Below are 57,671 nucleotides of genomic sequence, written 5' to 3' on the forward strand. Positions count from 1 at the left end.
GCGGGCATTTTAAATTTGGACGAGTGGAGTCCGGGGTGCATGATCTACTTGTAGGGTAAGTGTGCAGTAGTGGCCTGACCGGGGGGAATTCTGGTTACTTGTGAGTATCCAGATGGAAGGATTATGATCGGCCGGGACATGCGTGGGTGGGTGTCTTGGCGAATTCTGTTCGGTCGGCGACGTTCGGGGAGGATCGGTCACGTGGAGGCTGAAAAGTCCTCTCTCACAGGTAGATTGCTGGTGGGGTCTACCGAGTCGGATCACGAAGAAGACGGTATTGCCATCGTCGGAATGGGTTGCCGTTTCGCCGGTGATATCAGGTCTCCAGAAGATCTGTGGAAATTCATGATCGATCGCCGTGACGCAATATCCACATTTCCGGATAATCGTGGCTGGGATGCACCGAACGGTGTCGGGTCCGATCCGCTCGGACGGCTTTACGTACGTTCCGGGTGTTTTCTGCACGACGTGGATGAGTTCGATTCTGGGTTCTTCGACATTTCGCCGCGCGAGGCTCTTGCTATGGACCCGCAACACCGGCTTTTATTGGAAGTGTCGTGGGAGAGTATCGAAAGCGCCGGTATCGTTCCAGCTACCCTGAAAGGGAATCAGATCGGTGTATTCTTCGGTGTCACCGATAGCGACTATGTCGAACTCTTGGAACGATCGGAAACAACCGAAGGCTACCGGGTCCTCGGCACCGCACTCGGGATGGCGTCGGGTCGCATTTCCTATGCGCTCGACCTGAAAGGGCCGTCCCTCACCGTCCACACCGCGTGTTCGTCCTCGCTCGTAGGCCTTCATCTCGCCGCTCAGGCGCTGCGCCGGGGCGAATGCAGCATGGCCCTGGCCGGCGGCGCCGCTGTGATGTCCACCCCCCGGACCCTCATCGAATTCTGCAAGCAACGCGGATTGGCGCCGGATGGGCGATGCAAGCCGTTCGCCGCGGCCGCGGACGGCACTATGTGGGCCGAAGGTGCCGGAGTACTTCTGCTGGAAAGACTTTCGGCGGCCAGACGCAATGGCCATCCGGTGCTGGCCATCGTCCGCGGGACGGCGGTCAATCAAGACGGCCGGAGCAACGGGCAGATCGCACCCAACGGTCTCGCCCAGCGACAGGTGATCGAGCACGCGCTCGCCGACGCCCGGCTCGGTACGCACGATATCGACGCGCTGGAAGCCCACGGCACCGGCACGGTGCTCGGCGACTCGGTTGAGGCGGCGGCGCTGCTCGCCACGTACGGCCGGGACCGGCCGTCGGATCGGCCACTGTGGATCGGGTCGTTGAAATCGAACATCGGTCACACGACGGCCGCGGCCGGTATCGCCGGTGTGATCAAGATGGTGCTGGCGATGCGGAACGGGGTACTGCCCGCGACCGTGCACGTCGACCAGCCGACGCCGCACGTGAACTGGTCCGCCGGATCGATTGCGCTCCTGACCGAGCACACCCGTTGGCCCCAGCAAGCGGGGCCACGTCGTGTCGGCGTGTCGGCGTTCGGCGTCACCGGCACCAACGCGCACGCGATCATCGAGTCAGCGCCATCCGGCGACGAGCCGGGTCCCCCGCCCGAAGGCGCTCCGAGACCCGGCGAATTCCCGATCCCGATCCTGATCTCGGGGCGAGATGACGCGGCACTGATCGACCAGGCCCGCCGATTGCGCGACCACGTGCTCGCGCACGCCGAACTCTCGATCACCGATATCGGATTCTCCTCGGCGACAACTCGTACGGCATTTTCGCACCGTGCGGTGGTGCTTGCCCACACCAGGACGGACATGCTGGCTGGATTGGATTCCCTGCTGGCCGGGCGCAGTGCGCCGGATGTTCGGCGCGGCGTGGCCTCATCCCGTACCCGGCTCGCATTTCTCTTCGCGGGTGGCGGATCACAGCGCGCGGGTATGGGCAGGCAGTTGTACGAAACGCTGCCGGTTTTCGCCTCCGCCCTGGACGAGGTCTGCCGACATCTGGACGAGCACCTCGGCTGCTCGCTGCGGGAAATAATGTTCGCGCCCGCCGAGACCGGCCGATCCACGGCGCTCGACCAGATCGGGTATGGCCAGCCCGCATTGTTTGCCCTGGAAGTCGCGCTGTTCCGGGTGCTGGAACGCTACGGGATGCGACCCGATGTCGTGCTCGCTCACTCCGTCGGCGAGTTGGCGGCGGCGCACGTGGCAGGTGTCCTCACGCTGCCGGACGCATGCCTGGTGGTGGCCGTCCGGAGCCGGCTGATGCAATCGATGCCGAGCGATGGCGCCATGATCGCGATCGGGGCACCCGCGGACGCGGTACTGCCCGCGTTGGCCGGATACGAAGGCCGGGTGAGTATCGCGGCATCGAACGGACCGTCGTCCACGGTCATCTCCGGCGACGGCGCCATCGTTGCGCGAATCGCCGAAGCGTGGGCGGTGCAGGGATATCGAACCCATCGGTTGCGTATGAGCCGCGCCTGTCATTCGCCGCATATGGACGGCATGTTGGACGAATTTCGGAAAACTCTTGCCACGCTAACTTTTTCGTCACCGGCCATACCGGTTGTATCCGCGGTAACCGGCGACTTCGCGACCGCCGATCTACTCTGCTCGGTGGAGTACTGGGTAACGCAAGTCCGCCAGACCGTGCGCTTCGGGGAAGGCATGCGTCGGCTCGAGAGTTGTGGTGTCACCGGATTTCTCGAGCTGGGCCCCGACGGCGCGCTGACGACGCTGGCGCGGGCATGCCTGCCCGACGACGCTGTCACGGTACCGATAGTCACTGCGCGGGCCGGCGAATTGCCCGGGTTGATCGGTGCGCTCGCCGCGCTCCACGTGCACGGCGTGACGCCGGACTGGAACGCGGTCTTCGCGGGGTGTGGCGCTCAGCGAATCGACCTGCCGACCTATGCCTTTCAGCGACGCCGCTTCTGGCCCGAGATTGGGCGCACGCGCGTCGGCGCCGCGTACGGGCACCGAGAGATCGGCCATCCATGGCTGAATACTGTTACAGCCGTAGCTAATACGGACACATTCTTACTCGATGGATGCCTATCCACCCGTGCTCAATCGTGGCTCTCGGATCATCGAGTATTGGGCGCCACGGTGTTTCCGGGCACGGCGATGCTCGAACTAGCGCTGCGGGCCGGTCGTCTGGTCGGTTGCGGACGGGTGCAGGAGCTCGTGCTGGAAGCGCCGATGGAATTACCGGAGGAGGGAGAACTCTGGCTGCAACTGACCATCGGCGCCGCTCATGACACCAATGGCCGACCGGTGGAGATTCTTTCCAAGGCCGCCGCTGCGGCCGATACTGCGCCGTGGACTCGGCACGCCATCGGCATACTCACACCCGACGTCGGCCCAGCCGAGCACACCGCCGTGGAGTGGCCGCCCTCCGACACGGCGATCGCCGAGATCGGCGACTTCTACCAGCGGCTCGCCGAGCGAGGCCTGTCCCTCGGTCCGGCCTTCCGATGCCTGCGGGCAGCCTGGGTGGGCGCAGGCGGGGTCTACACCGAGGTCGATCTCGCCGGGCGCGTCGACGCGGACTTCCAGCAGCGGTTCGATATGCACCCGGCACTGTTGGACGCGGCTGTGGGCGGAGCCGATTTGATCGTGCCGTCCGGTGCCGACTCGAGTGGACCGCCGGTACCCTTCGTCTGGCGGGGTGTGTCCGTGTATTCGCGGGGTGCTGAACGACTGCGAGTGCACGTCGTGCCGACCGGGCCCACCGAGGTGGCCATCACGGCCACCGACGAGACCGGAACACCGGTCATCTCGATCGAGTCGTTGCGGTGGCGTCCGGCGCGCGCTCGAGTTGCTCGCGCCGAGCCGCGGCTGTACCTCCCCGGATGGTCGCCGATGCCTCATCCGAATCCCGCTGTTGCTTCGCTGCCGGTGCAAACAACCATCGCGACAAGTGATTTCGAGCGGCTGGCCACGTTGGCGCGTGGATCGGTCATACCGGATGCGGTGTTCGTGCAATGTTTCGTGGCCGCCGATTCTTGTGCGGATGCTGGGTCAGCGGATCGGATCCGCGCCACCGTGACCGAGCTGTGCGACCTGATCCGGCGGTGGATGGCGATCGACCGGTTTGCCGCGTCGCGACTGGTGGTGCTGACCCGGGGCGCCGTCGCGGTCGGCGTCGACGAGTGCGTAACCGACCTGACCTGCGCCCCGGTCTGGGGGCTCGTCCGCGCCGCGCAAGCCGAGCATCCCGGTCGGCTCGTACTGGTGGATCTCGATCATCAGAGCGACGCCCAGAGGGTGATGGTGGCCGCGCTCGCTATGGACGAAGACCAGGTGGCTATACGGGAGGGCCGGTTGTATCGGCCCGCGCTCACCGGCGACCTCGCCGACCTGCCTTATCCGCCAGGGGGCGTGCCGTGGCGGCTCCGCCAGCAACACCCCGGGTTGCTGGACCGGTTCGCCGTCCTTCCCTGCCGGGAGGCAGAAAAGCCGTTGCTGGACGGCGAGATTCGTATCCAGGTTCGCGCCGCGGGGCTCAACTTCCGCGATGTGCTCACTGCGCTCGCCAGCCTGCCGGGAGAGGTGGGGAAAACTGGCGAGGCCGCAGGCGTTGTCATCGAAACTGGCTCTGCGGTAACAAATTTCGTGCCAGGGGATCGAGTGATGGGTCTGTTCGCGGCGCCCTTCGCCGCCATTGCGACCACCGATCAGCGTCTCGCCGCGCGCGTCCCGGCCGGGTGGTCGTTCGGCGTGGCGGCGGCATTCCCGGTGGCGTACCTCACCGCGTATCACGCTTTGATCGAGCGGGCTGGGGTACGACCTGGCGACAAGTTGCTGATCCACGCCGGTGCGGGCGGCGTCGGGCTGGCCGCGATACATCTCGCCGGACATCTGGGCGCGGAAATCTTCGCAACCGCGAGCAGTGCCAAATGGCCGATCCTGCGCGAGTTGGGGATACCCGACACCCATATCGCGTCTTCCCGCGATCTCGGCTTCGCCGAACAGTTCGGTGCGCGGACCGGTGGTCGCGGACTCGACGTGGTGCTGAACAGCCTCGGATCCGAGTACATCGATGCGTCGTTGCCGCTGCTGGCGGCGGGGGGACGCTTCATCGAACTGGGGAAGGTCGACATCCGCCACCCCGAGCGCATGCGGGACGAACATCCGGGCGTCGTCTATGCCGCGTTCGACCTTGCGGACTTCGACGCGGACGACATCCACCGAATGATGGGCGCGCTCCTGGCTTCGGTCGCGGCCGGGCGGATTTCGCCGTTGCCCGTGCGAGCCTGGCCGATCGAGCATGCGTCGCGGGCATTCCGTTTCATGAGTCAGGCCAGACACGTGGGCAAGGTCGTGCTGAGCGCGCCTACTGCGGTGAACCGGGACGGGACGGTATTGATCACTGGCGGTACCGGGACCCTGGGTGGGCTGGTCGCCCGTCATCTGGTCGTCAAGCACCAGATCCGGCAGTTAATGCTGGTGAGTCGTCGGGGGATAGATGCTCCTGGGGCGCAAGAACTCTCGACGGAATTGACAGACGCGGGCGCGACCGTACGCATCATCGCGTGCGACGTCGCCGATCGTGCCGCCTTGGCGGTGGCCCTCGATCTGATCCCGGCCGAGCATCCGTTGACGATGGTCGTGCATGCCGCCGGCACGCTCGATGACGGGATGCTCGACGCACTGACACCGGAGCGCATCGATCGGGTGCTTCGCCCGAAAGTTGACGGGGCACTGCACCTGCACGAATTGACCCGAGACCTCGATGTGGCGCGATTTGTGTTGTTTTCCTCCGGTGCGGGTCTGTTCGGTGTCGCGGGGCAGGCCGTTTACGGCGCGGCGAATTCCTTCCTGGACGCACTGGCCCGGCAGCGCAGGTCGGCGGGCTTGCCCGCAGTGTCGCTGGCGTGGGGGTGGTGGGACACCACGACCGGAATGGGCAGCGCGCTCGGTGCCCGTCTGCTCCGCACCCTCGCCCGCAGCGGCATGGCGCCGCTGCCCATCGCCGATGCGCTGGCGCTGCTCGATTCTGCGCTGCAGTCCACCGAAGCTGTTCTTGCACCGCTCAATCTGATTCCGGCGGCCACCGGCTCGAGGATCGGTGTGCCCGGTCGTCCGCCAGCCGATGGCAGCACTGCCGGCGGGCAACGGCTGGCGGCGTTGCCCGCCGAGGAGCGGGACCGCGCATTACTCGACCTGGTGTGCGCGCACGTGGCCGCGGTGTTGGGACACGACGCACAGGAGGCTTTATCGATCGAGGACGAGTTCTCCAGTCTCGGCTTGGATTCGCTGTGCGCAACCGAGCTTCGCAACCGATTGAACGCCGATACCGGGCTATGGCTGTCACCGACAATGATCTTCGATTTTCCCACCCCGATGTTGCTGACCAAGCATCTGTCCGACTCCATGGTGGCTCTCGGCGTCGGAAACGACCCGGGTTAGGCACCGCGCGCCATGAGGGCTCGCAAGCATTGCAATATTATAATCGTATCGACCGATCGACTCTTGAAAAAATCAGCATGAACCGATTCCAGGAGGAGAGTCTGTGTTCGAATTTTCTGTCAACCGTGCAAGTCGGTCCACAGCGATCGTACTGTGCGCTGTTGCCGTGTCGTTTACGCCATCGAACGTCGCGACCGCCGCGGATAAGGTCATAGACGCGGTATGCATATTTTCTGGAACCGTATCGTTCGATCCGCCGCTCAGTGAAAATGCCGAGGACACCAAGGTTATCGGTACGGTCAAGGAGGATGGTGCCACCTGTAAAGATGGCGATGGGAAGGCCATAAAGGGGCCGAAATCCGTTACTTTCACAGGAAAAGTCGAGGACGAAAAAGGTACCAGCGACGACTCGGCTGAGGATGAGGGTGACGTCAAGTGGTCGGACGGCACGTTCAGCCATATAAAGTCACGGAGGATCGGAGGGACCGATCCGGATGGCAAGAGCGTGGACAAGTTCTACTTCAAGGGTAAAGTTTCGAAGGATTCGACCAAGTTTGCTGGAGACGACGCAGACGCAAAAGGAGACGAGAAACCAAAAGCTGGCGACAAGGAAGTCAAGACAGAAGGCTTCAAGTTGACCATGACGTTCTCGCATCCGGCATCCTGAACGCAATATCCGGATGATCTGACGGAATATATTCGACCGCTACGGAAGGGGGCGGTCGTCGGCTCGTTGTCGACGACCGTGCCTCCTGCGGATATCGAGGAGTCGAATCCATGACTTACGTTTACGAGCAGTCTTCGCGCGGCGGCTTCGGGCGTGCGATGCCGTCCGGCGAGTTCATTGAATCAGTCATGCACTGGCATTTCTCGCCGACGACCGGGTCGCCGTTCTGGCTGCGTAAGGCGAAGGAGTTCGATTTCGACCCGCTCGCCGATGTGCGCACTCCGCAGGATTTGAAGTTGTTTCCCGATATAGCCGACGAGTTACGTAACGTCCCGGTGGGTGATCTTGTGCCGCGCGGCTATGGCGCCGATCCGGAGATATATGCCGTCTACGATTCGGGCGGTACTACCGGCGCACCCAAGCGGTTGGTATTCATGGCCGACTGGATGAATCTATTGATGGAATGGTCGAGTCGAGATCTGGACACGCGTGGTTATCGGCACGGATCCAACTGGCTTGCCCTTGTTCCGAGCGGCCCACATTTGTTTGGTGATTTCACTGCGGAAATGGTCAGACGCAGGGGTGGATTTCGCTTCACTATAGATATGGATCCGCGGTGGGTGAAAGAATGTGTTCGGATCGGAGATAAAGTAGCGGCGGCCCGCTACATGAGTCATCTGGTGGCACAGACCGAGGATGTACTCCGCACGCAGGACATCGCGGTCATGGTGGTTACCCCACCGCTGTTGGAACAGATCTCCCGGAACAGTGAGCTCGTCGAGCTGATCAACCGGAAAATAGAGTTGATTATCTGGGGCGGCGCGCACATGGGATCGGATACGCGTCGGGTATTCCGCACCGAGCTGTTCCCGGATATCAGCTTCTATGGTTACTACGGCAGCGTGACGATGCTCGGTACATCGGTCGAAAGAGCAGGCCTGGCCGCCGACGATCCGTGCGTGTTCGATACCTTCTCGCCGTATATTTTTCTTTCTGTGGTCGACCCCGATACGAGAACGGAAGTGGCCTACGGTGAGCGCGGTCGGGTGATCATGAACCATGTCAGCAAGAGCATGCTGCTGCCGAACAATCTGGAACGTGATCTCGCGGTGCGGGTGCGAGCACCGGAAGGCGGCATCGGCGATTCCGTCGCCGATATCCGGCCGATTTCGGCCCTGTCCGGCAACCCGGTCATCGAGGGCGTCTACTGAATGAACGGCTTGATCCAACTGGATGCCCTCGGTCCGCGTGGGCGTTTCAGGGCGGACAATCGCTTCGAGATTCGCGACGTCGCCGATCTGCCTATCGCTGAGATGTCCTTGGCACCTTCGGTATTCGTATACAACAGTCTCGCCGCGCTGCGGCAGGCACCGGCGATGCCGGACGCGAAACGCGCGGCGGCGCTGGTCAGAGCCGGGCAAATCTTCGCTGCCGAGACCATTGATGGCCTGTCGGTGCGGGAGTACGAGCATGTGGTCAGCCGAGTCTCCGGGGTGCCGATTTCCGCGGTCCGCGCCGCGACCCGGTATATCGCCGATGTGGCGCGGGGGGTGTGCCAGGCGGTTCAGGAGGTGTGCCCCGTGGACGACGACCGTGCTCCGCGCTCCCGGCGCCTGCTTTGGGCCAGGCGTGCCGACGTGCTCGCGATCAATGCCGCGGGTAATCATCCCGCGGCGCAATCCCGCTGGCTGGAAGCAGTCGCGCTGGGTTACCGAGTGGCGGTTCGCCCCTCTACCCGCGAACCGTTCACTGCGCATCGTCTTGTCGGCGCGCTGCGGGCGGCGGGTTTCCGGGATGATCACGTCGTGTTGTTGCCCACCGAGCCTGTTTTTTCCGACGATCTCATCGGTGGTGCGGACTTGGCCCTGGTCTATGGCGGGGAGTTGATCGGCAAATACGCCACCGATCGTTCGGTGCTGCTGCAGGGCGCGGGGCGATCGAAGGTACTGCTGACCGGCGATGACTGGCGGCATCAGCTGGATGCGATCGTCGGCTCGATCAGTCACGCGGGCGGAACTACGTGCACGAACACTACCGCCATCTTCGTGCAGCGCGATCCGGCGCAGGTGGCCGACGCCGTCGCCCAGCGACTCGCCGCCCTGCCGAGCAGGCCGCCGGAGGCCGAAGACGCCGTGTTGCCAGTGCAATCCGTGACTACGTCACGCAGGCTCGATACCTACCTGCGGAGCCATGGTGCAGGCACGACCGCCTGGCTGGGTGGTGGCGGTATCGTCGACGAACTCTCCGACGGCAGCGCCGTACTCCGTCCGGCGGTGTTCGAGGTAGAACGCAGCGACGCACCACAGCTCGGTATCGAGCTGCCATTCCCCTGCGTATGGATTGCTCCGTGGTCAACGAAGGATGGCGTGACCCCGCTGCGAAATACTCTCGCGCTGACGGTGATCGGTGCCGAAGGGCGGTCACTCATCGAACAGATGTTGACTGAGCCCACCATCGACACCGTGTATGCGGGTGGCTGTGTCGATCACTGGTCTACGCCCGATCGCCTGCCGGACGGCCGAATAGTCGAATTCCTGATGCGGACCAAGAGTTACGTCAACTCTGTGCTGCCTTGAGCCGCAACAGTTCTCGGGCCAATGCGGCCGGCGTCGGATAGTCGAACAGTACAGTTACGGGCAGCGCCGCACCGGTACACGTGGCCAATCTGTTGCACAGCTCCAGCAGTCCCATCGAATCGAATCCCAGGTCATGAAAGGTGGAATCCGCGTCTGTTGACGGCCGCCCGAGCACGGCTGCGACCGCTCGGTGGATGATCTCGATCAAGGCGTATTCGCCACCGAGCGACTGCGATTCGTCGAAGGGGCCTGGCACGGGCGATTCTTCGATCATTGCTCCGTCTTCGGTGAGCGCGTCAGTTCGAGCGTGCCGGTGAACGAGGCTTCGCCGGTAACTTGGGTGCGGTGGCCGAATGATCGCTCGGTGATCGAAAAGGCGCCGTCCTCTCGGATCAACAACACAGTGCTGCACCGAGTTCCGTAAAGCAGATCGGCGACGAAACGGGCAGAGACGGCGCGTTCGTGCCGTGGCGGCAGGCCGGTATCAGGCAGTTCGTGGTCGTCGGCAACGGTCCGGTCGGCGAGTACGCGCAGATAGCCGGACACGTTGCCGGGATCGGTCTCGATCACCGTGCGTAAACCGCGCAGACCCTCCCGCACTTTGGGCCACGCAGGTGCATCGGATTCGGTGCGAATCTCATGTGGAGAAGCAAGGTCCGAGGAGCCGAGCATGGCGCCATTGGACAACCCATGCAGGCCTGGCGCGAGTGCGAGCGGGGTCGCGGCGCTCCGATTGCTGTGCCACCACAGCGATTCGAGGTCCGAGACCACCAGGTTGTAGCCATTGTAGTCGTCTGGGGCCGCTGCGATCTCGTGCACGAACTTCTCGGGTTCGGTCACATCGCGCAGATGCGCCATCGGCAGTGCGCCACGCGAGCGAGCATCGGTGCGGTGCTCCCGGGGACCATACACATTGGTCACCGTCGCGAATCGACGATCGCGGGGTACCAGGCCTAGCCATGAGCCCGGCACAGGGGTGTCGACATGCAGATCCCGTCCCGCCAGCAGACCGGTTACCTCGGGCCACCAGCGCAGCGATTCCGTTGGCCGCGTATAGAACTCGTCCCGGTTGGCTGCCACGATCAGCCGATACTCCGGATGTGCGCGCCAGCCGATCAGTACCAGACACATGGGTTTCAGCATGCCGCACGGGATCTCGGCCCGAGTGTAAGAATCGCTGAGCCAGAGTGAAAACCTGGTGGGCCTGACGTGCCGGTGTGAGCAAACGAAAACGGCCCGGAGGCTAAAGCTTCCGGGCCGTATCGGTTGTAGCGGGGACAGGATTTGAACCTGCGACCTCTGGGTTATGAGCCCAGCGAGCTACCGAGCTGCTCCACCCCGCGTCGGGTGTTTACAACCTTACACACAGAGTGGCTGGATGCGAAAACGCCTGGTGGGGCGTGTCGTAACGGTGGTGGAAGGTTGATGGGCCGGCGCTGAGGCGATGTGGCTTAGATCACAAATGCTGGCGACTCGAGATAGACATCACTCGACGTTTCCCGAATCGTGACCGAGGTTTATCGTTGCTGCTTAGCTCGTGGGCGCTTGGTCGCCGCGGTCCGGGGACGGGAATGGCCGCAGTTCGACAACTGATGCGGGGCTTTCTTAGTTCAGGAGTTGCTGATGGCGCTGACTCATCGCGGACATCGGACCGAGCGGGTCGACGCGCCCGCGGTGCAGGAGGGTGGTGCGGCGGGCTTCACCCATCGGCAGGTGCTGGTGATTCTGAGCGGCCTGGTCCTGGGCATGTTCATGGCGGCGCTGGATCAGACGATCACGGCGACCGCGGTCCGGACCATCGCCGACGACCTGTCCGGTTATTCGTTGCAGGCATGGGTCACCACGGCGTATCTGATCACCGCGACCTTGACCACGCCGCTGTACGGCAAATTGTCGGATATGTACGGGCGCAGGCCATTTCTGCTCGCCGCGATCGTGATCTTCGTCGGCGGATCGCTGCTGTGCGCGGTCGCGCAGTCGATGTATCAGCTGGCGGTGTTCCGGGCCGTTCAAGGCGTGGGGGCGGGCGGGCTGATGTCGCTGGCCTCGGCGATCCTCGGGGATATCGTGAGTCCGCGCGACCGGGCGAAGTACCAGGGGCATTTCCTGGCGACCTGGGCGATGGCCAGCGTGATCGGGCCGGTGCTCGGCGGCTTGTTCGCAAGTCAGCACACGATTGCGGGGATCACCGGGTGGCGCTGGGTGTTCTTGATCAATGTTCCGGTCGGCTTGGTCGCGCTGGTGGTGGTGTACCGGGTGGTGCGGATGCCGCGGCGCGACCCGGCGCGGGTGCCGGTGGACTGGCTCGGCACGGTCGCGTTCGCCGCAGGTATTACGCCGCTGCTCATCGTGGCCGAGCAGGGGCGCGGTTGGGGGTGGACCAGCGTCGGCGCGGTGATCTGCTATTCGATCGGCGTGGCCGGGGTGCTCGCGTTCATCGGAATCGAAGCGAAGATGGGTGACGCGGCGCTGATTCCGTTGCGGCTCTTCCGGAATCGAACTTTTGCGCTCGGTGTCGCGATCGCGATGGTGGTCGGGGCGTCGCTGTTCGGCGGCATCATCCTGGTGCCGCAGTATCTGCAGGTCGTGCGGGGCGCGAGCCCGATCGCGGCGGGTCTGCAACTGCTGCCGATGGTCGGCGGTCTGATGCTGGGGTCGATCGTGTCGAACCGGCTCATCGCGCGGAGCGGGCGCTATCGGGCGTTTCCGATCATCGGCACCGCGACGGTCGCCGCCGGCTTGTTCCTGTTCCACTATCTGACGCCGGACACGCCGCTGTGGCGCACCATGATCTTCATGGCGATCACCGGGGTCGGGCTGGGAAACCTGTTGCAGCCCATCACCTTAGCGATCCAGAACGCCGCCGCGCCCGCGGATATGGGGGTGTCCAGTGCGGCCGCCACGTTCTTCCGGCAGGTCGGCGGCACGCTGGGTGTCGCGGCCTTGCTGTCGACGCTGTTCGGGCTGTTGCCGGCCAAGGTGACCGGCGCGATCGAGGCGGCTTCGACGCACCCGGCGTATCAGCAGGCGGTCATCGCCGGGCTGCACAGCACCAACCCGGCCGATGTCGCCTTCGCGCAGGGGCTGGTGCATCACGACTCCGCCGCGGTGCAGAAGGTGCTCGACGACAGTTCGGTGATCCAGCAGCTGAACCCGACGCTGGCCGGACCGTTGCAGACGGGCTTCGCCGAAGCCATGTCTACGGTGTACGTCGTGGCCGCGGTGCTCGCGCTGGTCGCCTTGGTGATGGTGCTGTTCTGGAAGGAGATCCCGCTGCGAGAATCCGGCGGGGTCGAAGCCGATGCGCGTGCCGACGGAAATGATCCCGAATAGGGAGAACCGCCGGAATAGGGCAGGAATCGGACAGTTTGAATCCATGTTTCAGCTGTTAACTGCTTATTAATTGATCGTGATATCTGCGGTGATATCGCCGCTTGTCGACTGCCGGAAAGAGAATGGCAAATCGTGCTGTGATGACCGATTTGTGCAATTCCTCGGTGGGTGCAGCGGTGTGCTGGATCGGTCGGAAGGGCGAGCCTGTAGGAATCTACGCTCGAACATCCTCGCAGTTCAGGGCTCAATCTGGTGCGTATGGGCGATTCGGGTAGTTCCAGGCTGAAGGATTTCCGTAAAGATACCCTCGCCTACCTGTGAAATGGATTACAGCAGCTTGAACTGTATTAGCTAGAGGTTCACTGTATTTGATACACGGCGTCGCAACATGAGACGAAAATGTCATCGATTTGCGACGCAAACCAATCCACCGGCTCGTGAAGTGGTCTGAACCACCGCTCCGCCGCAGGGGATGGGTGAGCGCGACAGCGTGGTCGCCGATATCGGAACACGGCAAAGAAGGTTGACCATGGTGGAACTACTCGACGCGATGGCGGTGGAGCAAATCGACACGAACTTCTTTCGTGGCAAGCTCCAGCACCGAACCGCGTTGGTCCGGACGTTCGGCGGCGAGGTGGCCGCGCGGGCGCTGGCGGCGGGTTCGTCCGGGATGCACGCCGGATTCTCGGTCCATTCGATCCACGGGTACTTCGTCCGTCCCACGACGCCGGAGATTCCGATCGACTATCTGGTCGACACCGTCAAGCTCGGCCGCTCGTTCGCGGTGCGCCGGATCAAGGCGGTGCAGCACGGCCGGGAGACCTTCCTGATGGTCGCCTCGTTCCACGTCGGCGGCCACGGCGTGCGGCACGCCGACCCGTGCCCGGACGCCCCGGCACCCGACGACCTGAGTCCCATCGGGATGGGCGACGCCGGCAACGAATGGGACGGCTGGGATATCCGCCGGGTGCCGGACGGCGCGATCCGCGCGGCGCGCCAACAGGTTTGGCTCCGCTACACCGGTCAGCTGCCGGACTGTCCGGTGACGCACAGTTGCGCGCTGACCTACGCCAGCGACATGACGTTGCTGGGCGCGGCCGTCGCGGCGCACCCGGGCATCGCCATCCAGACCGCCGCGCTGGACTATTCGATCTGGTTCATGCGGCCGTTCCGGGTGGACGACTGGCTGCTCTACGACGAGATATCGCCGTCCGCGGCCGGCGGCCGGGCCTTCACCCAGGGCCGGATATTCAGTCGCGACGGCGATTTGGTGGCCATGGTCGCGCAGGAACGGATGCTGCGGCTGGCCGAACCCGCGTTCCTCTCGGACACCGCGGACCTGCTGGATCGGGAGGCTTCCTGATGGCCCCCGTCTATGTCGGCCTCACCGACAAGGCCTTTCTGCGACTGCACCACGGTTACGGTGCGCCGGTCATCAGCCAGACGGTGACGATCATGGCCAACCGCCTCACCGACGAGCAGCTGAGCGAGATGTACGCCCAGCTGCGTTCCGGCCCGTTCATGCGGCGGGTGCGGCGACCGCGGGTGCCGTTCGCCAAATGGCGCTGGGTGCTCGCGGACACCGCCCTGCCGTTGGCCCTGGAGCGCGCCGCCATCGATGACGCCGCCGCGCTGGCCTGGGCGAACGATCAGGCGCAGTACCCGCTCGATCCGGAAAACGGCTACGGGTGGCGGCTTTCGGCGGTGCCCACCCGGTCCGGCGGCATGGTCTGTTCCTGTGTCGCCTCGCATGCCATCGCCGATGGTCACGCGGGATTGATGGCGGCCATCGGACTGGTCCAGCCCGAACTCGCTACGACGGAGGGCCTCGACGACGTCGTCCGGCTCCGCGACGAGCTGAAGGACGGCCTGAACCGCGGCATCGCCGTTGCGCGAGAGGTCGTTTCGGAGGCTCGTCGTGCCTACCGAGATCCGTTGCACCGCAGGGCGATACGTCACGCCTTGGCGAAAGGTGAGAAGGCACCCGAGCCCCCGCCGCTCGGCTGGCGCGAGGGCTCGGTGATCGCCACCTTCGACGCGGCGCACTGGAAGGAGCTCGCCGCCCAGCGCGGCGGTTCCCCCAATACCCTGTACCTCGCGCTGGTCGCCGATCTCCTGCGGCACTGCGGATCGGTCGGCGAGACAACGCCATTGGTGCTGATGACCGCCGTGCGCATCCTGCGTGAGCAAGCCCAGATCGATTCGAATTCCTTTGCCCGCGTGCCGATCACGGTGCAGCGGGAGTGGCTGGACCGATTCGACCTCGCCCCGCTGCGCGCGGCCAGCAAGGCCGGGTTCGGCTCGGTGCACGGGGTGGGCGCCGGCGGCATCTCGCGCCCGCGAAACATGCCGCCCGAGCTCATCGACGTATTGCCTGAGGGCGTGGTCGAACGGCTCGTCGACACCCCGCCGATCACCGTCGGAATGTGTTCCAACATGGGCGTTCTGGACCCGTTCGTGCCGACGGTGATGCGTCACGGCGCGGAGCCGACTGCCTTCGTGATGCGCGGTGTGTTCCAGGGCATCGACGCCGAACAGGCGGGGCGGCAGCCGATCGCGCTGGCGACCTGGCTCTCGGAGTTCGACGGGAAGATCCAGTGGGTGCTGGAGAGCCTCAAACCCGAAATGGCGCACACCGATGAAGAATTGGGCTTCCTGGCGCGACTGATCGCCGAGGCCTGGGGATTGAACCCGTTGCGGGTCAGCACCGGCGGCGGCAGCACGAGCAAGACAGCCAGGGAGTTCTCATGACCAAGCCGCTGATCAAACTGGGCACCGACTTCGTCTACGACCCGCACCCGGTGTACGACGAACTGCGCAAGCAGGGCCCGATCCATCACGTTCTGCTGCCCAACGGGCTGACCTCCTGGCTGGTGGTCGACTATCAGCTGGCGCGTGAGGTGCTCGCCGACAGCCGGATCAAGAAGGGCGCGGCCGCGCTGGCGCCGATCACGACCAGACTGCGCCCAGGCGACTCGTACACCACGGTGAGCACGGATCTGTGGGAGCACATGCTCAGCTCCGACCCGCCGGATCACACCCGCCTGCGCAGGCTGGTGACCAAGGCGTTCACCGCGCGCACCGTGGAACAGTTGCACCCGCGCATCGATGCGCTCGCGGATCAGCTGCTCGACGAGATGGCGGGCAAGTCCGAGGTCGACCTGATCGCCGATTACGCGCTGCCGATTCCGATGACCGTCATCTGCGAACTGTTCGGCGTGCCGGAGGCCGATCGGGCGCGGTTCCGCGAGCTGTCGACCACGATGACGGCCGCGTCCGCGGAGAACGCCGAAGATCAGGTGACGGCGGCGAATTCGCCGTTCTACGCGACCGCGGCCGAGCGCGGCGCGGCGAGCATCGAGCTGGCCACCTATCTGATCGGGCTGGTCGCCGAGCGCGCGAAGGACCTCGGCGAGGACCTGTTGTCCCAGCTGATCATGGCCAATCACGAAGGAGACAAGCTGAGCGACCGGGAACTCATCGCCATGCTGTTCCTGATCCTGGTGGCCGGCCACGAGACGACGGTCAACCTGATCGGCAACGGGCTCTACGCGATGCTGCGCGACCGGGTGCTCTATGCGGAGCTGACCCGGGCACCGGAGCGGATTCCGGCGGCGATCGAGGAGTTCCTGCGGCACGAGGGGCCGGTTCACCTGGCCACGCTGCGCTACACCTCGGAACCGATCACCCTGGCGGGCATCGACATTCCGGCCGAAGAGCTGGTGTCGGTGTCGCTGGCCGCGGCGGATCACGATCCGGGTCAGTTCGCGAACCCGCACGGCATCGAGATCGGTCAGGCGGGCAAGAGCAAGGGTGGGCACCTGGCGTTCGGGCACGGCATCCACTATTGCGTCGGCGCTCCGCTGGCTCGATTGGAGGCCAAGGTCGCGTTCGACAAGATCTTGGCTCGGTATCCGAACATGAGGATGGCCGACGAGGTGCAGTGGCGGCCGAGTACCTTCCTGCGCGGTCTGCAAACCCTGCCGACCGTGATCGATTGACCGGCCGAGGGCCCAGACCGGTCGTGGTCTGGGCCCTCGAGCTTTCGATCAGCCGAACTTGATGCCCTGTGCCAGTGGCAGTTCGGCGGAGTAGTTGATCGTGTTGGTGGCCCGGCGCATGTACGCCTTCCACGAATCCGAACCGGATTCGCGGCCGCCGCCGGTCTGCTTCTCGCCGCCGAACGCGCCGCCGATCTCGGCGCCGGAGGTGCCGATATTGACGTTGGCGATGCCGCAGTCGGAGCCGTCGGCGGCCAGGAAGCGCTCCGCCTCGCGCTGATCCGAGGTGAACACCGCGGACGAAAGTCCCTGCGGCACTTCGTTGTGCAGGGCGATCGCGGTGTCGAAGTCGTGATAGGTCAGCACGTACAGGATCGGCGCGAAGGTCTCCTCCCGCACCACCGCGGTCTGGGCGGGCATCCGCACGATCGCGGGCCGCACGTAGTACGCGTCGTCGCCGAAACCGTCGACTCGCTCACCGCCGCAGATCAATTCGCCGCCGTCGGCGAGCGCCTTGTCCAGCGCGGCGCGCATACCCGCGTAGGCCCGGCCGTCGATCAGCGGACCGACCAGCACTCCGTCTTCGAGCGGATTGCCCACGCGCAGTTGCTGATACGCGCTCTCGATCCGCTCGACCAGCGGCCCGACCACGTCGGCGTGCACGATCAGCCTGCGCAGCGAGGTACACCGCTGCCCGGCCGTGCCCGCCGCGGCGAACACGATGCCGCGCGCGGCGAGCTCCAAATCCGCTGAGGGCGTGACGATCGCGCCGTTGTTGCCACCGAGCTCCAGCAGGCAACGGCCGAACCGCTCGGCCACCCGCGGCGCCACGATCCTGCCCATCCGCACCGAGCCGGTCGCGCTCACCAGCGCCACCCGCTCGTCGTCCACCAGCTGGGCGCCGATTTCCGCGCCACCCTGAATCAGCTGGTGCACTTCGGGATCCGCGCCGACGTCGGTCGCCGCGCGGCGCAGCAGGGAGTGGCAGGCCAGCGCGGTCAGCGGCGTAGTCTCCGACGGCTTCCACACCACGGTGTCGCCGCAGACCAGCGCGATCGCGGTGTTCCACGCCCACACGGCCACCGGGAAGTTGAACGCCGAGATGACCCCGACGACGCCCAGCGGGTGCCAGGTCTCCATCAACCGGTGGCCCGGTCGCTCCGAGGGCATCGTCTGGCCGTAAAGCTGGCGCGACAGGCCGATCGCGAATTCGCAGACGTCGATCATTTCCTGCACTTCGCCCGCGGCCTCCGGGCCGATCTTGCCTGCCTCCAGCGTGACCAGCTCGGCGAGCTCACTCTTGTGCGTGGTGAGCAGTTCGGCCAGCCTGCGCACCACCGCGGCGCGGACCGGGGCGGGCACCGTGCGCCAGCCGCGGAATGCCGTGGCCGCACGGTCGATTGCGGCATCGACCTCGGCCGATGTGCTGGATCGCAGGGTGGTCAGCTGGGTTCCGGTGATGGGGCTGCGGGCGGGCAGGTCGCCCGATTCGGGGGAATCCACGCCGAGCCCGCGCAGCACCGCCGCCGCGCGCTCCGCCAGTTCCCGGGTGGTCTGGTCGCCGAGTACATCCGTCATCTGTTGTTCCGCCGTACCTTTCGGCCGCATTGCGGCATATCTGTCCCATGTCTTGGGAGGATCGGGGTGAGGTTTCTGCCACGAGGGGGTCCGCCTGGGTTAGTCTCCGCTGATGGCGGATACACCTGCACGACCTGCACTCGACGACATTGATCGCCTGCTGATTCGTGAATTGATGGCCGATGGGCGCGCCACCTTGTCGAACCTGGCCGAGAAGGCGAGCCTGTCGGTGTCCGCCGTGCAATCGCGGGTGCGCAGGCTGGAAGCGCGCGGGGTGATCCGCGGCTACACGGCGCATGTCGACCCGGAGGCACTCGGCCAGCTGTTGTCGGCATTCGTCGCGATCACTCCTCTCGACCCTTCGCAGCCGGATGACGCCCCCGCAGTGTTGCAGCACATCCCCGGGATCGAGGCGTGCCACTCGGTGGCGGGCGACGAGAGCTACATGCTGCTGGTCCGCGTGGCCTCGCCGCGGCACCTCGAGCAACTTCTGCAGGAGATCAGAGCGACCGCCAACGTCAGGACTCGAAGCACCATCATCCTGCAGACATTCTATGACAGGTAGCCGTTACGTGTAATTAATCCGCTTTCCTGTACAGAAACCGTAAATTTTCGTATCCTCGATGGCGTGACCATCGAACTGGAACGCACCCGCCCGGCGGTCACCCCCGCCGCCCGGGTGCACGAGATTCTGTCGGCCAGCATCCTCGCTGATGGCTTCGATTTAGTGCTGGACCTACAGGAGTCCCGCGGCTGCACCCTCGTCGACGAACGCGACGGCAGCACTTACCTCGACATGTTCGGCTTCTTCGCGTCCAACGCACTGGGGATGAATCACCCCGCGCTGGCCGAGGACGCCGACTTCCGCGCTGAGCTGGTGACCGCCGCCCTCAACAAGCCGAGCAACTCCGACATCTACACCGTGGAAATGGCGCGGTTCGTCGAGACGTTCGTCCGGGTACTCGGCGATCCCCGGCTGCCGCACCTGTTCTTCATCGACGGCGGCGGGCTCGCCGTGGAGAACGCGCTGAAGATCGCGTTCGACTGGAAGAGCAGGCACAACGAAAGCAACGGCCGCGCACCGGAACTCGGCACCAAGGTGCTGCACCTGACCGGCGCGTTCCACGGCCGCACCGGCTACACCATGTCGCTGACCAACACCGACCCGGTGAAGACCGCCCGATTCCCCAAGTTCGGCTGGCCGCGCATCGACGCGCCCTACCTGAGCGACGACTTCGACATCGACGAGGCCGAGGCCCGCGCGCTCGACCAGGCGCGCCGCGCGTTCGCCGAAAACCCGCACGACATCGCGTGTTTCATCGCCGAGCCGATCCAGGGCGAGGGCGGCGACCGGCACATGCGGCCGCAGTTCCTGCAGGCCATGCAGCGGCTCTGCCACGACAACGACGCGCTGTTCGTGCTCGACGAGGTGCAGACCGGCGTCGGCATGACCGGCACCACCTGGGCCTACCAGCAGCTCGGCGTGCAGCCGGACATCATCGCGTTCGGCAAGAAGACCCAGGTCTGCGGCGTGATGGCGGGCGGGCGCGTGGACGAGGTGCCGGACAACGTGTTCGTGGTCAACTCCCGGATCAACTCGACCTGGGGCGGCAACCTGACCGACATGGTGCGGGTGCGGCGCATTCTCGAGGTGCTGGAGCAGGATTCGCTGATCGAACGGTCGCAGGCGCTCGGCGCGCACCTGCTGGAGCGGCTGGAAACCCTGGCGCGGCAGCATCCGAGCATCACCGAACCGCGTGGTCGTGGGCTGATGTGCGCGGTCACCGTGTCGTCGGTGCAGCTGCGCGACGAGGTGCTGACCGCGCTGCGCGAACGGGAGCATGTGCTGATCCTCGGTACCGGCGAACGGGGCATTCGCTTCCGGCCGCCGCTGACCGTCAGCGTCGCCGAGCTGGACGCGGCGGTCGACGCGCTGGATCGGGTGCTCGCCGGCTTCGAGTAGACAAGGCATTCGCGCGGCCTGCCCGACGGAACTCCGTCGGTCGGGCCGCGCGTTTTTGCGTTCCAACCGGATGTTTCCGGCAAACTTTCCGCCCCGGCGCGGACTGCCAGGAAATGCAGGTGTCAGCCGTCGCCGCTCCCACCTCCACCGTCGCGTCGGACGCTGCCGCGCCGAACCCGAACACCTTGCTGCACGGTATGCCGCCACTGTCGCCGATGTCTACGCCGCCGACCGGGAACTGAGTCCGGCTGTGGCGGACCATCGTTCGCTGGTCTACGGCGCGCGGCGTCATCTGGACGCGTCGGTTGTGGCGACGCGCGCGGGTCAGCGGGCGGTGGCGCGCAGGCCCAGTGCGCCTTCGACGAAGCGATGGACGGTGGTCAGGCCCGCTTCGAGGGCGGGCTCGTAGCCTGCGCGGGCCCAGCCGGTGAGTTCGGCGGTGCCGTCACCGGTGGGGCGGGCGCCTACCTCGGCGACCATTTCCGCGGTCGTCGGCTCGCATACCGCCCAGGAGAAGTGGGATTCCGCCGCCCAGCCCGCGGTGCGCAGCGCGACGTAGCCCGGGTCGGTGATGCCGCCCTCGGCGAGTGCGGGACGGTCATCGATGCGGTCGTCGGCGCGCAGTGCGCGCAGATACCAAGTACCCGCGTTGATCTCGATCGGTTCCATCAGAGTCCACGCTCGTCGCGGTGCTGCAAGGTCGCTTGCTCCATACCGCGAGGCTAGCGGTCGACCACGACGTGGGCGTCCCGCAGTACCGCGTCGACACCGCGCAGCGCGGTGCAGTCGGTGGTGACGGCGAGGAGGTAGGCGGCCCGGCCGGGTTCGATCACGCCGAGGATGCCGGTGCGCAGGGCGAGTCGGCCGGAGTACGTGCTTGCCGTGGCAATCAGTCGATGGCGTCCTGGCCGCGGTTCCTGCGGTCGCCGCGGTCCCGTCGGCGATCGCGATTGCGGTCGTCGTGGTTGTGCCTGCTGCCGAACAACAGGGCGCCCATCAGCGGGATGGCCAGGAACCACAGCCAGCTGCCGGTGAGGAAGAACAGGATGACCGCGAGGATCGGGATCACCGCCATCACCCGCTCCGGCCACTCGGAGAGGAATCCGGACTCCGGTTTCGCCGGTACCGCCGCCGCTTTGACGAGCGGATCCGGCAGATCGGCGAATACCGGGGTGATGTCTCCGCGTGTGACCGCGGCCGCGACAACCGCACTGCGCTCGTCGAATTCCGCGACACTGAGCCGTCCGGCCGCGAAATGATCGGACAGTCGCTGCATCGCCGCTTCGCGCTCCGCGGTGCCGATACGAATATCGGGTAGGTCCTCCATGAGGAAAAGGCTAGCGGGAGGTTCAGCACTATGGGTGAGACGTGGTTCGGCCACTATCGCCTCGATCGATTGCTCGGCAGCGGTGGCACCGGACAGGTGTGGCGCGCGCACGACAGTATCGCCGATCGTGTCGTCGCGTTGAAGGTGCTGTCCGCCACGGTGGCGGACAACCCGACCTACCGTCAGCGGTTCACCAGGGAGGCGCGGCTGGCTGCCCAGGTGCGCGGACCGCACCTCGCGTCGATCCACGCGTTCGGCGAGCTCGACGGCCGGCTCTATCTCGACATGGAGTTCATCGACGGCACCGATCTGGCCACCCTGCTCCGGCGCGAGGGGCAGCTGGCACCCGCGCGGGCGGTGGCGATCGTGGTGCAGATCGCGCAGGCGCTCGACGCCGCGCACCGGGCGGGGATGGTGCATCGCGACGTCAAACCCGCCAACATCATGGTCGATTCCGCCGGACTCGCGCATCTGATCGACTTCGGCACCGCGTACCGGGCCGACCAGCCCGCGATCACGACGAGCAGCAATGTGGTCGGCACCCTGGCCTACATGGCGCCGGAACGTTTCGTCGGCGCCGGTGACGCCCGCTCGGATCAGTACGCGCTGGCCTGCGTGCTCTATGAATGTCTCACCGCGCAAAGGCCTTTCGGTAACGGTGACGCGGCGCAATCGCTGCACGCGCACCTGATGACCGCCCCGCCGCTGGCCGCGGACTGGAACCCGGCGGTGCCCGCCGGGTTGGACGCGGTCATCACCCGGGGGATGGCCAAGGTTCCCGAGCAGCGGTGCGCCAGTGCGAGCGAGTTCGCGTCGGCCGCGTACGCCGCGATCACCGGGCTCGACGTGCCGACGGTGCAGATCGCGGCCGCGGCACTGCCGACAACAGCGGTATTGCCGACGACAGCGGTGCTGCCGCAGGCATTTCGCGGGGCGGATACGACGGCGATGTGGACGAACGGTTCGGGCGCGATGCGTGGATCCCTGCACGGTGGCGGAGTGACCGCGAACACCGCGGCCAGCGGAACACGAGGTCCCCGTTCGGTTTCCGATGCGCGCTCGGGCAACGGTTCACGGCAGCGGACACGATCTCGGCTTTCGGTCGCCGTGCTGGTAGCGCTGCTCGTGGCGGTGAGTGCCGCGCTGTGGTTCGGGCGGCCGGGATCGCACGGACAGGAGTCGGCGGCGCCGGCGACCACGGTGGCAGGACCGTCGTTGGAGTCCCGGCCGCAGGTCGTTCCCGCGCAACCCCCGGCGACCCAGGTATCGACGCCGGTGCGGGCCGCGCCGGTGGTCGCGACGGCGCCGGTTGCCTGGCAGCCGTGTGACCCGGCGGTGGACGCGCGCGGCTTCGCGGGGGACGGCACGCCATTGCAATGCGTCGCCACCGGCGGCGGGCTTGCGAATTGGCTGCCGCAGACGGCAGGTAACCCGGCAGCAGCACCGAAGCCGGATCTGCCGAAGGCGGACCCGCCGAAGGTCGATTCGCCGAAGCCGGGGCGGGAGGGCCCGCCCGGCGAAAACAACGGGAACGGCAACGGACATGGCAAACACGGCAACGGTAAATAGCGCATGGGCGGGTGTTGCTGACGACACACTGGCCGGTCGCGCGGGGCGGGGTTAGGCTCCGAAGGAGGTTGGGTTCTTTGGTGTTCGCGGCGTGAGCTGGTGTTTTCCGGTGTCGCCGTGGTTGATCGGAGACCGGCGGGCCGGGCCTGGACAAGTCGACGACGACTGGAGGTTCGCGATGGGGGAGGTGCGATTCGGGGGCTACCGGCTGGAGCGGTTACTCGGCCGGGGTGGCATGGGGCAGGTCTGGCTGGCGTACGACGACGCGGGCACGCGCTGGGTGGCGTTGAAGCTGCTGCCGAGCGAGCTGGCGGCGGATGCGGGGTACCGCAAGCGATTCGAACGCGAGGCCGAGGTGGTGGCCAAGCTGCGCGACCCGCATATTCCGCGGATTCATCGGTTCGGGGAGATCGATGGGCGGTTGTTCATCGATATGGAGTTCGTCGAGGGACAGGATCTGGCGAGCAAGGTGGCCGCCGGGAAGCTGGCGCCCGCCGCGGCCGTCGGGATCGTCGGGCAGGTGGCGGTCGCGCTGGATGTGGCGCATCGAGCCGGGCTGGTGCATCGGGATGTCAAGCCGTCCAACATTGTTGTGCATGCCAGCGGGTTCGCGTACCTGATCGACTTCGGCATCGCGCACGGGATCGGTCAAACCGCGGTCACGACAACCGGATTGGCGATCGGGACGCTGGCCTATATGGCGCCGGAGCGGTTCACCGGTAAGGCGGACGCCAGGGCCGATGTCTACTCGCTGGGTTGTGTTCTCTACGAATGCCTCACTGCCGCTAGACCTTACGGTGACACCGATCCCGCACAGCAGATGCACGCGCACCTGATGATCGACCCGCCGCGCGCCGCGTCGCACAACGCCGCGGTTCCGGCCGCGTTGGATGCTGTCATCGCCCGTGCGATGGCCAAGCAGCCCGCCGACCGCTACTCCACCGCAGGAGATTTCGCCGCTGCGGCGCATGCCGCGATCGATGCCCGCCCGCCCGATTCACCCGCCCGCCCGCCGAAATCGCCTGCGCCGACGAAGGTCATGCCGGAGCCCGGACCTACGCCCACCCGTGTCGAGACCCGTCGAGCGGAACCTGCGCGGCCGCCCGGGCCGCTATGGGGTGTCCCGCAGTCGGCACCTGTGCCCAGTCGGGTAGAGACGGGCGGCGAGAAGCTTGCGCAGTCCGTCGGGTCCGGGCAGGGTGTGCCGCGATCCGGTCCCACGGGCGCGGGGCTGGAAGCCGGTCAGGCAGGTGCTGCGCAAAGCTCGCGGCGATCCGGTCCCACGGCCGCTAGTGGGGGTGCCGGTCGGATGGACGGTATGCAGGGTGTGCCGCAAGCTGGGCTCATGCCGGACCAGGGCGGTCGATCAGGGGCCGCCCGCGGGGCGAAACCGCTTGCGCCGACGAAGGTTATGCCCGAGCCGGGGCCAACGCCGACTCGGGTGGAGACTCGGCTCGAGGGGACGTTCTCGCCGCCCGCGAGTGATATTCCGCCGCAGCCGAATTCGGTCGCGCCGGCCGGTGCCGTCGAAGGCCATCGGGTTACCGGGGGAGCGCAGGGATATCCCGCAGTGTCGCAGCGACCAGGTGGCGGTTCGTCCGGTTACGTCGCACCGTCTACGGTTGCGCCACAGTCGGTTTCGGTGGCGCGGCAGATGGGGGCTGCTGCCCGCGGATTGCGTGCGCTGGGGCGGCCGCGTTCGGCTCCGCCGAAGCCGGGGCCCGTCGGTCCGGCGGCCGGTTCTCGGCTGGTGCAGTCGCGACCGGGGGTGCCGCAGCAGCGTTATCCGGTCGGGTATGGGCGGAAGGTTTTTCCGGCTCCGGCGAAACCGCCCAAGTATCAGCGATATTCGGATGCTCGGCGACCTGTTGCGCCGGTGCGGCGCCGGCGGCGTAAGCGCGGTGGGGTGCTGTCCAAGGTGATCGGGGCGCTGGTGGTCATGTTCCTGACGCCGTTCATGCTGGCGGCGGGGTGTGTGGCGCTGCTGGCGGGCACTCGGGCCGGGGACTCGGGTGGGACCGGTGCGCCGCGGCCGACGGCGATGGCCGAGGAGAATCCGGTGCCGCCGCCGGATCACCCCGAGGCGCCGGGGATTCCGGCCGCGGGTACGCCGGTGCGGGACGGGAAGTTCGAGTTCGTGGTGAGTGCGGTCGACACCGGTGTGCATCGCGTGGGCCTGCAGTCGGCGACGGGCTCGTTCGTGATCGTCACGCTCGATGTGCGCAACATCTCCGACGAGTCGAAATGGTTCCTGCCGGTCGGCCAGCGTCTGTTCGACGCACAGGGCACCCCCTTCGAGCACAACCTCACCGCGACCCTGTGGCAGGCCACCCAGCACGGCTACAGCTCGTCGTTCGAGCTGACCCCCGGCCAAACCACAACCACCCAACTGGTTTTCGACGTACCCCCCGGCACCACCCCCACCCACCTGGAACTACACGACTTCGTCCTCTCCAACGGCGTCTCCGTCCGCCTGGACTGACCCGGTTGCCTGGCCCGGCCTGATCGTCAGGCCCGAAGAACGGGTTTTCATGATCAGGGGGAACTGGTGTTGGTATCGGCCGAGAGGTCACCTGCACCAGTTCCCGCTGATCATGAACGTGGCCGCTGGCGGGCATGTGCACACCTGGAGTACCCCTCCGGTTATACCGGCCCTGGTCTGCTGGCCTCGAACTCGGCCGTGATCGGTGAGATTCGCAGTCCCTTTCGGGGTCTGCACCCACTTCACGGCCGTTGTTCTCGCTGGGGATCGCGAGCCAGGGTCCGTCTGGCGGCGGCCCAGCTTCGTGGGGCTTGGAGTGCTCAGGCGACGCGGGCGGTGTCGGATAGCACCGACATGACCGCGTGGCGGCCGATGTCCAACGCGGCGGCGAGCAGCGTGGTGTCGCGGGCGGCGCTGTCGATATCGGGGGAGCCGAGCGGCGGGTGGATCTGCAAGACGGCGTCGCCGAGTTCGGCCAGGGCGCTGTCTTCGATTGCCTGCTGATGCGGGCGCTGGACCCACGCGCGGTAGGCGCCGGGGGCGATGGCGCGCAGGTAGCCGCCGCCGACCACGCGGTGCAGCAGGGAGGCCGGGGGCCGTTGCTCATCGATGCGGCGGGTGCGCAGGACAAGGGCGTGGGTCGCGCCGCCGCGCACCGCGGTGCGGATCGGGACGGTCTCGGTGAGGCCGCCGTCGAAGTAGCGTGCCTCGCCCAGCGCGACCGGCGGGCCGGCCAGGATGGGCAGCCCCGCGGAGGCCCGTAGCGCGCGCATGAGGGTGCGTTTGTCGACGATGTGCGGGTGCAGGTCGACCGCGCGGCCGGTGCGGATGTCGGTGGCGATGGGGTGAAAGGTGGTGGAGTTGGCCAGGATCGCCGGGAAGTTCATTCCCTCGACCCCGTCGTAGACCTGATGCACCAGGTAGCGCAGATCGAACGCGGGCCGTCCGCGCAGCAGCCTGGCCGGGTCGATGGCGCGGCGCATGATCGCCGGATCGGTCCAGGAGCGCATGCCCGAGCGCGCGCGGCCGCCGAGCAGCCAGGCACCGTTGATCGCGCCCGCGGAGGTGCCGTAGACGGCGTCGAAGACCCCGCCGAGCCCGAGTTCCTCGAGGGCCGACACCATGCCGCTGGAGTAGACGCCGCGACTGCCGCCACCTTCGACGACGAGCACCAGCCGGTTGCCGTCGTCGCGGGTACCCGCCACGCGACGGGCGCGGATCATCTCCGCGACAACGGAGACGATCTGCGTACTGGTCACCGGACCACGATACGACAGGGCGGGCGCGGACGTCATTGTCCTGCGCCCGCCCGAAGCGGTGTTCGCCCTACGTTTACGCGGGCTACTTGATCTCGGCGAGCACCGTTCCCTGCGTGATCGCGGCGCCGGCCTCGACGGCCAGCCCGGTGACCACACCGGCCTTGTGCGCGTTGACCGGGTTCTCCATCTTCATCGCCTCGAGCACGACGATCAGATCGCCCGCCTCGACGGTCTGGCCCTCTTCGACGGCCACCTTCACCACGGTGCCCTGCATCGGCGCGGTGACCGCGTCACCGGAGGCCGCACCGGCGCCGGCGCCGCCACGGGTGCGCGGCTTCGGCTTCTTCCGGACCACACCGGCGCCGTTGCCCGCGGCCGCGCCGCCGCCACCGAGGCTGAACTGCCCGGGCAGCGACACCTCGACGCGACGACCGCCGACCTCGACGACGACCTTCTGCCGGGGCAGCTCCTCGTCTTCATCGGCCGGCGCACCGGCGGTATAAGGCTCGACGGTGTTGTTCCACTCGTTCTCGATCCACTTGGTGTAGACGTCGAACGTGGTCCCGTCGCCGATGAACGCGGGGTCCTCGACGATCGCCTGGTGGAACGGGATGACCGTGGCCAGCCCCTCGACCCGGTACTCGGCCAGCGCGCGCCGGGCCCGCTCCAGTGCCTGGGTGCGGTTCTCGCCGGTGACGATCAGCTTGGCCAGCATCGAGTCGAACTGCCCGCCGATCACGCTGCCCTGCACCACGCCGGAATCCACGCGCACGCCGGGGCCGGTCGGCTCCTTGTAGACGGTGACCGGGCCGGGGGCGGGCAGGAAGCCGCGGCCGGCGTCCTCGCCGTTGATCCGGAACTCGAACGAGTGACCGCGCGGGGTCGGGTCTTCCTTGATGGTCAGCTCTTCGCCGTTGGCGATGCGGAACTGCTGGCGCACCAGGTCGATGCCCGCGGTCTCCTCGGTGACCGGGTGCTCGACCTGCAGGCGGGTGTTCACCTCGAGGAACGACACCGTCTCGCCCTGCACCAGGTACTCGACCGTGCCCGCGCCGTAGTAGCCGGCTTCCCGGCAGATCGCCTTGGCGGAGGCGTGGATCTTGGCGCGCACGTCGTCGGACAGGAACGGCGCGGGCGCCTCCTCGACGAGCTTCTGGAACCGGCGCTGCAGCGAGCAGTCGCGGGTGCCCGCGACCACGACGTTGCCGTGCTGGTCGGCGATGACCTGCGCCTCGACGTGTCGGGCCTTGTCCAGGTACTGCTCGACGAAGCATTCGCCGCGACCGAACGCGGCGACCGCCTCGCGGGTGGCCGACTCGAACAGCTCGGGGATCTCCTCGATGGTGTGCGCGACCTTCATGCCGCGGCCACCGCCACCGAAGGCGGCCTTGATTGCGACGGGCACGCCGTATTCCTTGGCGAACGCGACGACCTCGTCGGCGTTCTTCACCGGGTCCTTGGTGCCCGCGGCCATCGGCGCCTTGGCCCGCTCGGCGATGTGCCGGGCGGTGACCTTGTCACCGAGGTCGCGAATGGACTGCGGCGACGGGCCGATCCAGATCAGCCCGGCGTCGATGACGGCCTGGGCGAAGTCGGCGTTCTCGGAGAGGAATCCGTAGCCGGGGTGGATGGCGTCGGCGCCGGAGCGCGACGCGGCGTCGAGGATCTTGTCGAACACGAGGTACGACTCGGCCGAGGTCTGGCCGCCGAGCGCGAACGCTTCGTCGGCGAGCTGCACGAAGGGGGCTTCGGCGTCGGGCTCCGCGTACACCGCGACGCTGCCGAGGCCGGCGTCCTTGGCCGCCCGAATCACGCGCACGGCGATCTCGCCTCGATTGGCTACGAGTACCTTCGTGATCCGTGCGCTGGCGTGGCTGGGCACTGAGCCTCCTGTGTGAAATCTTTTTGGTCGCCCCGTGGTCGACGAAACTACGTCTGGGCGAGTGTAGGCAGTCTGCCAACAGACGCCGAACTCGGCCAGTCCTACTGAACAGTAGGTCGTGGATCACAACGGTGCCATCCAGATGGAAGTACCTGCGTGCGTTACTTCCCGCGGGCCCGTCGTCCGGTGCCGGCCGGGGCCGCGCCGGGTTCAGTCCCCTTGGCGATCGGCATGCGCACCGAGTTGCCCCATTCGGTCCACGAGCCGTCGTAGTTGCGCACCGTGCCGAAGCCGAGCAGATAGGTCAGCACGAACCAGGTGTGGCTGGAGCGCTCGCCGACCCGGCTGTAGACGATCAGGTCGTCCCCGCTGTCCAGCGCGCCGTAGATCTCGTCCAGTTCGGCGCGCGAGCGGAAGCGGCCGTCGTTGTTGAACGCCTCGGTCCACGGGATGTTCGCGGCGGTGGGGATGTGCCCGCCCCGCAAAGCCGCATCCTCGGGATTGATCGGCGGCTGGATCAGCTCGCCGGAGTACTCGTCCGGCGAGCGCACATCGATCAGCGGCTTGCCGAGGTGGGCGAGCACGTCTTCGCGGAACGCGCGGGCGCTGCCGTCGTCGCGGGTGACCGCCGGATAGTCGCTGGGGGTGAGGTGCGGGGTGTCGAAGGTGGTGTCGCGTTCCTCGGAAATCCAGGCGCCGCGACCACCGTCCAGCAACCGCACATCCGGGTGTCCGAACAAAGTGAAAACCCACAATGTGTGCGCCGCCTGCGCGTTGCCCCGATCACCGTAGATCACCACGGTATCGTCTCGCTCGATTCCCTTGGCGCGCATCAACTCGGTGAATCGGGCTCCGTCGATGTAGTCACGTGTGACCGGATCGTTCAGATCGCCCCGCCAATCGATCTTGGTAGCGCCGGGAACATGTCCGATGTCATAGAGCAATATGTCCTCGTTGGACTCGACGATCTTGAGTCCTGACGTGCCGATGTTTGCCGACAGCCACTCCGTGGTTACTAGTCGGTGAGGATGTGCGTAAGAACCAAATGCGGGATGAGGGTCCGGAGCAGCGGGCACGATGTGGGTCCTTCACGCGTGGTAGACGGTGGTTTCAGCGGTTCGGGTCTCACAGCGATGGTATGTGTGAGGCGTTAGTGACTCTCGTTTCAGATCACAAATCGGCTGAATGAGCGAATAAATCGCACCTGCATCCGATAAAGTCTCCCGGGAGGAGGGGTGAGCTATGTCCGATTCTTGGCCGCGGCGGCGACTGCTCGCGATCCTACGTGGCGCCAGCGAGCCTCTCGACGCCCAGGAACTGGCCAGAATCACCGGACAACACGTCACCACGGTTCGGTTTCATCTGGACGTGCTCACCAGGGAATCCCTGGTGCGGCAATTTCAGCAACCGCCCCGCGGTCGCGGACGTCCGCGCATCGGATACAGCGCGGTGCAGCGATCGGTCGGTTATCAGGAACTCGCGCAGGTGCTCGCCGATCAACTCGGCCCCGATCCGCGCCGCCGCTCCGAGGCGGCCATCGCGGCCGGGCGCTCCTGGGGCGCCAAGCTCGATGCCGGTGACCATCGAGTCGAATCGCTGGAAGACGCCAAAGACGTCGCTATGACGGTGCTTTCGGAGCTGGGCTTCGCGCCGGAACGCGATCCGAACGAGACCAGCGAGCAGGCGCTGATCCGGCTCACCGCGTGCCCGCTGCGCGAACTCGCGCGCACTCACTCCGAGGTGGTCTGCGGTGTGCACCTCGGCTTGATCAAAGAGGTGCTCGACCGCAGCGGCGCGCGCGGCGACGTGAACGTGCGCCTGCATCCGTTCGTCGAGCCGGAGCTGTGTGTGGTCCGGCTGGAGATGATGGCGCGGCGCGAGCACGAGCTGCGGCGCGAGCCGGACGGGCGGGAGGTGGTCACGGTGCCGGCGACCGGGGATGTGACCGGGTCGGAGCCGCTGATCGCGCCGCCGTCAGGCGGCCGGGTGGCTCCACAGCTGCGTAACGGCGACCCCAACGTCGCCAAGCAGTCGGCGCAGCAGTGGTAGGCCGATCCCGATCACGCTGGACGGATCGCCGTCGATCCGGTCGACGAACCAGCCGCCCAGTCCGTCGAGGGTGAACGCGCCCGCCACCTGCAACGGCTCGCCGGTGGCGATGTAGGCGTCCAGTTCGTCGGGCTCGGGCTTGGCGAAATGCACTGTGGTGGAACTGCAGTCGATCGCCTCCGCGGTGATCCGGCCGTCGCGCAGGCGCAGGACGCAGTGCCCGGTCACCAGATCGGCGCTGCGCCCGGCCATTTCGCCCCAGCGGGCCCTGGCCACCTCGGCGGTGTGCGGCTTGCCCTGTAGCTCGCCGTCCACCAGCAGCATCGAATCACAGCCGACGACAACACAATCGGCGGCGAGTTCGGGAATCGTCGCGGCGACCGCCGCGGCCTTGGCCTTGGCCAGCTCGACCACGACCACCTCGGGCGCGGTGCCGTCGGGCAGCGCGGCCTGAAGCGCGTCCTCGTCCACGTCCGATACCCGGACGATCGGATCGATGCCCGCCGAACGGAGTACTTCCCGGCGGGCCGGCGACGCGGAGGCGAGAACGAAGCTCGTCACCCGCGCAGGTGCGACAGCTGAGGGAAGGCGTAGGGCGAGAACGGGGAGGTGCCCCGGTGCATGAAGGTGGGCCGGCCCCACAGGTCCGCCGGACCGGACGGGGCGGCGGCGCTCTCCGCGGCGGCGGACAGCACGCACACCAGTGCCGCGATCTCCTCGTCGCTCGGGTTGCCCTTCACCACGGTGAAGAACGGCGCGGCGGCCGCGACGGCGGACTCGGCGACCGCCGCGTCCACGTCGGTGACCTCGACCGCGTCGGTGACCGAACCGACGGTGAGGTCCAGCTCGGCGGCGGTCAATACATCTTCTTCTGCCACGGTCGTCACAGTGCCAGATCCCTTCTTTGCCTGATCAGGCGTGTTCCTCGGTCGCGATCAGCGGACCGATGATGCGATCATCCTCGGATCCACTCATTGCGTCTCTACATCCAGTGTGCGCGGCCTACCGAGCGTATCGCCGGAGCACCGCCGGGTGTTGCGGCCGGAATCACAGCGGGATGTTGCCGTGCTTCTTCGGCGGCAGCGTTACCATCTTGCGCTCGAGCAGCCGCAGCGCCGAGACGATCTGACCGCGCGTGTGCGAGGGCGGAATGACCGCGTCCACATAGCCGCGTTCGGCGGCGATGTAGGGGTTCACCAAGGTGTCCTCGTACTCGTTCTGCAGCTGAAGCCGCAGCGCATCGACGTCGTCGCCGTTCTTCGCGGCATCGGCCAGCTGCTTGCGGTACACGAAGCCGACGGCCCCGGAGGCGCCCATCACGGCGATCTGCGCGGTCGGCCACGCCAGGTTCACGTCGGCGCCCATGTGCTTGGAACCCATGACGTCGTAGGCGCCGCCGTAGGCCTTGCGGGTGATCACCGTGATCTTTCCCACAGTTGCCTCGCCGTAGGCGTAGAGCAGCTTCGCGCCGCGCCGGATGATGCCGTTGTACTCCTGACCGGTGCCCGGCAGGAAGCCCGGCACATCGACCAGGGTGAGGATCGGGATGTTGAACGCGTCGCAGGTGCGCACGAACCGCGCGGCCTTCTCCGAGGCGTCGATGTCCAGGCAGCCGGCGAACTGAGTGGGCTGGTTGGCCACGATGCCGACGCTGCGGCCATCGATCCGGCCGAAGCCGACGATGATGTTCATCGCGCGCTCGGCCTGCACCTCGAGGAACTCGTCGTCGTCGAGCAGGCGACGGATCACCTCGTGCATGTCGTAGGGCTGGTTCGGCGAGTCCGGGATGATCGAGTCCAGCTCGCGGTCCTCGTCGGTGAGCGAGTCCTCGATGGCGCCGTCGATCGGGTCGGTGGCCGGGAAGCGCGGCGCCTCGGCGCGGTTGTTGCTCGGCAGGTAGGACAGCAGGTCCTTGACGTAGTCGAGCGCGTCCTGCTCGCCGGAGGCGACGTAGTGCGCCACACCGGATTTCACCATGTGCGTATGCGCGCCGCCGAGGTCCTCCATGGTGACGTCCTCGCCGGTGACCGTCTTGATCACGTCGGGTCCGGTGACGAACATCTGGCTGGTCTGGTCGACCATCACCACGAAGTCGGTGAGCGCGGGGGAGTAGACGTGGCCGCCCGCGGCCGCGCCCATGATCAGCGAGATCTGCGGGATCACGCCGGAGGCCTGGATGTTGCGGTGGAAGATCTCGCCGTACAGGCCGAGCGAGACGACGCCCTCCTGGATCCGCGCGCCCGCGCCCTCGTTGATGCCGACCAGCGGACGGCCGGTCTTGAGCGCCAGGTCCATCACCTTGACGATCTTCTCGCCGTAGACCTCGCCGAGGCTGCCGCCGAACACGGTGACGTCCTGGCTGAAGATGCAGACGTCGCGGCCGTCGATGGTGCCGTAACCGGTCACCACGCCGTCGCCGAGCGGCCGGTTCTCCGCGAGACCGAAGTTCACGCTGCGGTGCCGCGCCAGCGCGTCGAGCTCGACGAAGGAGCCCTCGTCCAGCAGCGCCAGGATGCGCTCGCGGGCGGTCATCTTGCCCTTGGCGTGCACCTTGTCGACCGCGGCCTCACCCATCGGGTGCTGCGCCTCATCCAGCCGATTCCGCAGGTCAGCCAGCTTCCCGGCGGTGGTGTGGATGTCGGGGGCGCCCGCTGGATCTTGCGCGGACTGCTGCTGGACACTCGTCATGGCTCCGGAGTGTAACGAGTGACAGTGCTTCCCACTAACCCAGTAGGGGCTACCAGTGGGTAAAAAGCGCAGCTAGATCGGGTTGCCGAAAAGAAACTCCAGGGGTTTTGGCGTAATTGCGCCGGTAGAAAATCGGTATCAATCCACGTGGGTGGCCAGTTAGCCTGGAGGAGTCCAGTTTTCGTGCTCAGGGGGAGGGGCCCAGATATGTGGGAATGGAGCAAAACCGTCGCGGAATACGCGGCCGCGGCGTCATGGACGAGCTGTCATCGGTTCGAGCCGGAGCCGACGATCCTGGATCCGGACTACCGGAGCGAGGCCACGCACGGGGACGGCGAAGGCGCCGACGGTGCGGCCCGCGCGCCGAGTGACGAGATGTACATCCTCGTCGGTTAGTCCCGCGACGACCTTGTCCGGCAGGCCGCCGCGCACCAAGTAGCCTGCCCCTGTGACCAGGTCTCCTTTGGATGCAGAGCAGTTGCGGCGCAGTCTCACCGAATTGCCCGAGCTGTCGTTCTTCCGCCACATCGAGGTGGTGGAGTCGACCGGGTCCACCAACGCGGACCTGATCGCGCGCGCCGGCGAACCAGCCGCCGACCGCGCGGTACTCCTTGCAGAGGCGCAGGAGCAAGGGCGCGGCAGGCACGCACGCACCTGGGTCAGCCCGCCGCGGGCACAGATCTCGATGTCGCTGCTGGTGCGACTGGACGGGATCGCGCCCGCGGTGCTCGGCTGGCTGCCGCTGCTCACCGGCATCGCCGTGGTGGACGCACTGCGCGCGACCGCCGGTGTGGACGCGAACCTCAAGTGGCCCAACGATGTGCTGATCGATGGCCGCAAAGTCGCGGGCATCCTCGCGGAGGTCGCGACCGGCAACGACGCGCCGGCGGTAGTCATCGGCATGGGGCTGAACGTCAGCCTCACCGAGGCGGAACTGCCGGTGCCGCATGCCATTTCGCTGACCATCGCGGGTGCGGAGAACACCGACCGCACGCAGATCGTCCGGTCGATGCTGACCGAATTCGCCCGTCGCTTCACCGCCTGGCGCGACGCGGACTGGCGGACAACCGATCTCGCCGCCGCCTACCGCGAGCGGTGCGCGACGCTGGGCGCACAGGTGCGCGCCGAACTACCCGGCGGCCGCACCCTGACCGGCATCGCCACCGACATCGATGACGCGGGCCGCCTGCTGATCGGCGACCAGCCGGTCTCCGCCGGCGACGTCACCCACCTGCGCGCCGAATACTGAAAACGAAACAGCCGCAAACCTTCTGATTTTCCGCACGCGTGTCCGCACGAGAATCGCGGTGCGAGAAATCAGAAGGTGTGCGGCTGTTGGCGGTTACGCGGGTTGCAGCGCGGACTTCGCGGCTTCGCGGGCGAACATGCGGTCGCGTTGTTCTTCGAACTTCAGCACGTCCTGTTCGAGCCGTTCGATGAATACTCCGAGTTCCTCGCGGGCCTGCTCGCCGCGCGGACCGAAGTCGTTGCGCTCGAAGATGTTCCACTGCTTGAGCACAGGCGCGACCACGTCCTCCAGGTGCTGGCGCAGGTCGTAGATGCCGTGCTTGGCCATCAGGACGCCATTGCGGCGGAAGTTGGGCATGCCCGCGCCGGGCATGATGAAGTGGGTGAGGATCTTGGTGATCGCCATCATCGCCTGATCCGGCGCCAGATCGAGTCCCGCACCGCACATGTTGCGGTAGAAGATCATGTGCAGGTTCTCGTCCGCGGCGATGCGTTGCAGCATGCGGTCGGCGATCGCGTCGTTGCACACCCGGCCGGTATTGCGGTGGGACACCCGGGTGGCCAGCTCCTGGAACGTCACGTAGGTGACGCTCTCCATGAATCCGCCCCAGTTGTCCGGTGCGGCAACCCCGTTCGTCATGTGGATCATCCGCGCCTGTTCCAGGGCGACCGGGTCGACGCCGCGGGTGACCACCAGATAGTCGCGGATGGCGATGCCGTGCCGGTTCTCCTCGGCGGTCCACCGGCCGACCCAGGTGCCCCACGCGCCGTCCCGGGAGAAGTTCTCCGCGATCTCGCGGTGGTAGGAGGGCAGGTTGTCCTCGGTGAGCAGGTTGGTGATCATGGCGACCTTGGCCACCTCGCTCAGCTTGGATTGCTCCGGCGCCCAGTCCTGCCCGCCCAGCGCGGCGAAATTGCGGCCTTCGTCCCACGGGACGTAATCGTGCGGGTGCCAGTCCTTGGCCAGCGCCAGGTGCCGGTTGAGATTCTGCTCGGCGACGGGCTGCAATTCGGTGAGGATTTCCAGCTGGGTCAAGTCCTTGGTCACACATTCCTCCACGGTCGTAATCGGCGACTTGTTCGAGCAGAACTGCTTGGCGACAGAGCGTTCGAGCCAGATCGAGCGGAGAACTCCATGCGCGGTTTCGGCACACGCAGGCAGACGATTGTGCAGCACGACGCGGTCCGGTGTCCGGCATTTCGGCATCTTCACGCGGTAGTGTTCCGCCCATGGGTTATCCGGAGGATGTGCTTGCGCCGGAAGAGCAGCTGATCCTGCACCGTCATCCGCACTGGAAGATGTTGTTCTGGCCGATCGTGACGTTGATCGTCATCACCGCGCTCGCCGGTTTCGCAGGGGGACTCGCTTCGCGCAAGGCCGAGGGGACGGCACGCACGGCACTGCTGATCACGGTGCTGGCCGTCTGGCTGATCATCGTCGTGTGGCGTTGTGTCGCACCAATTCTCAGCTGGAAGTCGACGCATTTCATCATCACCGACCGGCGGGTGCTGGTCCGGCAGGGTGTGCTCACCCACACCGGCATCGACATTCCGATGAGCCGCATCTCGAGCGTGCAGTTCCGGCACGGGTTGTTCGACCGGATGCTCGGCACCGGCACGTTGATCATCGAATCGTCCTCGTCGGAGCCGCTCGAGTTCGACGACATCCCGGCGGTGCAGAAGGTGCACGCGCTGATGTATCACCAAGTCTTCGATGTGGAAAACGGAGATAACGGACGCGGCGAGCACAGGGGCGAGTACGGCGAGTACCGATGAATGAGCCATCACGGATGAGGGGTAGGGGGCGGGTAACGGGTAAGCCCGTTAACCTGGGCATATGACGGCCGTACTGCTAGCAGAAGACGACGAGGCGATTGCCGCGCCGTTGTCGCGCGCCCTGGGACGCGAGGGGTACTCGGTGACCGTCGAGCGCTTCGGGCCCGCCGTGCTCGAGCGGGCCCTGGAGGGCCACCACGATCTGCTCATTCTCGACCTCGGCCTGCCCGGCATGGACGGGCTCGAGGTGTGCCGCCAGGTCCGCGCCCGCGGCGCCGACCTGGCCGTGCTGATGCTCACCGCGCGCACGGACGAGGTCGACTTCGTCGTCGGGCTGGACGCGGGCGCCGACGACTACGTCGGCAAGCCGTTCCGCCTCGCCGAGCTGCTCGCCCGGGTACGAGCGTTGTTGCGGCGCAGCGGGATCGGCGACGACACGGTGGAGGTCGGCGGCATCCGGCTGGAACCGGCCGCACGCCGGGTGCTGGTGAACGGCGTCGAGATCGGCTTGGCGAACAAGGAATACGAGTTGCTGAAGGTGCTGATCGATCGGGCGGGCCAGGTGGTGCCGCGCGAGACCATCCTGCGCGAGGTCTGGGGCGACGCCGAACTGCGCGGCTCCAAGACCCTCGACATGCACATGTCCTGGTTGCGGCGCAAGATCGGCGACGAGGGCCCGATGGCTGAGCGGCGCATCGTCACCGTGCGCGGCGTCGGGTTCAGGTTGAACACCGCATGAGCGGGTCAGGGCCGGAGGCGGCAGCCTGTGTGACCACGCAGGCCCCCCGCTCATGCGCAGAAGGTGCAGCATGAGCGGGTCAGGGCCGGAGGCGGCAGCCTGTGTGACCACGCAGGCCCCCCGCTCATGCGCAGAAGGTGCAGCATGAGCGGGTCGGGGCCGGACCTGGCGGAAGACACCTACTGACGTGCGGCGCAGAATCTTGCGGTCCATGCTCACCGTGCTGACCCTCACCACGGTGGTGCTCGGCCTGCCGCTGATCTACACGGCCTGGCTGTGGGTCGAGGACATCACCCGCGACGACCTGCAGAGCAAACTCGAGCGGATCGCCACCGCGATCATCGTGCAGGAACAGAGCGACGGCATGGTGCTCGGCGAGCTGGACACCCGCTCGGTGCAGCCGCTGCTACCGCAGGACGGCAAGCTCACCATCATCTATCCGGCGCCGCACGACAATGCCTCGCGCATGGACGTCGGCGTGGACCAGGTTTCCGACCCCCTGGTCGAGTCGCTGTCCATGGGCACCAAGGGGTCGCTGCGCCTGGAGGTGCCCTCGGCGCCGATGCACGCCAGGCAGCGTCAGGCGGTCGCGGTGGTGGCTCTGGCGGTGCTGGCCTCGCTCGGCGCGGCGGTGTCGGTGGCGGTGATCACCGCGCGCCGGGTGGCCGATCCGTTGCGCGATGTGGCGGCGCGGGCCGCGCGGCTGGCGATGGGGGACTTCCGGCCGGATCCGCGCAGGCACGGCATTTCCGAACTCGATCGGGTGTCCGACGTGCTCGACTCGGCCACGGTGGAGATCGCCGGTCGGTTGCAGCGCGAACATGCCCTGGTCGCGGACGTTTCCCATCAGCTGCGCAGCCGGTTGACCGCGGTGCGGCTGCGGTTGGACGAGTTGTCCACGCATGCCGACCAAGAGGTGGTGCACGAGGCCGAGGAGGCGATGGCGCAGGTCGATCGGCTCACCGATGCCATCGACGACCTGGTTCGCGCCTCGCGCGACGAGGACGCGGCCGACCTCGATCCGGTGCCGGTGATGGCGGAATTGCGCGGCGTGGTCGCCGAATGGACGCATCCGTTCACCGAGAAGGGTCGCGCGCTGAAGCTCACCGGGGACGAGTCGTTGCTCGCGCCGATCACCGGATCACGGCTGCGCGAGGCGGTTTCGGTGCTCGTCGACAACGCGCTGATGCATGGCGGCGGGACCTGCACGGTCTCGGTGCGCACTGTGCGACCCGGGGTCGACCGGGACCCGCTGGTGTGTGTGGAGGTCGCCGACGAGGGCGACGGGGTGCGCGACGAACTCGCGCCGCACATCTTCGATCGCGGGTTCTCCGCGGGCGGCTCGACCGGTGTTGGCCTGGCGCTGGCCCGGGCGTTGGTGGAGGCCGACGGCGGGCGGCTCGAATTGCAGCGGCGCAGGCCGGCGTTGTTCGCGGTATTCCTCGGATCGTCGGCGTATCGCACGCAGAACGTGGTGGTCACCGAGCCGCGGTGAGCCGTTCAGTTACGCCGGAATTCCTCTTCGACCAGATCCTCGAATTCGGCGGCGATCTCGTTCATCTCGTCCGGGAACACCCAGCGGCGCATCGCCCAGAAGCGGAAGGCCATCTGCAGGAGATTGCCGATGATGAACGCGCTGATGAAGTCCGCGACATTCTCGACGGTGAAACTCACGTCGGGTTGGCGCAGGTCGAAGACGTAACTGGAGATCCACAGCGGAATGAACGCGAGCACGACGCCGACACCGCTGACGCCGAAGAACAGCAGCGCCTCGTGATGGCGTTCCCGGCCGCCGCGATTGCGGAACGACCATTCGCGATTCAGGATGTAGGACGCGATCACCGCGATGACACCGGAAATAATCTTGGCGGTCACCGGCTTCTCGGAAAGCACGGTCCATTTCAGCGCGTAGAAAATGCCGCTATCGATCACGAAGGTCGTCGCACCGACGATGGCGAACTTGATCAGTTCCCGATGCCGGTACGCGATCTCCGCGAGCGGCTTGGGAAGGACGCTCACCACGTCGTCGACGAATGACACGGGGCCGAGTGTACCGCTACCCGGAGGTGGCGCCCCGGGTCGTGCGGATGCGGGCCGCTAGTGGGGACAATTCGGTCAGCGGCTCCCGCTGATGGGTATTTCCGCCGGTTATGACAATATTGTCGAACGTGAGCTCTGGCCGGTCCTTCGATCCCTCCGTTATGCCCACCGTCACCATGATCGGCGGTGGCCAGTTGGCGCGCATGACGCACCAGGCCGCGATCGCGCTCGGCCAGCGGCTACGCGTCCTCGCGGAAAATCCAGACGATCCTGCTGCCCAGGTCAGCCCCGAGGTGGTACTCGGCAGCCACAACGATCTGACCGCGCTGCGCAAGGCCGCCGTCGGGTCGCACGCGCTGACCTTCGATCACGAGGGCGTGCCGACCGAGCACCTCGAGGCGCTGGTCGCCGAGGGTGTGAACGTGCAGCCGCCGCCGGGGGCGCTGATCTTCGCGCAGGACAAGCTGGCCATGCGGGTCAAACTGGCCGAGCTCGGCCTGCCGATTCCGGCGTTCACTCCGGTCGCCGAGGTGGCCGAGGCGGTGCGGTTCGGTGACGAGCACGAATGGCGAATCGTGCTCAAAGCGGTACGTGGTGGTTACGACGGTCGTGGGGTGTGGATGCCGGAGTCGGCCGACGAGGCGACCGCGATCGTGACCGCTCAGCTCGCGCACGGCGTGCGGCTGCTCGCCGAGGCGAAGGTCGACCTGAAACGCGAACTGTCCGCGATGGTGGCCCGCTCGCCGTTCGGGCAGGCCGCGACCTGGCCGGTGGTGGAGACCGTGCAGCGCAACGGTCAGTGCGCCGTGGTGATCGCGCCCGCGCCGGACCTCGACGACGATCTGGCCGCCGCGGCCGAAGGGCTCGCGCTCAACCTGGCCAAGGAACTCGGCGTGGTCGGGGCGATGGCGGTGGAGCTGTTCGAAACCCACGACGGCACGCTGCTGATCAACGAGCTCGCGATGCGCCCGCACAACTCCGGGCACTGGGGCATGGACGGCGCCCGCACCGGGCAGTTCGAGCAGCATCTGCGCGCGGTGCTGGACTACCCGCTCGGCGACACCAGCCCGCTGGCCCCGGTCACCGTGATGGCCAATATTCTCGGCGCGGCCGAGACGCCCGCCATGTCGATGGACGAGCGCCTGCACCACCTGTTCGCGCGGATGCCCGACGCCAAGGTGCACATGTACGGCAAGGGTGAACGCCCCGACCGCAAGATCGGGCACATCAACATCCTCGGTGACGATGTCGCCGTGGTGCGGGAGAAGGCCGAACGAGCCGCGCAGTGGATGTCGCGCGCGGTATGGACCGATGGATGGGATCCGCATGAGTGAGCACGACGTGACCGGCCCGCAGGTCGGCCTGATCATGGGCAGCGACTCCGACTGGCCCACCATGGAGGCCGCCGCGGAAGCGTTGGCGGAGTTCGGCATTCGCTTCGAGGTCGGCGTCGTCTCGGCCCACCGCACGCCGCAGCGCATGCTCGACTACGCCCGGGACGCCGCCGCCCGCGGCCTGCGGGTCATCATCGCCGGTGCCGGCGGCGCCGCCCACCTCCCCGGCATGGTCGCCTCCGCCACCCCCCTCCCGGTGATCGGCGTCCCCGTCCCGCTCAAATACCTCGACGGCATGGACTCCCTCCTCTCCATCGTCCAGATGCCCGCCGGCGTCCCCGTAGCCACCGTCTCCATCGGCGGCGCCCGCAACGCCGGCCTCCTGGCCGTCCGCATCCTCGCCGCCCACGACCCCACCCTCCGCACCCGCATGGAACACTTCCAAACCGGCCTCGAAAAGATGGTCCTCGAAAAAGACCAAGCCCTCCGCACCAAACTCCTCGGCTGACCCGAAGCCTGCTGCGCCACAGCAGTACACACTCCGAACGTGCACACCCGCCGTAAACGCGCACACCCCACGTATTCGGCATCCAACACCAAATTGCCATGTACACAACAAAATCCGCCCGCAGCTGAAGAGCTGGGCAAAACTACGGAGCCCTAACAAGACCTGCGCCGCGGCAGACCAAGCGACAGACAGGGCCAACCTCACACACATGCTTCATCTTTCGCATGCCCCTCGACCAGGCAACGGGTATGTGAAGGAGGAAGCAGCTGTGCGAAGAACCCTCGACCACCCCACCGCGGCAGATGGATACGATGGAACCCGAGGTCGCGCGCCTTCACCGCGGAGGTAGGCCGGGTACGGCAGACGTGCTCAGCACTACTTCAGGCGAAACCTGGGCAGCTCCTCAGCGTTCGAGCACCAGGCCATCTCTTCGAAGAATTCCGTGACGCAACCACAGCCCGATGACCACGTCGGAACTCGACGCCGCGCATCCTGACATGCGCCTAAAGCCGGGTACGGCAGACGACGTGCCCAGCACTACTCCAGTGAAAACCAGGGTAGGTCTTCAGCTTTCCCTCATCAGGTCACGTTGGGACAAGCCGGGAGGTCCTCACGGGGTAGGTGCACATCCCTCAGGGTTTGCCGGTGTCCCCGTTTCGGTGCGTGCACTTAGAGACGTCCCGGAGTAACCGGTTCGCGGGTTTTACGGCCTGGCACAGGGGATGCCCGGATAGTGCTGAGCACGTCAGGTGGGGTCCCCGGCCTTCTCTCCCGCAGCTTGGGTCGGCGGAGGCGAGGGTTGTCGGCGTGGGGACCGGCTGTGGTGCTGTTCTCGAGATCTTTCTTCATCGAGCCGAGTCAAAAGGTTGTTGGCCTGTTGAGTCGAGTCAAATGGTCGCTTTTGAAGATCATCTCGCGACCCTTTGACTCGACTCGATTCCGGTGGCGCGCTACATCGGTGTGAGGGTCGTGCTCAGATGTCCAGGGTTTGGCCCAGCCGGGCCAGTTCGTCAGCCGCGTTCTTGCTCTTCGCCTCGTGCTGCAGCTGGTATGCCTTGAGATCTTCGTACCTGACTCGTCGGTGCCTACCGACCAGCCGAAACGGGATCTCGCCGCCCTCCAACAGCGCGACCACGTAAGGCCGGGAGACGTTCAGCATGTCTGCCGCCTGCTGCGTGGTGAGCTCGGCATGCGAGGGGACTACCGATACGCCTCGACCTTCGGCCGCCTGCGCCAGGATGAACGCCAGCAGGCTGACGGCTTCGCGGGGCAGGACCAATGCCTCCTCGCCGGGGTGCTCCTGCATGACCTCGATGTTCTGCTCTGTGGGGTGCCGCATGAGGTAGTCCTCGATACGAAACATGCGAAATATTCGAAAGGGTGCCGCGCCACCTTGGCGGGCGGGGCCGTCTCGCTACGGTGAGGGTGTGACTACTGGTGACATCCGGCCTCGTAGCGGGGACGACAACACGCGGTTTCGGCTGACGGTGGTCGATCAGGCGTTGCGGTTGTTCGCCGAGAAGGGGTATGAGGCGACGACTGTCGATGAGATCGCTGAGGCTGCGGGGATATCGCGGCGGACGTTCTTCCGGCAGTTCCGGTCGAAAGAGGATGTGATCTTCGCCGATCACGAGTCGCAGTTGGCGCAGGCGGCGGAGTTTCTGGCGGGGGAGCCGGGGGATCCGTGGGAGACGGTGTGCGAGGCCGTGGTTCAGGTGTTCGAGCGGTTCACCCAGTGGCGGGAGATCGCGGCGCGGCGGTATCAGGTGGTGCGGCGGGTGCCCGCCTTGCGTGAGCGGGAGATCGTGACGGTGTTCCGGTACGAGCGGCTGTTCACCGACTACCTGCGGGATCGGCTGCCGGAGGTGCCGGATCTGGCGCGGGTGCAGTACACGGCCGCGGTGACCGCGACACACAACTACCTGCTGCGTCGCATGGTGCGCGGCGAGTCGGACGCGGGAGCCGCGGACCTGCGCGTCGAACTGGCCGCGATCCCGCGCGGCACGCCCCGCCGCCCGGTCGACGAACTGGTGCTCGCGGTGTTTCCGCGCGACACCCCACCCCGGCAGGTCGCCGATCTCGTGGCCCGCAAACTCGGTAGTCTTTGATCAAGGTCAGTGCGACCAATCTGACACTGAGTGCCAGGAAGTATCCGCACGTTGCGGCTATTCCTGGGCGTATACTTGAGAACGGTGTGGCACTGAGTGCCGACATGTACCGACGACCAGGAGTGAGCCCCATGGCGGGAAACCCCGATTTCGACCTGTTCAAGCTCGAGGACTTCCACGACGAACTGCGTGCGGCCATCCGCGGTCTGGCGGAGAAGGAGATCGCGCCGCACGCCAAGGACGTCGACGGCAACTCCCGCTTCCCGGAGGAGGCGCTGACCGCGCTCAACGCCGCCGGCTTCAACGCGGTGCACGTGCCGGAGGCCTATGGCGGCCAGGGCGCCGACTCGGTGGCCACCTGCATCGTGATCGAAGAGGTCGCTCGCGTCTGCGGTTCCTCCTCGCTCATTCCCGCGGTCAACAAGCTCGGCACCATGGGACTGATCCTCAACGGCTCCGAAGAGCTCAAGCAGAAGGTGCTCGCCGACATCGTCAACGGCGAGATGGCCTCCTACGCGCTGTCCGAGCGCGAAGCCGGTTCCGACGCCGCCAGCATGCGCACCCGGGCCAAGCAGGAGGGCGACGACTGGATCCTCAACGGCTCCAAGTGCTGGATCACCAACGGCGGCAAGTCTTCCTGGTACACCGTCATGGCGGTGACCGACGCGGACAAGGGCGCCAACGGCATTTCGGCGTTCCTGGTGCACAAGGACGACGAGGGTTTCGTGGTCGGCCCGCTCGAGCACAAGCTCGGCATCAAGGGATCCCCCACGGCGGAACTGTATTTCGAGAACTGCCGGGTGCCGGGTGACCGCATCGTCGGCGAGCCGGGCACCGGCTTCAAGACCGCGCTGCAGACCCTGGACCACACCCGCCCGACCATCGGCGCGCAGGCCGTCGGCCTCGCCCAGGGCGCGCTCGACGCGGCCATCGCCTATACCAAGGACCGCAAGCAGTTCGGCAAGGCGATCGCCGATTTCCAGAACACCCAGTTCATGCTCGCCGACATGGCGATGAAGATCGAGGCGGCCCGCCTCATGGTCTACACCTCGGCCGCCCGCGCCGAGCGCGGCGAGAAGAACCTCGGCTTCATCTCCGCTGCCGCAAAGTGTTTCGCCTCCGACGTCGCGATGGAGGTGACCACCAACGCCGTTCAGCTGTTCGGTGGCGCCGGTTACACCACCGATTTCCCGGTGGAGCGGATGATGCGCGACGCCAAGATTACCCAGATCTACGAGGGCACCAACCAGATCCAGCGTCTGGTCATGTCCCGCGCGCTGCTTCGCTGAGTAGCCTGATCGACAGTTGAGGCGGTGCCGAGATTCGTTCTCGGCACCGCCTTCTCGTTGCCTATCCGGATATTTCGGCGAGCGCGGACACGACGGTGCGGGCGACGACGACCTGACCCTCCGGCGAGAGGTGGACACCGTCGGGTTCGAACAGGCCCGGGCGAGGGTGCGTGACCGCGAGGACGTCGACGGCGGGTTCCGGCCGGTCGAGTAATAGTTGTGCGGTCTGCTCGTGATCCTTTGTGCGCCAGCTGATCTGCGCCTGCTGGAAGGGTGGATAGGCGGCGATCAGCGACTCGTCCATATCGTGCGGGGTGACCCAGATCCAGCGTGCGTCAGTCAGCCGCACACCCTCGTCGTGCAGCAGGCTCAGGTTGCGTGCCGTCTCTTCGGCGCTGACCACGCGTGGCCCGTCGCTGCCGAGGCGTTGCGCGTCATTGGCGCCGAGCTGGCACAGCACCCAGTCCGGCCGCCGGAAGCCCAGCGCGGCAATGCTTTTCAAGGTCTGGGTGGTCGTCGCCCCGGAGACGGCCAGATTGGTGAGGGTGATTCCGTCGCCCGGTCGCCGCAGCTCGAGCAGGTGCCGCAGGATCTCGAACCAGGACAGCCGATCGGCGGTGCTGCTCTCGCCGAGGGCGACCACGTGGTCGCCGGCCGCGAAGGGCAGTCGATCGACCTGGCCCGCGACCCACGCCTCGGTGAGCAGTCCGGCCGCCGCCGTACGCGCCTGTCCGTTGAATTCCGCACGCAGCGAGTGATATTCGTCGGCGGTGAGTCCGAACAGCGCCGCGATATGGGCGTTTTCGACGTTGTGCAGGAACGGTAGCGACAGTTCGGGCCGCTGGAATCGGGCCAGCTTGGCCGCCATCTGGGTGTTCATGATGTTCCTTCCGGGATAGGGCTATGCGCGGGGCAGCAGGAAGCCCGCGGCGATCAGCCAGGCCATCCCGGTGAAGCGGGCGATGGGCAGGAGAAAGGCGGCGGCGGTGACGGTCAGCGACGCGGTGGTGCCCAGCGCGATGAGCGCGATCACCAGCCCCGCGGTCAGCAGCCACGGCGCGAGCCGCCGCTGCGGCAGTGCGCTGAGCGCGATCCCGGCGATGAACAGGCCGGTCGCCACGACGTTGCCGGGTCCACCGCACAGAAACGCGAGGGTGTGCAGGGCGCGGACCAGCGCCGGGTCGGTAACCACCTCCGGCACGGTGAGCACCCAGCTGACCACGGCGGAGCAGATCAGGAAGGCCGCGGCGAGCGTGCCGCCGATCGGCGTGAGTGCCGGGGCGAATCCGTCGGCGATCCGCCGCACCCGCGCGGTAGCGCCCGCCGCGTACAAGACCAGCGGGATGGCGCTGGCGAATTGCAGCACCGCGCCGGTGCGGACGGCGCCGGGATGATCGCGGAAGTAGGCGAGCGCGTCGTCGGCCGATCCGAACGGCGACGGAAACGGGCTTCCGCCGGCCAGAACCGTGCTGAGCACGAGCCCGGCCACGAACAGCCCGGCGGCGACGGCCGAGAGCAAGCCTAGCGGTGGTTCGAGGCGTATCGCCGGTCTGTCCAGGGGAGTTGGTGCTGAAAGCGCCATGTCAGTCCGTTCTTGACTATGAATCATTCTCTCATGTGAACGATTATCCGATGGGTACGATAGCCGCGTGGCCGAATCGGAGCAAGAGGTTGTCGAGCAGGCGCGCCCGATGCGCGCGGTGTCCTTCGGCCTTGCCCAGCTGGGTGCGCACGCGACGCAGCGCTTTTCCGAACGCATTGCCGAAATCGGGCTCACCCCACCGGAAGTCGGCATTCTGCGGATGATCGCCGCCGAACCCGGTCGCAGTCAGCGCTCGCTCGCCGCCGCGCTCGGCGTCGTCCCCAGCCGGGTGGTCGCCCTGATCGATCCGCTGGACAGCAAGGGGTTCGTCGAACGTCGTCGCAGCGCGACCGACCGCCGCAATCACGAGTTGCATCTCACGCCGGCCGCGGGCGAGCTGCTGGCCCGCCTGGCCGCCGTGGCGGTAGCCCACGAAGCGGAACTGACCTCGGCGCTGTCGGACACCGAGTATCGGCAATTCGCCGACCTACTCGATCGTCTCGTCGCCGCGCGAGAGTTGTCGCCGGGCGTGCATCCCGGTTACCGCGACTCGGAATAGCCGCCGATAGTGGTGCCCTCGGTCAGAGTCGAACTGACACTGGACGGGTTTTGAATCCGTTGCCTCTGCCATTGGGCTACGAGGGCAAGCGGGTCACCGCGTGGTGACCCGGAAATCAGCCGACCAGGTCGGCGTATTCGCGGTGCTCGCTGATGTACTTCTCGACGTACCAGCAGGTGGGGACCACGGAGTACCCGTTCTTCCTGGAGTCCTCGAGCGCGAATTCGACCACCTGGGCGGCGACGCCGCGACCGCGGAATTCCGGGAAGGTCATCGTGTGATGGAAATCGCGCACTTTAGGATCGTCGCGCTGGGCGTAGTCGGCATAGCCGGCGAGGGTGTCGTCGAGATATATCTCGAACCGGGTGTCGTCGACGTTGTGCTCGAGCCTGGTGGTCATGATCTGGTCAAACTCCTTCGCGATCGGGAATGTTCCGTGGACTAGAGAATTGCGCCTGGGTTGAGGATGCCGTTCGGGTCGAGCGCGTCTTTGATCCGGTGGGTCAGGGTCATCACGTCGGCGCCGAGCTGATCGGGCAGCCAGGCCTTCTTCAGCCGTCCGACGCCGTGCTCCCCGGTGATGGTGCCGCCGAGCGCGATCGCCAGGTCCATGATCTCGCCGAACGCGCGGTGCGCGCGCTCGGTCATGGCGGCGTCGTCCGGGTCGTGCACGATGAGCGGGTGCGTGTTGCCGTCGCCGGCGTGCGCGATCACCGAGACCATCACGTCGTTGCGTTCGGCGATCGCGGCGACGCCGGTGACCAGATCGCCCAGTCTCGGCAGTGGGACACCGACATCCTCGAGCAAGAGAGTGCCCAGCTTCTCCACCGCCGGAATGGCGAAACGCCTTGCTGCCGTGAAGGCTTCGCCCTCCTCGGGATCCTCGGTATGGAAAACCTCTGCCGCGCCGGCTTTTTCGCAGGCGGCGACCATGATTTCGGCTTCCCGCCTGGCGAATTCGCCCGGCGCGTCCGAACGGGCGACGAGCAATGCCGCGGCACCGCGATCCAACCCCATGCGCAACTCGTCCTCGACCGCGTTGATCGACACCGAGTCCATGAATTCCAGCATGGAGGGCCGCAATTCACCGGTGATGGCGAGGATCGCGTCGACCGCGGCGCTCAGCGAGGCGAAGGTCGCGACGACCGTACTCTGCGGCGGTTGCGCGGGCAGCAGGCGCAGCGTCAGCTCGGTGATGATGCCCAGCGTGCCCTCGCTGCCGACGAACAGCTTGGTCAGCGACAGCCCGGCCGAGTCCTTGAGCCGCGGCCCGCCGAGCCGCAGCACCGTCCCGTCGGCCAGCACCACCTCCATGCCGAGCACGTAATCGGTTGTCACGCCGTATTTCACGCAGCAGAGACCGCCCGCGTTGGTGGCCGCGTTCCCGCCGATCGAGCAGATCTCGAACGACGACGGGTCCGGCGGATACCAGAGCCCGTGCTCGGCGACCGCGCGCTTCACCTCGGCGTTCAACAGTCCGGGTTGCACCACCGCGGTCCGGGTGACCGGGTCGATCGCGATCGCCCGCATCCGCTCGGTGCTCAGCACGAGACCGCCGTCCACCGCGGTGGCGCCGCCGGACAGTCCGGAGCCGGCGCCGCGCGGCACCACCGGGATTCGCCGCTCGTGCGCCCAGCGCAGCGTCGCCGCGACATCCTCGGTGCCGGTCGCGCGGACCACGGCCAGCGGTGTTCCGGCGCCGGGATCGCGCGCCCAGTCCTGCCGGTAGCTCGCGAGCAGGTCGGGGTCGGTGACTACGGCGCCATCGGGCAGTCCGTCGATCAGGTCATGCAGCTCCACAACCCCACGCTAGCCCGCCGGGGCGACGAGGCCACGCAAGCCACCGAATGTGATGTCAGCTGCCACAGTGGTGCTCGGGCGGGATCGGGATAAGAATGCCGGGAGAGGTTCGTTGTTCGGGGCAGCGAGTTCTCCCGGTTCCACACGAGGGGCACCGGATTTCGTGTGACGCGACCTGCTGTGCAGATCCACGCAGCGCCGCAACACAACTCGGAGGGATGTTCGGATGCAGGACGAATCGCACGGTCGCCGCGAGCTGGTCGCCGCGATGTTCTCCAGCGAGTTCGTCGAGGGCGGCATCGACCCGGCGGTGCTGCGCCGCATCCACGCCGGCGACCACGCCGAATGGCTGACCGCCCTGGACCGCTCGGGCATCTTCGGCAAGGAAACCCTCGCAGATCTCACCGCCCGGTGGCGCGACAACCCACGCGAACTGCTCGACACGCTGCTCGCCGAGGCCGACGACGTCACCGAGCGGCGCTGCCTGACCGCCTGGGCCGGACTCGACCGCGGCATCGCCGAGACTTCCACAGCCCAGATCAGCTGACGAGCCGTGTCGGCTGGCGGCGCTTGACTGATCTCGGACGCACATGCGTAGCTTCCCCGCGGACGGGCTGAGCCCTCCCTGATCACCGGCCGGTCACCAACGCGCCGTTGTCGCGCCCAGCTCCGGCCTGAATACTCGCGGCGGCGGGGTTCACCTGGCGGACACCTGCCGCTGGCAGGCTGACCGCGTGCACGAGCTGGCGAGAACCACCGACACGGTCGCGGACCGGTTCACCCGATGGTGCGAGGCCGTGGTGGCATGGCTGCCGTGGGGGTTGAACCGGCTTGTCGCCCCGACCTTCCTCGGCTTCGCGCTGATCAACAGCTTCACCTTCGCGGTCGATCTGGTGCTGCTGACCGTTTTCCACGGCTGGTGGGGTCTGCCGGTGTGGCTGTCGATCACCGTCGCCTACATCTGCGCGTTCGGCCTGAGTTTCGTGCTCAACCGCACCTTCAATTTCCATTCGCACGCCCCGGTCGGCAAGCAGGCGGCGGTGTACGGCGTGGTCGTCGCGATCAACTACGTCGCGTTCATCCTCGGCGTCGGCAGCGGCCTGACCGCCCTGGGTCTCGAATACCACCTGGCCAGGCTGCTGGCGGGCGGGTGCGAGGCGGTCTACATGTACAGCGCGATGCGCTGGGTCGTGTTCCGCCGCGTGCCCGAGCCCGAACTCGCACCTCATGTCACGTGAGGTCCTAGCGGTCGTTCATGACCCCCCTCGACCGATCAGCGTTTCTATGCGGTCGCCGTCGACGATGATCGCGTCGTCGTCGGTGAGCGCCCAGTGCGCGACGCCTGCCGCACGATAGGACTCGGCGAGCGCACCGCATTCGCCGGTCGGGTCGGTGGGGGAGTCCAGATGCGGAACGATCGCGCGGTCGACCAAACCCAGTCCGTCCCACTGCGGTTCGATCCCGCAGGTGGGTAGGACCTCGGCGGGATCGTCCACCGTCTCGATCCCGTGCAGATCCGGAGTCAGCACGCAGGCGCCCGCACTGTAGCCCGCGTACACCAGCGCGTCGGCGGCCAGCAGCTCGGGCAGCACGAGATCGGCGCCGCTGCGAGCGAATTGGGCGCGCAGCACGAAGGTGTTGCCGCCGCGCACCCACAGCAGCGGGAACTCGGCCAGTGTGCGTGCCAATTCCGCCGGGTTGCCGACGAAGTCGCGCAGGTCGACGGTCTCCGGTGCGTAGCCGAGCTTGCGCAGCGGCACCGTATCGCTGGTGACCGCCCCCGCCCACATCTCCGGCCAGGCATCACAGGCGTTGGGGATCAACGCAACTCGCCCCGGCTCACCGACCATTGCCGCGAGCCGGTCGTAGTGCGCCCCGAACCGGTAGCTGGACAGGAACAGTCGCACCCGGACTCAGATCGTGAAGGCCAGATTGCGGACCAGCCGCTGCCCGAGTTCGGTGTCCCCGCCGATGGTGATCTCGTCCAGGTGTTCGTCGGCAGTCGTGCGCCCGCCGCCGAGGCGGACGAAAAGTTCGGCGGGCAGCCGGATTTCGACATCGGCCGGCTCGTCGAACGAGTCGACATAACCGGCCCGGCCCGCCACCTGGATATGCAGCGTCCTGGCCAGCGATCCGGTCAAGGTGAACGTGATCCGCGAACCATCCGGCGCTTCACCCTTTTTCACCACCACACGCGGCACACTGCCGAGGAATTCGGCGAACGCCAGCTCCCCGCGCGGTCCACCCTCCTCGACCTGGACACCCAGCGCATCCGCGAGGTCGAGCTCGTGCATCCAGCAGTCGAACAGCCGCACCCGCATGAACCGCCCATAACTGACCTGCCCGATCGGCGACTGGGTCAGCGCCTGCCATTCCTCGTCGCCCATGGCGGCCAAGGCTTTCCGCCTGCGGTCGACGATCTCGCGGAACACGTCCAGCAGCCGCGCGCCCGGCATCGGCCGCAGCCGGTCCACCCAGATCTCGTTGAACACCCCGGTCTCGTTGCGCACATGCGGCAGCGTGCTCACATCGGTCTTCACCGTGATCGGGTCGTGCGGCGGCGGACGCTCACCGAGCAGCCACGATTCGGTGCCGACGACATGCGCGACCACATCGAACACGGTCCAGCCCGGCAGCGAAGTCGATGCGCGCCATTGGTTTTCGTCGATATCGGCGACCAATGCGGCGATCGCGTCCCACTGTTCGGACAGGCGCGCGGACAGCTCGGTCCGGTCCAGTGTCGGGTCGGTCATCCCTGCGCTCCTTCGTCTGGGGCTTGCCTGCCCAGTTTCCCACCGGCACCCGGCTTTTCGTCGCGCTCCAGCGCCGCGAGTCCGCCCCGGATGGCGGCCGCCGTGGACTGCGTGTCGTGCGGCCTGCGCAGCATGAAGCCCGCGGCGAAGCGGAATTTGTCGCCGTGCCGGCGCGGAATCACATGCAGGTGCACGTGCGGGACGGTCTGAAAGGCGGCGGTGCCGTCGTTGAGCAGCAGGTTCGCGCCGTCGGCGGCGAGCGTGCTGCGCCGCACGGCGAGCGCGAGCCGGTGCCCGGCGCGAAACACGTACGCACCCAGTTCGGCGTCGAGATCCTCGAGTTCGGTGGCGTGCTGTTTCGGCACCACGAGCGTGTGGCCGCGGGCGATGGGCCGGATATCCAGGAAGGCACAGAGGACGTCGTCCTCGTATACCTTCGTCGCCGGGGCCTCGCCGGCCACGATGCGGCAGAAGACGCAGTCGTTCACACCGCAGGACCTTACGGCGTACGAGCCGTGCGGAACACCCCCGACCGCGACTCGCGCATGACGCACGTCACTCTTCGGCCTCGCGTCCGCGCCCTGACCTGGTGTCGAACCTACGGGTTAGTAATGGACCCCCGAGTGCGCTCTTGTTCAGCGCACTCGCAGCGACAACCATCAGTACCGGCGCTCATCCGAACAGCTGACAGCGCGGGAGGTGACCACAGCGTCCGCAGCCAACTGGAGAATCCGGCAAACCGGCGGAATCAGGCATGATCCTGTGACGGGCGTCTCAGCGTTCCGCACAAAGCGCCAGGTACAGTTGCGAGGATTTGGGCGACCTTACTCCGAAGTAACATCGTCCGGTCGTCCCATCTGATGCCTGAAGCTCAGCACGAGAAGGAACTGACATAGTGGAGACAACGCAGAGCGTAGGCGACGAGTCGCCACGCGGCGCGCGTGTCGGAGTCGTTCGCGAGTCCAACGCGGGCGAACGACGTGTCGCATTGGTGCCGAAGATCATTCCGACCCTGTTGAAGCAGGGCGTGCAGGTGGTGATCGAGTCCGGTGCCGGGCTCGGCGCGCTCATTCCCGACAGCGCCTACGAAGCGGCCGGCGCGACGATCGGCGATCCGTGGTCGGCCGAGGTGGTCGTCAAGGTCGCCCCGCCCAGCGACGCCGAGGTGGCGAAGCTGTCCGGCGGCCAGACCCTGATCGGCTTCCTGGCCCCGCGCAACGCGGACAACCAGATCGGCAAGCTGAAAGCAGCCGGGGTGCAGGCCTTCGCGGTCGAGGCGATCCCGCGCATCTCGCGCGCGCAGGTGATGGACGCGCTGTCCTCGCAGGCCAATGTCGCCGGATACAAGGCCGTCCTGCTGGCCGCGTCCGAGTCGACCCGCTTCTTCCCGATGCTCACCACCGCGGCGGGCACGGTGAAGCCCGCGACCGTGCTGGTGCTCGGCGTCGGCGTCGGCGGCTTGCAGGCGCTGGCCACGGCCAAACGTCTCGGCGGCCGCACCACCGGCTACGACGTGCGCCCCGAGGTCGCCGATCAGGTGCGTTCGGTCGGTGCGCAGTGGCTCGATCTCGGCATCGACGCCGCCGGTGAGGGCGGCTATGCCCGCGAACTCACCGACGAGGAAAAGGCCAAGCAGCAGCAGGCTTTGGAGGACGCGATCAAGGGCTTCGACGTGGTGATCACCACCGCGCTGGTCCCCGGTCGTCCCGCGCCCCGGCTGGTGACCGCCGCCGCGGTGGAGGGCATGAAGCCCGGCAGCGTGATCGTCGACCTGGCCGGGGAGACCGGCGGCAACTGCGAACTCACCGAACCCGGCGAGGTCGTGGTCAAGCACGAGGTGACCATCGCCTCGCCGCTGAACCTGCCCGCCACCATGCCCGAGCACGCCAGCGAGCTGTACTCGAAGAACATCTCGGCGCTGCTGGAACTGATGCTGGTCGACGGAAAGCTCGCACCGGACTTCAGTGATCAGGTGCTCGCCGATTCCTGCGTGACACACGAGCGAGGCTTGCCGAGCGAGCCGACAAGCGGAAGCGTGGAAGCCTGATGTACACCGAACTCCTCGCGAACATCGCGATCCTGGTGCTCTCCGGGTTCGTCGGGTTCGCCGTCATCTCCAAGGTGCCCAACACCCTGCACACCCCACTCATGTCCGGTACCAACGCCATTCACGGCATCGTCGTGCTCGGCGCGCTGGTCACCCTGGGCAACGTGCAGGATCCGTCGATCCTGACCCAGATCATCCTGTTCGTCGCCGTCGTGTTCGGAACCCTCAATGTCATCGGTGGTTTCGTGGTGACCGACCGGATGCTCGGCATGTTCAAGGGCAAGAAGGCGGCAGGCCCAGTGAAGGCAGCAGGAGCGCAGCCTGCGCAGCGACAAGACGGAGCAGCGTGATGCATACCTTCGACAATGTGAGCTACCTGGTCAACGGGCTCTACATCATCGCCTTCGGCATGTTCATCTACGGCCTGATGGGCTTGACCGGCCCGAAGACCGCGGTGCGCGGCAACCTGATCGCGGCGGTCGGCATGTTCATCGCCGTGGTCGCGACGCTGATCTCGGTGCGCCACACCAGCAATTGGATCCTGATCGTCGCCGGTCTGGTGGTCGGTATCGCCCTGGGCGTGCCACCGGCCAAGTTCACCAAGATGACCGCCATGCCCCAGCTGGTCGCCGCGTTCAACGGCGTCGGCGGCGGCACGGTCGCGTTGATCGCGTGGTCGGAATTCATCAACAGCCAAGGCTTTTCGCACTTCGACGAAGAGCCGACCGTGCACATCGTGGTCGGCTCGCTGTTCGCCGCGATCATCGGTTCGGTCTCGTTCTGGGGCTCGCTGATCGCGTTCGGCAAGTTGCAGGAGATCCTGCCCGGTCGCCCGCTCGGGCTGGGCAAGCTGCAGCAGCCGCTGAACCTGCTGCTGCTGATCGGCGCGATCGCCGCGGCCGTGGTGATCGGCGTCGGCGCCACCAATGACGGTGTCTCCCAACTGTGGATGATCGCGGTGCTCGTGCTGGCCGGCGTGCTCGGCCTCGCGGTGGTGCTGCCGATCGGCGGCGCGGACATGCCCGTGGTCATCTCGCTGCTCAACGCGCTGACCGGATTGTCCGCCGCCGCAGCGGGTCTGGCGCTGAACAACACCGCGATGATCGTGGCAGGCATGATCGTCGGCGCGTCCGGCACCATCCTGACCAACCTGATGGCCAAGGCGATGAACCGCTCCATCCCGGCCATCGTCGCGGGCGGATTCGGCGGCGGCGGAACGGCTCCCGGCGCGAGCGGGGACGGCGAGGCCAAGCAGGCCAAGGCCACCTCCGCCGCGGACGCCGCGATCCAGATGGCCTACGCCAACCAGGTCATCGTGGTCCCGGGTTACGGCATGGCCGTGGCTCAGGCCCAGCACGCGGTCAAGGAGATGGCGGCCCTGCTCGAGGCCAAGGGCGTCGAGGTCAAGTACGCCATCCACCCGGTCGCCGGACGCATGCCCGGTCACATGAACGTGCTGCTGGCCGAGGCCGAGGTCTCCTACGACGCACTCAAGGAAATGGACGACATCAACGGCGAATTCGGCCGGACCGATGTCGCCCTGGTGATCGGCGCGAACGACGTCACCAACCCGGCCGCCCGCGAGGACGCCAGCAGCCCGATCTACGGCATGCCGGTGCTCAACGTCGACCAGGCCAAGAGCGTCATCGTGCTCAAGCGCTCGATGAACTCCGGCTTCGCCGGCATCGACAACCCGCTGTTCTACGCCGATCACACCTCCATGCTGTTCGGCGACGCGAAGAAGTCCGTCGGCGCGGTCACCGAAGAGTTGAAGGCGCTGTAAGGCAGACAGATTCAACCGAACGACCCTCCGCCGATCAGGGGCGGGGGGTCGTTTTCGATCGTGAGATAGTTTCTTCTGGACCTAATCGCCTCAGGGGGAAACAGCTATGTCGCAGGGCTTTCCGCCGCCTGCCGAAACCGGTGAGGGCGCAACGGGTCTCGAGGTCGTGGTGCCGGTGCGCCGGAAGCCGTGGCGCGCGCGGTGGATCCTGAAGCTCGCCGTGCTCGTCGTCGGCGTGCTGGTGTGCTTGGTCGTCGGCGTCGTGGTCAATATGAAATCGGCTCCCGGCGAAGCGAAGATCACCGCCGGGAGCTGCGCGAAGGTGTGGGGCACGACCAGTGCCGCCGAACTCGCGCAGGTCGCGTGTACCGACCCGGAGGCCAACTACCGGGTGGCACTGCGGGTGGACAACGACGTCGACGCCTGCCCGAGCGCGGATTACGCCTACTACAAGACGGCCGGGCCGGACGGTTACCGGTTGTGCCTGACGCTCAACGCGGTCGAGGGCGACTGCTTCGAGGACCTGCCGGGGTTCGTCAGCCGGAAGACGCCCTGCGCGCCGCGCAGCTACCGGGTGAGCAGGATCGTCCCCGGCGCCATGGATCGCCTGCTGTGCGGCCGCGACACCAGGGCACAATGGGGCCTGGTCTATTCGACGCCGGAGCCGACCACGATATGCCTGCGTGAGGTCGGGAGATGATCGTCCGCGATTTAATCTGCTGGACACGGCGGGTCGGCAACCCTGATCATGCTCCAGGTGTCCGCACGTAACGAGTCTCTTCGGTTGATCGACCCGAGCGAGCCCTCGGCCGATCTCGCCGAGCGGCTCCCGTGGGCTGTCACCGTCGATTCCGCCTACACCACCCGGGACACGATCGACGCGCTCGCGGTGGCCCCGTTCCTGCGCGGCGATCAACCGTGCGCGCACATCGCGCGCTTCGAGCGGATCAATCCGGAGGCGCCGCTGCGCCCGGAGCACGGCCGGGTGGTGCGGTCGGTGCGCGAGGACGACAGCCTCGCGACCCTGGTGGTCGGGCAAGGGTGGTCGCTGCGCGCGATGAAATGGTCGGGCGGTTCGGCGATGGTCGAGGTCACCGCCGAGACCGACGAACTGGCCGCCGCGATACTCGCCGAGGCGATCAAAGGCGCCGCCGCGCAGCCGGAGGTCGGCGAGACCATCGAGATGGGCTTCTGGCACATGGGCGGGCACGGGCCGCAGCGGCGGGGGCACGCCATCTCGGCGCCGGAGTGGCCCGCCATCCGCGGCAACTATCCCGGCGACGTCGCGACCGCGCTGGATCGGCTGATGGGATTGACCGCGGCCGACGTGCGCGGCCGCTTGGTGCTGCTGCACGGACCGCCGGGCACCGGAAAGACCACCGCGCTGCGCGCACTCGCCCGGACCTGGGCGCCGTGGTGTCAATTCGACTGTGTGCTCGACCCCGAGGTGATGTTCGGCAAGCCCGGCTACCTGATGGACGTGGCGGCCGGCGTCGACGGCGACGAGGGCACCAAGCGCTGGCGCATGCTGGTGCTGGAGGACTGCGACGAGCTGATCCGCGGCGAGGCGAAAGAGACCGCCGGTCAGGGCCTTTCGCGGCTGCTCAACCTGACCGACGGCATGCTCGGCCAGGGCCGGGACGTGCTGGTCGCGATCACCACCAACGAGGACCTCTCCCGGCTGCACCCCGCGGTCACCCGGCCGGGTCGCTGCCTGGCCCAGCTCGAGGTCGGCCGGCTCTCGCCCGCCGAGTCGGCGGCCTGGCTCGCCAGGGAACGCCGCCCCGGCACCCCGGCCGACGCCGCCTGCCCGGACGGCGCGACGTTGGCCGAACTGGTGGCGCTGCGCGACGGCGACAGCAAGATTCGCTCGGTCCGCGAAGATCCGCTCAATTCCGGCCTCTACCTGTGACGCAGTCGGCAATCGGCGACCGCACGGAATGCCGATCGATCGGCTAGATTCTGTGGGTTCGTCCGCCGCCCCGCGCGGTGGAGCTGCGTGAACCCTGGGGAGGGGAATCCATGACCACACCACCGCCGAACTATCCGTACCCGGGGCAACCCGGGGGGCCGGGTTACGCGCCGCCGGGTTATCCGCAGGCGCCGGGGCCGCAGGGGTATCCACCGCAGCCGGGATACGGCTATCCGCAGAACGGACCCGGCTATCCGAACAACGGACCCGGCTATCCGAACAACGGATTTCCGCCGCCCGGTGGTTTCCCGCCGGGTGGTTTCCCGCCCGGGCAACCCGGCTTCCCGCCCGGCAACTTTCCGCCCGCTCCGCCGTCGCGTTCCGGCGGCAAAGGCAAATTCATCGGCATCGGGATCGCCGTCCTGGTCGCGATCG

Annotated in this window: 51 protein-coding genes, 2 tRNA genes and 1 pseudogene (1 of these 54 running past the window's edge); 31 read left to right on the forward strand and 23 right to left on the reverse strand. The window is 66.9% G+C overall.

Annotation, left to right across the window (positions count from 1 at the left end; genetic code table 11):
• Positions 1-138: 138 nt before the first annotated feature.
• The 4 genes from ACFYO1_RS38570 (at position 139) to ACFYO1_RS38585 (ending at position 9,627) form a co-directional block, all read left to right on the forward strand.
• Positions 139-6,384, forward strand: a complete 6,246-nt coding sequence (locus tag ACFYO1_RS38570; protein ID WP_387242792.1) for a type I polyketide synthase — start codon at positions 139-141, stop codon at positions 6,382-6,384.
• A 103-nt stretch (positions 6,385-6,487) separates the two neighbouring features.
• On the forward strand, positions 6,488-7,051 hold the full coding sequence (locus ACFYO1_RS38575; protein ID WP_387242795.1) for a hypothetical protein: 564 nt from the start codon (positions 6,488-6,490) through the stop codon (positions 7,049-7,051).
• 110 nt (positions 7,052-7,161) lie between these two features.
• Entirely contained in the window at positions 7,162-8,262 is a 1,101-nt protein-coding gene (locus ACFYO1_RS38580) for a phenazine antibiotic biosynthesis protein (protein WP_387242798.1), read from the forward strand.
• The gene (locus tag ACFYO1_RS38585) at positions 8,263-9,627 is read left to right on the forward strand and encodes an aldehyde dehydrogenase family protein (RefSeq protein WP_387242801.1); all 1,365 of its coding nucleotides are present in this window, start codon (positions 8,263-8,265) and stop codon (positions 9,625-9,627) included.
• Here ACFYO1_RS38585 and ACFYO1_RS38590 read toward each other — a convergent pair.
• The 3 genes from ACFYO1_RS38590 to ACFYO1_RS38600 form a co-directional block, all read right to left on the reverse strand.
• On the reverse strand, positions 9,608-9,901 hold the full coding sequence (locus tag ACFYO1_RS38590; protein WP_387242803.1) for an acyl carrier protein: 294 nt from the start codon (positions 9,899-9,901) through the stop codon (positions 9,608-9,610). The two genes, ACFYO1_RS38585 and ACFYO1_RS38590, sit on opposite strands and share 20 nt — an antisense overlap.
• Positions 9,898-10,770, reverse strand: a complete 873-nt coding sequence (locus ACFYO1_RS38595; protein WP_387242806.1) for an NRDE family protein — start codon at positions 10,768-10,770, stop codon at positions 9,898-9,900. The genes ACFYO1_RS38590 and ACFYO1_RS38595 overlap by 4 nt, the downstream gene beginning before the upstream one ends.
• Before the next feature lie 126 nt (positions 10,771-10,896).
• Positions 10,897-10,970 (reverse strand) — tRNA-Met (locus tag ACFYO1_RS38600).
• A gap of 280 nt (positions 10,971-11,250) precedes the next feature.
• Between ACFYO1_RS38600 and ACFYO1_RS38605 the strand changes: the two genes are divergently transcribed.
• From ACFYO1_RS38605 to ACFYO1_RS38620, 4 genes are all read left to right on the forward strand, one after another.
• Entirely contained in the window at positions 11,251-12,960 is a 1,710-nt protein-coding gene (locus ACFYO1_RS38605) for an MDR family MFS transporter (protein WP_387242809.1), read from the forward strand.
• A 529-nt stretch (positions 12,961-13,489) separates the two neighbouring features.
• Positions 13,490-14,323, forward strand: coding sequence for an acyl-CoA thioesterase (locus tag ACFYO1_RS38610; RefSeq protein WP_387242812.1), 834 nt, complete (start codon positions 13,490-13,492; stop codon positions 14,321-14,323).
• On the forward strand, positions 14,323-15,711 hold the full coding sequence (locus ACFYO1_RS38615) for a hypothetical protein (protein WP_387242815.1): 1,389 nt from the start codon (positions 14,323-14,325) through the stop codon (positions 15,709-15,711). Before ACFYO1_RS38610 ends, ACFYO1_RS38615 begins: the two co-directional genes overlap by 1 nt.
• The gene (locus tag ACFYO1_RS38620; RefSeq protein ID WP_387242818.1) at positions 15,708-16,961 is read left to right on the forward strand and encodes a cytochrome P450; all 1,254 of its coding nucleotides are present in this window, start codon (positions 15,708-15,710) and stop codon (positions 16,959-16,961) included. The genes ACFYO1_RS38615 and ACFYO1_RS38620 overlap by 4 nt, the downstream gene beginning before the upstream one ends.
• A 48-nt stretch (positions 16,962-17,009) precedes the next feature.
• Here ACFYO1_RS38620 and ACFYO1_RS38625 read toward each other — a convergent pair whose 3' ends face one another.
• Positions 17,010-18,539, reverse strand: a complete 1,530-nt coding sequence (locus ACFYO1_RS38625) for an aldehyde dehydrogenase family protein (protein WP_387242822.1) — start codon at positions 18,537-18,539, stop codon at positions 17,010-17,012.
• A gap of 112 nt (positions 18,540-18,651) precedes the next feature.
• Between ACFYO1_RS38625 and ACFYO1_RS38630 the strand changes: the two genes are divergently transcribed.
• Both ACFYO1_RS38630 and lat read left to right on the forward strand, forming a co-directional pair.
• Positions 18,652-19,104 carry an Lrp/AsnC family transcriptional regulator gene (locus ACFYO1_RS38630; RefSeq protein ID WP_150404358.1) on the forward strand — a complete coding sequence of 151 codons (453 nt, stop codon included), beginning with the start codon at positions 18,652-18,654 and terminating at the stop codon, positions 19,102-19,104.
• Between the two features lie 63 nt (positions 19,105-19,167).
• Entirely contained in the window at positions 19,168-20,502 is a 1,335-nt protein-coding gene (lat, locus tag ACFYO1_RS38635; RefSeq protein ID WP_387242826.1) for an L-lysine 6-transaminase, read from the forward strand.
• A 324-nt stretch (positions 20,503-20,826) separates the two neighbouring features.
• Here lat and ACFYO1_RS38640 read toward each other — a convergent pair whose 3' ends face one another.
• Entirely contained in the window at positions 20,827-21,171 is a 345-nt protein-coding gene (locus ACFYO1_RS38640; RefSeq protein ID WP_387242829.1) for a hypothetical protein, read from the reverse strand.
• 220 nt (positions 21,172-21,391) lie between these two features.
• A complete protein-coding gene (locus ACFYO1_RS38645) occupies positions 21,392-21,829 on the reverse strand; it encodes a DUF1707 domain-containing protein (protein ID WP_387242832.1) in 438 nt (145 codons plus the stop codon).
• A gap of 30 nt (positions 21,830-21,859) precedes the next feature.
• On the opposite strand from ACFYO1_RS38645, the gene ACFYO1_RS38650 reads away from it, so the two are divergent.
• Together ACFYO1_RS38650 and ACFYO1_RS38655 are read left to right on the forward strand one after the other, a co-directional pair.
• A complete protein-coding gene (locus ACFYO1_RS38650; protein WP_387242834.1) occupies positions 21,860-23,398 on the forward strand; it encodes a protein kinase in 1,539 nt (512 codons plus the stop codon).
• Between the two features lie 178 nt (positions 23,399-23,576).
• A complete protein-coding gene (locus tag ACFYO1_RS38655; protein ID WP_387242837.1) occupies positions 23,577-25,880 on the forward strand; it encodes a protein kinase in 2,304 nt (767 codons plus the stop codon).
• Between the two features lie 320 nt (positions 25,881-26,200).
• Here ACFYO1_RS38655 and ACFYO1_RS38660 read toward each other — a convergent pair whose 3' ends face one another.
• From ACFYO1_RS38660 to ACFYO1_RS38670, 3 genes are all read right to left on the reverse strand, one after another.
• On the reverse strand, positions 26,201-27,139 hold the full coding sequence (locus tag ACFYO1_RS38660; protein ID WP_387242840.1) for a patatin family protein: 939 nt from the start codon (positions 27,137-27,139) through the stop codon (positions 26,201-26,203).
• Positions 27,140-27,221: 82 nt separating this feature from the next.
• The gene (locus tag ACFYO1_RS38665; protein ID WP_387242843.1) at positions 27,222-29,021 is read right to left on the reverse strand and encodes an acetyl/propionyl/methylcrotonyl-CoA carboxylase subunit alpha; all 1,800 of its coding nucleotides are present in this window, start codon (positions 29,019-29,021) and stop codon (positions 27,222-27,224) included.
• 161 nt (positions 29,022-29,182) lie between these two features.
• A complete protein-coding gene (locus tag ACFYO1_RS38670; RefSeq protein ID WP_387242846.1) occupies positions 29,183-30,097 on the reverse strand; it encodes a sulfurtransferase in 915 nt (304 codons plus the stop codon).
• A gap of 166 nt (positions 30,098-30,263) precedes the next feature.
• Between ACFYO1_RS38670 and ACFYO1_RS38675 the strand changes: the two genes are divergently transcribed.
• Positions 30,264-31,070: a helix-turn-helix transcriptional regulator gene (locus ACFYO1_RS38675; RefSeq protein ID WP_387242849.1), complete on the forward strand. Its 807-nt coding sequence runs from the start codon at positions 30,264-30,266 to the stop codon at positions 31,068-31,070.
• Here the strand turns inward: ACFYO1_RS38675 and ACFYO1_RS38680 are convergent.
• From ACFYO1_RS38680 to ACFYO1_RS38690, 3 genes are all read right to left on the reverse strand, one after another.
• Positions 30,996-31,631: a nucleoside triphosphate pyrophosphatase gene (locus ACFYO1_RS38680; RefSeq protein ID WP_387242852.1), complete on the reverse strand. Its 636-nt coding sequence runs from the start codon at positions 31,629-31,631 to the stop codon at positions 30,996-30,998. The genes ACFYO1_RS38675 and ACFYO1_RS38680 overlap by 75 nt on opposite strands.
• Positions 31,628-31,957 carry an acyl-CoA carboxylase subunit epsilon gene (locus tag ACFYO1_RS38685; protein ID WP_387242855.1) on the reverse strand — a complete coding sequence of 110 codons (330 nt, stop codon included), beginning with the start codon at positions 31,955-31,957 and terminating at the stop codon, positions 31,628-31,630. Before ACFYO1_RS38685 ends, ACFYO1_RS38680 begins: the two co-directional genes overlap by 4 nt.
• A 160-nt stretch (positions 31,958-32,117) precedes the next feature.
• Positions 32,118-33,758: an acyl-CoA carboxylase subunit beta gene (locus ACFYO1_RS38690; RefSeq protein WP_378717313.1), complete on the reverse strand. Its 1,641-nt coding sequence runs from the start codon at positions 33,756-33,758 to the stop codon at positions 32,118-32,120.
• A gap of 207 nt (positions 33,759-33,965) precedes the next feature.
• Here ACFYO1_RS38690 and ACFYO1_RS38695 point away from each other — a divergent pair, with 207 nt between their 5' ends.
• The gene (locus tag ACFYO1_RS38695) at positions 33,966-34,154 is read left to right on the forward strand and encodes a hypothetical protein (RefSeq protein ID WP_387242858.1); all 189 of its coding nucleotides are present in this window, start codon (positions 33,966-33,968) and stop codon (positions 34,152-34,154) included.
• Between the two features lie 52 nt (positions 34,155-34,206).
• Positions 34,207-35,007, forward strand: coding sequence for a biotin--[acetyl-CoA-carboxylase] ligase (locus ACFYO1_RS38700; RefSeq protein ID WP_387242861.1), 801 nt, complete (start codon positions 34,207-34,209; stop codon positions 35,005-35,007).
• A 93-nt stretch (positions 35,008-35,100) separates the two neighbouring features.
• On the opposite strand, the gene ACFYO1_RS38705 is transcribed toward ACFYO1_RS38700, so the two are convergent.
• Positions 35,101-36,054, reverse strand: a complete 954-nt coding sequence (locus ACFYO1_RS38705; RefSeq protein WP_387242864.1) for an acyl-ACP desaturase — start codon at positions 36,052-36,054, stop codon at positions 35,101-35,103.
• A gap of 182 nt (positions 36,055-36,236) precedes the next feature.
• Between ACFYO1_RS38705 and ACFYO1_RS38710 the strand changes: the two genes are divergently transcribed.
• The 3 genes from ACFYO1_RS38710 to ACFYO1_RS38720 all read left to right on the forward strand — a co-directional run bounded on the left by ACFYO1_RS38710 (position 36,237) and on the right by ACFYO1_RS38720 (position 39,016).
• Positions 36,237-36,782, forward strand: coding sequence for a PH domain-containing protein (locus tag ACFYO1_RS38710; protein WP_387242867.1), 546 nt, complete (start codon positions 36,237-36,239; stop codon positions 36,780-36,782).
• A 61-nt stretch (positions 36,783-36,843) separates the two neighbouring features.
• A complete protein-coding gene (locus ACFYO1_RS38715) occupies positions 36,844-37,521 on the forward strand; it encodes a response regulator transcription factor (RefSeq protein WP_378717306.1) in 678 nt (225 codons plus the stop codon).
• A gap of 187 nt (positions 37,522-37,708) precedes the next feature.
• Positions 37,709-39,016, forward strand: coding sequence for a sensor histidine kinase (locus ACFYO1_RS38720; protein WP_387242871.1), 1,308 nt, complete (start codon positions 37,709-37,711; stop codon positions 39,014-39,016).
• A 20-nt stretch (positions 39,017-39,036) separates the two neighbouring features.
• Here ACFYO1_RS38720 and ACFYO1_RS38725 read toward each other — a convergent pair.
• Positions 39,037-39,561: pseudogene (locus tag ACFYO1_RS38725) on the reverse strand (GtrA family protein); the annotation flags it as partial.
• 161 nt (positions 39,562-39,722) lie between these two features.
• Between ACFYO1_RS38725 and ACFYO1_RS38730 the strand changes: the two are divergent.
• Both ACFYO1_RS38730 and purE read left to right on the forward strand, forming a co-directional pair.
• Complete coding sequence (locus ACFYO1_RS38730) at positions 39,723-40,895, forward strand: 5-(carboxyamino)imidazole ribonucleotide synthase (RefSeq protein ID WP_387243195.1); 1,173 nt, start codon at positions 39,723-39,725, stop codon at positions 40,893-40,895.
• Entirely contained in the window at positions 40,888-41,403 is a 516-nt protein-coding gene (gene purE / locus ACFYO1_RS38735) for a 5-(carboxyamino)imidazole ribonucleotide mutase (RefSeq protein WP_387242875.1), read from the forward strand. Before ACFYO1_RS38730 ends, purE begins: the two co-directional genes overlap by 8 nt.
• Positions 41,404-42,376: 973 nt before the next feature.
• On the opposite strand, the gene ACFYO1_RS38740 is transcribed toward purE, so the two are convergent.
• Entirely contained in the window at positions 42,377-42,766 is a 390-nt protein-coding gene (locus tag ACFYO1_RS38740) for a helix-turn-helix domain-containing protein (protein ID WP_387242878.1), read from the reverse strand.
• A gap of 64 nt (positions 42,767-42,830) precedes the next feature.
• Between ACFYO1_RS38740 and ACFYO1_RS38745 the strand changes: the two genes are divergently transcribed.
• A complete protein-coding gene (locus tag ACFYO1_RS38745; RefSeq protein ID WP_387242881.1) occupies positions 42,831-43,511 on the forward strand; it encodes a TetR family transcriptional regulator in 681 nt (226 codons plus the stop codon).
• A 131-nt stretch (positions 43,512-43,642) separates the two neighbouring features.
• Positions 43,643-44,800, forward strand: a complete 1,158-nt coding sequence (locus tag ACFYO1_RS38750) for an acyl-CoA dehydrogenase (protein ID WP_150408003.1) — start codon at positions 43,643-43,645, stop codon at positions 44,798-44,800.
• A gap of 61 nt (positions 44,801-44,861) precedes the next feature.
• On the opposite strand, the gene ACFYO1_RS38755 is transcribed toward ACFYO1_RS38750, so the two are convergent.
• A complete protein-coding gene (locus ACFYO1_RS38755) occupies positions 44,862-45,680 on the reverse strand; it encodes an SGNH/GDSL hydrolase family protein (protein ID WP_387242885.1) in 819 nt (272 codons plus the stop codon).
• A 21-nt stretch (positions 45,681-45,701) separates the two neighbouring features.
• Positions 45,702-46,319: a hypothetical protein gene (locus tag ACFYO1_RS38760; RefSeq protein WP_387242888.1), complete on the reverse strand. Its 618-nt coding sequence runs from the start codon at positions 46,317-46,319 to the stop codon at positions 45,702-45,704.
• Between the two features lie 130 nt (positions 46,320-46,449).
• Between ACFYO1_RS38760 and ACFYO1_RS38765 the strand changes: the two genes are divergently transcribed.
• Positions 46,450-46,941, forward strand: a complete 492-nt coding sequence (locus ACFYO1_RS38765; protein WP_387242891.1) for a MarR family winged helix-turn-helix transcriptional regulator — start codon at positions 46,450-46,452, stop codon at positions 46,939-46,941.
• 10 nt (positions 46,942-46,951) lie between these two features.
• On the opposite strand, the gene ACFYO1_RS38770 is transcribed toward ACFYO1_RS38765, so the two are convergent.
• The 3 genes from ACFYO1_RS38770 to ACFYO1_RS38780 form a co-directional block, all read right to left on the reverse strand.
• A tRNA-Leu gene (locus ACFYO1_RS38770) sits at positions 46,952-47,027 on the reverse strand.
• Positions 47,028-47,056: 29 nt separating this feature from the next.
• Positions 47,057-47,341 (reverse strand): GNAT family N-acetyltransferase, encoded by a 285-nt coding sequence (locus ACFYO1_RS38775; protein ID WP_387242894.1) that lies wholly within the window; start codon positions 47,339-47,341, stop codon positions 47,057-47,059.
• 41 nt (positions 47,342-47,382) lie between these two features.
• The gene (locus ACFYO1_RS38780) at positions 47,383-48,741 is read right to left on the reverse strand and encodes an FAD-binding oxidoreductase (protein ID WP_387242897.1); all 1,359 of its coding nucleotides are present in this window, start codon (positions 48,739-48,741) and stop codon (positions 47,383-47,385) included.
• A 226-nt stretch (positions 48,742-48,967) separates the two neighbouring features.
• On the opposite strand from ACFYO1_RS38780, the gene ACFYO1_RS38785 reads away from it, so the two are divergent.
• Together ACFYO1_RS38785 and ACFYO1_RS38790 are read left to right on the forward strand one after the other, a co-directional pair.
• Positions 48,968-49,288 (forward strand): hypothetical protein, encoded by a 321-nt coding sequence (locus ACFYO1_RS38785; protein ID WP_387242900.1) that lies wholly within the window; start codon positions 48,968-48,970, stop codon positions 49,286-49,288.
• A 187-nt stretch (positions 49,289-49,475) separates the two neighbouring features.
• Positions 49,476-49,979, forward strand: a complete 504-nt coding sequence (locus ACFYO1_RS38790; RefSeq protein WP_387242903.1) for a GtrA family protein — start codon at positions 49,476-49,478, stop codon at positions 49,977-49,979.
• Between the two features lie 15 nt (positions 49,980-49,994).
• On the opposite strand, the gene ACFYO1_RS38795 is transcribed toward ACFYO1_RS38790, so the two are convergent.
• The 3 genes from ACFYO1_RS38795 to ACFYO1_RS38805 are packed head-to-tail and all read right to left on the reverse strand — an operon-like array spanning position 49,995 to position 51,982.
• A complete protein-coding gene (locus ACFYO1_RS38795) occupies positions 49,995-50,648 on the reverse strand; it encodes a Type 1 glutamine amidotransferase-like domain-containing protein (protein ID WP_387242906.1) in 654 nt (217 codons plus the stop codon).
• A gap of 6 nt (positions 50,649-50,654) precedes the next feature.
• Positions 50,655-51,494, reverse strand: coding sequence for a maleylpyruvate isomerase family mycothiol-dependent enzyme (locus ACFYO1_RS38800; protein WP_387242909.1), 840 nt, complete (start codon positions 51,492-51,494; stop codon positions 50,655-50,657).
• On the reverse strand, positions 51,491-51,982 hold the full coding sequence (locus ACFYO1_RS38805) for an HIT family protein (RefSeq protein ID WP_387242912.1): 492 nt from the start codon (positions 51,980-51,982) through the stop codon (positions 51,491-51,493). The genes ACFYO1_RS38800 and ACFYO1_RS38805 overlap by 4 nt, the downstream gene beginning before the upstream one ends.
• Before the next feature lie 407 nt (positions 51,983-52,389).
• Here ACFYO1_RS38805 and ACFYO1_RS38810 point away from each other — a divergent pair, with 407 nt between their 5' ends.
• The 6 genes from ACFYO1_RS38810 to ACFYO1_RS38835 form a co-directional block, all read left to right on the forward strand.
• Positions 52,390-53,541: a Re/Si-specific NAD(P)(+) transhydrogenase subunit alpha gene (locus ACFYO1_RS38810; RefSeq protein ID WP_387242914.1), complete on the forward strand. Its 1,152-nt coding sequence runs from the start codon at positions 52,390-52,392 to the stop codon at positions 53,539-53,541.
• Positions 53,541-53,891: an NAD(P) transhydrogenase subunit alpha gene (locus tag ACFYO1_RS38815; RefSeq protein ID WP_387242917.1), complete on the forward strand. Its 351-nt coding sequence runs from the start codon at positions 53,541-53,543 to the stop codon at positions 53,889-53,891. The genes ACFYO1_RS38810 and ACFYO1_RS38815 overlap by 1 nt, the downstream gene beginning before the upstream one ends.
• Positions 53,892-53,908: 17 nt before the next feature.
• Positions 53,909-55,324 carry an NAD(P)(+) transhydrogenase (Re/Si-specific) subunit beta gene (locus ACFYO1_RS38820; protein ID WP_387243198.1) on the forward strand — a complete coding sequence of 472 codons (1,416 nt, stop codon included), beginning with the start codon at positions 53,909-53,911 and terminating at the stop codon, positions 55,322-55,324.
• A gap of 106 nt (positions 55,325-55,430) precedes the next feature.
• Positions 55,431-56,024 carry a hypothetical protein gene (locus ACFYO1_RS38825; RefSeq protein WP_387242920.1) on the forward strand — a complete coding sequence of 198 codons (594 nt, stop codon included), beginning with the start codon at positions 55,431-55,433 and terminating at the stop codon, positions 56,022-56,024.
• Between the two features lie 48 nt (positions 56,025-56,072).
• Complete coding sequence (locus tag ACFYO1_RS38830; RefSeq protein ID WP_387242923.1) at positions 56,073-57,236, forward strand: DUF5925 domain-containing protein; 1,164 nt, start codon at positions 56,073-56,075, stop codon at positions 57,234-57,236.
• 110 nt (positions 57,237-57,346) lie between these two features.
• Positions 57,347-57,671, forward strand: the start of a protein-coding gene (locus ACFYO1_RS38835; RefSeq protein WP_387242926.1) for a hypothetical protein. It continues 449 nt past the right edge of the window; 325 of the gene's 774 nt are visible here — the first part of the coding sequence; it begins with the start codon at positions 57,347-57,349; the stop codon falls past the right edge of the window.

It is taken from the genome of Nocardia sp. NPDC006044 (assembly GCF_042871115.1).
Taxonomy (GTDB): domain Bacteria; phylum Actinomycetota; class Actinomycetes; order Mycobacteriales; family Mycobacteriaceae; genus Nocardia.

Coding starts and splice junctions, on each gene's coding strand:
- ACFYO1_RS38595 (WP_387242806.1), bottom strand. CDS start 10,770: ATGCTGAAACCCATGTGTCTGGTACTGATCGGCTGGCGCGCACATCCG.
- ACFYO1_RS38750 (WP_150408003.1), top strand. CDS start 43,643: ATGGCGGGAAACCCCGATTTCGACCTGTTCAAGCTCGAGGACTTCCAC.
- ACFYO1_RS38710 (WP_387242867.1), top strand. CDS start 36,237: ATGGGTTATCCGGAGGATGTGCTTGCGCCGGAAGAGCAGCTGATCCTG.
- ACFYO1_RS38675 (WP_387242849.1), top strand. CDS start 30,264: ATGTCCGATTCTTGGCCGCGGCGGCGACTGCTCGCGATCCTACGTGGC.
- ACFYO1_RS38775 (WP_387242894.1), bottom strand. CDS start 47,341: ATGACCACCAGGCTCGAGCACAACGTCGACGACACCCGGTTCGAGATA.
- ACFYO1_RS38610 (WP_387242812.1), top strand. CDS start 13,490: ATGGTGGAACTACTCGACGCGATGGCGGTGGAGCAAATCGACACGAAC.
- purE (WP_387242875.1), top strand. CDS start 40,888: ATGAGTGAGCACGACGTGACCGGCCCGCAGGTCGGCCTGATCATGGGC.
- ACFYO1_RS38615 (WP_387242815.1), top strand. CDS start 14,323: ATGGCCCCCGTCTATGTCGGCCTCACCGACAAGGCCTTTCTGCGACTG.
- ACFYO1_RS38645 (WP_387242832.1), bottom strand. CDS start 21,829: ATGGAGGACCTACCCGATATTCGTATCGGCACCGCGGAGCGCGAAGCG.
- ACFYO1_RS38825 (WP_387242920.1), top strand. CDS start 55,431: ATGTCGCAGGGCTTTCCGCCGCCTGCCGAAACCGGTGAGGGCGCAACG.
- ACFYO1_RS38740 (WP_387242878.1), bottom strand. CDS start 42,766: ATGTTTCGTATCGAGGACTACCTCATGCGGCACCCCACAGAGCAGAAC.
- ACFYO1_RS38690 (WP_378717313.1), bottom strand. CDS start 33,758: ATGACGAGTGTCCAGCAGCAGTCCGCGCAAGATCCAGCGGGCGCCCCC.
- ACFYO1_RS38605 (WP_387242809.1), top strand. CDS start 11,251: ATGGCGCTGACTCATCGCGGACATCGGACCGAGCGGGTCGACGCGCCC.
- ACFYO1_RS38800 (WP_387242909.1), bottom strand. CDS start 51,494: ATGACCGACCCGACACTGGACCGGACCGAGCTGTCCGCGCGCCTGTCC.
- ACFYO1_RS38830 (WP_387242923.1), top strand. CDS start 56,073: ATGCTCCAGGTGTCCGCACGTAACGAGTCTCTTCGGTTGATCGACCCG.
- ACFYO1_RS38620 (WP_387242818.1), top strand. CDS start 15,708: ATGACCAAGCCGCTGATCAAACTGGGCACCGACTTCGTCTACGACCCG.
- ACFYO1_RS38785 (WP_387242900.1), top strand. CDS start 48,968: ATGCAGGACGAATCGCACGGTCGCCGCGAGCTGGTCGCCGCGATGTTC.
- ACFYO1_RS38695 (WP_387242858.1), top strand. CDS start 33,966: ATGTGGGAATGGAGCAAAACCGTCGCGGAATACGCGGCCGCGGCGTCA.
- ACFYO1_RS38650 (WP_387242834.1), top strand. CDS start 21,860: ATGGGTGAGACGTGGTTCGGCCACTATCGCCTCGATCGATTGCTCGGC.
- ACFYO1_RS38755 (WP_387242885.1), bottom strand. CDS start 45,680: ATGAACACCCAGATGGCGGCCAAGCTGGCCCGATTCCAGCGGCCCGAA.
- ACFYO1_RS38730 (WP_387243195.1), top strand. CDS start 39,723: ATGCCCACCGTCACCATGATCGGCGGTGGCCAGTTGGCGCGCATGACG.
- ACFYO1_RS38590 (WP_387242803.1), bottom strand. CDS start 9,901: ATGATCGAAGAATCGCCCGTGCCAGGCCCCTTCGACGAATCGCAGTCG.
- ACFYO1_RS38580 (WP_387242798.1), top strand. CDS start 7,162: ATGACTTACGTTTACGAGCAGTCTTCGCGCGGCGGCTTCGGGCGTGCG.
- ACFYO1_RS38640 (WP_387242829.1), bottom strand. CDS start 21,171: ATGGAACCGATCGAGATCAACGCGGGTACTTGGTATCTGCGCGCACTG.
- ACFYO1_RS38570 (WP_387242792.1), top strand. CDS start 139: ATGCGTGGGTGGGTGTCTTGGCGAATTCTGTTCGGTCGGCGACGTTCG.
- ACFYO1_RS38585 (WP_387242801.1), top strand. CDS start 8,263: ATGAACGGCTTGATCCAACTGGATGCCCTCGGTCCGCGTGGGCGTTTC.
- ACFYO1_RS38630 (WP_150404358.1), top strand. CDS start 18,652: ATGGCGGATACACCTGCACGACCTGCACTCGACGACATTGATCGCCTG.
- ACFYO1_RS38715 (WP_378717306.1), top strand. CDS start 36,844: ATGACGGCCGTACTGCTAGCAGAAGACGACGAGGCGATTGCCGCGCCG.
- ACFYO1_RS38625 (WP_387242822.1), bottom strand. CDS start 18,539: ATGACGGATGTACTCGGCGACCAGACCACCCGGGAACTGGCGGAGCGC.
- ACFYO1_RS38655 (WP_387242837.1), top strand. CDS start 23,577: ATGGGGGAGGTGCGATTCGGGGGCTACCGGCTGGAGCGGTTACTCGGC.
- ACFYO1_RS38815 (WP_387242917.1), top strand. CDS start 53,541: ATGTACACCGAACTCCTCGCGAACATCGCGATCCTGGTGCTCTCCGGG.